The sequence below is a fragment of the Pseudomonas marginalis genome, from assembly GCF_024169655.1.
Taxonomy (GTDB): Bacteria; Pseudomonadota; Gammaproteobacteria; order Pseudomonadales; family Pseudomonadaceae; genus Aquipseudomonas; species Aquipseudomonas paraveronii.
On the sequence record NZ_JALJWV010000001.1, the window covers coordinates 1,031,777 to 1,087,813 of the forward strand.

A 56,037-nucleotide genomic window follows, 5' to 3' on the forward strand; every position below is an offset into this window, starting at 1 on the left:
GTCGGTACTACCAGGTTCAGGCTCAGGTTGGCCGGGTCATGCTCGATCAGGGTTTGCGGGTATTGCTGGAGAAAGTCGTAGCAACTGCTTTCCTCCGCCTGGCCCGAAGACGGCGTCACCAACTGCGCGGCGTTTAGCAGCGGCGGGTCGAAGCAGGTTGCGCCGTGCTGATCGATGCTGACATCGACGCGCCCGCGGCGCTGGCCGTTGACCGTCAGGTTGAGCGCGTGGCGGCCTTGGGTAAACCGCGGGGCCTGCATCAGCAGGCTCGCGAGTTCAGGGTCGATGCCGCGCTGGAGCAGGGTCTGTGAGTCGAAGGAACCGCTCGACGACGGCGTCTGTGCCCAGGCCAGGTTTGTCAGCAACCCCTGACTGAGCGTCAGCACCAGCAAGGCCAGGCGCGGTGAAACGCCGGGCACGGCTTTGCCGTCACGGTAATGGATGACTGTGTTCACACAAATGCACTCGAATGATGGAAGTACCCGGCGTGATTCCCTATCGCGTCAGGTCTTCCCGGTGGCCTTCAGTGGGTGGCCACTTCGTTATCGTGGCGCCGTTGCATCCCTGGGCGCCGTTGCATCACAGGGTTATGGGCGCGTCGTGGGGCGCGACGGCAAAGCCATACACCGTGGCCGGTTGCAGGCGCACGCGGGTGGCGCCGGTGCCGCTGGCGGTCACGGTCAGTGTTTCGCCGGGCAGCACATAGGTGCGCGGCAGCATCGCCGACGCGTTGCCGGGCAGCAGTTGCAGCTCCTGGGCCAGGCGCACCACATACGGGGTAGGGTTGTGGACGCTGAGCTGGTCGGCCTTCAAGGTCCAGCTCAGGCCCAGCCACGGTGTGCGATTCGGCGCCAGCCCCTTGGGATGAATGATCACCGGCAGGTTCTGGCGCACGGTCACGCCCACTTGTGCGCGCCCGGCCTGGGCCGGGTCGCGCTGGGCGGGCATGCCTTCGAAAATCGCGCGCTTGAGGCGCTGGGTTTGCAGCGGCGTCTGGGTTTGCAGGATGAAGCGCACCAGTTGGCTCTTGGACGCTTCGACGCGGGTCAGGGGCGGGGTCACGAACAGCAGCGTGTCGCTGTCCTCGGGGATGTTTTCGAGGGTGACGTGCAGCAAGGCCATCTTGTTGTCGGTGTTGGTGACCGAGACCGTGGCCTCGCCGTCGGCCTCGTTGACGATCACCACCGAGGTGTCCGGGACCATGCCGTCGGCATGCGCGACGGTTGCGCCAAATACGGCCAGTGCCACGCAGCAGAGGCGCGGCATTGCACGCCAAACGGAAAGAAACAGGTTCATAACAGGGCTCTTCAATACAGGGCGCTTCAAGGGGGCCGCCATGTGCCCGGCGCGTGACCGGGGCGCTGACGACGCAGGGTCAGAGGTAACGCAGGTCCAGTGTGATCGAGCCATCGAGGGGCACCTCTTCGTGGAGCGTCAAGGTGTTGGCCGGGCTGATCGAGGTGTCGACCCGCAGGGAGGCCACCAGTAGCCGGATAGGCGCGGGCAACGTATTGCCAGCGCGGGCGAAGCCCATGAACAGGCCGGGGTACACGTAAGGCTCGGGTTTCCAGGTGACGCCCTGGTCGGATGAGGTCAGGGTTTGCATCGACTGCGAATCGCCAACCGGCCCGCGCAGCGACAGGCTGACCGAGCCGAGGCGTTCGTCGGGGGCGTGGGGGTTCATGCCCAGCCCATAGAAATAATCCGGCGCCAGCGATGACTCGCGCTTGTTGTCGATGCCCACCAGGGCGAACAACACCGGGCCTTCGCAACTGATGCTCAAGCCCATTTGCTGATTCGGTAGCACGGTGTACTCACCGGGGTGCAGCGTCGTCGCGAGGATTCTGCCGTGGTCGACAAGGCCGTTGTCCGACAACGATACGGTGCAGGCGCTGGGGGTTATTCGCCCGTTGACGTCCAGCTCCACAGTCGAGAGGGCGAAGGCCAAGGGCGTCGTCAGCAACAGCGAGGCGAGGGCCGGCAAGCGAATAAGCAGGGTCATGGCGTGAGTTACCTGGTGTTGAACGGTGGTACGGGCATCGGCTCAGGCGGCGTTACAGGTACTTGACTTCGATCGTGGTCAAACCGTCAATCGGGGTGTCTTCTGTGAGCGTCAGGTTCTTTGCCGCAAGGATGAACGGCCTTACCGCGAGCTCCATTGTGGTGTTCTTGGCCGCGACAGGGATGCGCCCTGCGTTGGGGTCGCGGATTGAAATAATGAGGTTTGTTGACCAGCTAGTGTCCGGATCATGGGTGCCCCAACTGGCGCCGTTGTCCATCGAGAAGATATGTGTGACGGCAGCCCCGTCGGCGACCCCTTTGTCAAGGCGCATGCTGTAACCACCGATGCGCTCACCCGCGAGCGTCTTGCCGATGCCATATCGGCCGATGTCACCGGAGTCTGCCCGGTTGTCGGTGGTCTGCATGGCAAACAGTGTCGGTGCCTCGCAGTCGATGCCCAATTGCAGGGTGGCCGGGGTCAGCCAGGTTGACGCGTCCGGGTTCAGGTCTTTGACCGAAATCCGGCCGACGTCGACGGTGCTGGCCGACAGGCTTGGCGTACACGCCGAGGGTACGATCAGGCCCTTGACGCTCAGGTCGACGGTGGATGCGGCGAATGCCGGGAATGCGCTGGCGATCAACAGGCCGGCAACGCTGGTGCTGAGTAGTTTTTTCATCACGGGTAAAGCTCCAGGGAAAGGGGGCATGCCCAGCCCATACAGGTGAACGGCGGTACGGGCTTCGGGAAGGGCAGTGGCGTTACAGGTACTTGACTTCGATGGTGGCCAAACCATCGATCGCGGTGTCTTCGCTGATGGTCACGTTCTTTGCCGGGTGGATGAACGGGTTGACGGAAAGCGCCATCAGCGTGTTCTTGGCCGGGATTGGTGCCGACGCCGTACCGATTGCCTTGATCGAGATCAGACTCGTGGTTTGCCAAAGGTCGTCCTCATAATGAGTGAACCAGGTGGTGCCGCCGTTGTAAGAAACAATGGTTTGGACGGCGGCCGCGTCGGCCACGGCGTTGTCGAGAAACAGACCGTAGCCGCCGATCGGTTCGCCGGCGGCGGTCTTGCCGATACCAAACTCGCCGGGGTTGGCACTGGAATCGGTGCGGTTGTCGGTGGTCTTCATGGCGAACAGCGTCGCGGCCTCGCAGTCGACGCTCAGCGTCAAGGTGCTCGGGGTCAGCAGGGTGCGGCTTTCCTGATTAAGGTCCTTGACCGATATCCGGCCCACGTCGACGGTGTTGGCCGACAGGCTTGGCGTACACGCCGAGGGCACGATCAGGCCCTTGACGGTCAGGTCCACGGTGGACGCGGCGAATGCCGGGAATGCGCTGGCGATCAACAGACCGGCAACGCTGGTGTGGAGTAACTTTTTCATGCGGGTAAAGCTCCAGGGAAGGATAGGCATACAGGGGTTACAGGGCGTTACAGGTAACGCACCTCGACGGTCACGTGCCCGTCGAGGGGGACTTCGTCGGTCAGGGTCAGGCCGTCGGCGCGGGCGATCCGGGTGTAGAGCGCAACGTCCGCATCGAAACGCGTCACCGCCATGGGCCGGGTGGTGTTGTCGGTCGAGGCGGCCGCGAGCAGGTTGAGGTGGCCCAACTGGGTTCCGGCGGCCCAACTGGTGCCGCCATCCAGTGACACGATGGTGCGCGCGACAGCCTCATCCGCCACCGGGTTGCTCAAAGCCAGGGACACGCTGCCCAGCTTCTCGTCGTGGGGCGTCGTGCCCAGGCCGTGATGGTTGGGAATCACGGCGGTGCCGTGACGGTTGTCGATGGTGGTCAAGGCAAAGAGCGTCGAGCCCTCGCACTGCACGCTCAGGTGCAGGGTGTTGAGGGGCAGCAGCGTGTATCTGTCTTGGTTGAGGTCGCGCACGGTGACTTTGCCATGGTCGATCACGCCGTCATTCGAGAAGCCCATGATGCAGGCTTTGGGCGTGATCACGCCGGTCACCTGCAGGTCGGCTTGGCTGCCGGCCAAGGCACTGGGCACATTGGCCAGCAACAGGCTCGCCAGCAACGCGGGGAAATATTTATCCATGGAACGAACAACCTCTCTGGGCAATGTCCTGGGTGGATGATGGGTCACAGGTACTTGACTTCGATCGTGGTGGAGCCGTCGATCAGCACTTCATTGCTCAGGTCCAGGCTGTTGGCGGCGGCGATCTGGGTGTCGACCAACAGCTCGACGATCACGTTCTTGAGCGGGATCGGCTTACGGTTCTGTCCCGTCGAACCGTCGCCGAACGCCGCCAGGTACTGGCTCTGCCACATCACATCGTCGATGGGGCGCCAGCTCACGCCGTCCAATGACTCGATGGGCTCGGCGGCGACGTTGTCGGCCACCGGGCTCCTGAGGGAAATCCAGAACGTGCCGATTTTTTGCAGGTTGTTGATCAAGCCCAGGCCGTAACCGTAGCTGCTGGTCGACGACCCGGCGCGGTTGTCGGTGGTGTGCAGCGCAAACAGGGTCTGGGCTTCGCAGTCGACGTTGAATTGCAGCCGGGCGGTGGGCAGGTTGGTCGCCGTGGTGAGGTTCAGGTCTTTGGCCGAGAGCTTGCCGTGATCCACCAGGCCATTGCCGGACAACGTTGGTGTGCAGGCGCTCGGGGTAATCACGCCAGTGACCGCCAGCTCCACGGTGCTGGCGGCAAATGTCATGCCGCTGCCGACAAGGGCGATGGCGGCGGTGAGGGCGGCTAAGGGCTTTTTCATGTGATCGCGCTTCCGGTGCAAAACTGATCGCCGACGGGTCAAGGGGGACTCGTCGGCAACGAGGTGGCGACCGCCTGGAGTGGCCGGTCGCGTCCCGCTCTGGGGATGCCGGGCAATTTATCGGGGGGAAGGCGTCGGGCAAATACAACAAATACGACAATGGGCGGATGTCGCACACGCCGAATCGACTTGTCGGAACTCGTTTTAGTGTTTGTAGGAAATATAAGGATTTCGTAGTTGTTGTATCGCTTCAACGCGCTCATTCAAATAGCGTTCCGGCCGATAGTTCTTCACAGCACATTCGAACAGGTCTGAGCGTCAGCGTTTGAACTGCGGCCTCTGCGTCGGCGGATGGTGTGTCAGCCGTTGAGGTTGCCGAGTCCGGCGCCGCGCGCTTTTTGAAGTTGAGGTAGTCATGTCATCAGGCCCTATCCCAGGCGACCGAGCAGGGGATGACCGGGTCGCGCAGCCCCCGTCGACCTTGCATTGGCGTGAGCTCAAGGTGTTGTTGGTGGACGATCATCCCGCGTATTGCCTGCTGATGAGCGCCATGCTCGAGCGGCTGGGGCTGGCTTTTGAAGTGTGCGCACACGGGCGGGCCGCGCTGGCGATTCTGGACGTTACCTGTGTCGACCTGATTTTCAGCGACTGCCAAATGCCGGTGATGGACGGCTATGCCATGACTCGCGAACTGCGCCGCCGCGAACAGCGCGCCGGGACGCAGGGCGTGCCGGTCATCGCTTTCACCGGCAAACTGGGCGCGCGTGAAATCCAGCAGTGCCAGGCCGCCGGTATGGATGCCTGGCTGGACAAACCGGTGACCTTCCAACAACTGCGCCAGGTGCTCGGCGACTGGCTGCCCGGCCCGCGTATCAGCGAGGCCGCGCAGCCGATGTTGGCGGTCGAAGGGCGCTGGCCGAGTCGCGCACGGCTGGGGCAACTGTTCGGATGCCCGGAGGCGTTGCCCGGCATCCTGGCGAGCCTGGTGTACGAAGCCGAGATCGATCTGCATGCGCTGGCCCAGGCCACCGACGGCTTGCACGCGCAGGCAACGGTCGAGCACTTGCACCGTTTGATCGGCAGCGTGGCGTTCTTCGGTGCCACACCGCTGGAAAAGCGCGGTCACCTGCTGATCGAAGCGATCAATCGCGACGGCGTGGCCATGCACCTTCAGCGCTTGCTCGCATTGCGCAGCGACTTGATCGGGTATTTGAACTATTTATCGACGTTAGGAAATGGATGACAGCTAATGCTGATTCTTGTTGTAGGCCTTTAGAGTGGGCAATTTCCTTTTTTTCTGTAGGGTAAGATCCTGATCCCAGGGATTGCTGGGCTATCTGCCATTACGGCTTTTGGGGGCGGTTGTTGCTGATCCGATCCGGGAGTACTTTGCGCGGATTCAAGTTGCCGTCATGGTGGTGCTCATGCTTCGTGTAATTATTGCTGACGATCATCCCATTGTGCGTATCGGGCAGAAAGTGGTGATAGAAGCCAATGGCCGGTGCAAAGTCGTCGCCGAGGCCGACGGTCCGGATCAGTTGCTGGCGCTGGTGGACAGCACGCCGTGCGACATCCTGGTCACGGACTTCGCCATGCCGGGTAACCAGCAAGCCGACGGTTATGGCTTGCTCGGCCTGATGCGGCGCCGACACCCGGACTTGCCGGTGATTCTGGTGACCATGTTTGCCAGCGTCGCCACCCTGCGCGAATCGTTTGCCCAGGGCGCGCGGGCGGTCCTGGCCAAGAGCGCGTCGGCCCGCGAACTGCCCCTGGCGATTGCCGCCGTCAGTGAAGGGCGCACCTTCGTCAGCGAATGTTTGCGCGCGCAACTGGCGGAGGCCGGGACGGGCAATCAGCAAGCCGTGCCGCAGTTGTCCGGCAAGGAGCGTGAAGTGGTGCGTATGCTTGCCAGCGGCATGACCGTCAGCCAGATCGCCGCGCGGGTCAACCGCAGCATTTCGACCATCAGCAAGCAGAAAAGCACGGCGATGACCCGGCTGTGCATTTCCACCGATGTGGATCTGTTCGCCTACGCCCGCAGCAGCGGCATGGTGCCCTGAGCCCGCAACGGTCAGCGGCTTATTTACGCGGCGAATGTTGGTAGCCTTGGCGCTGCGGGCGGCTTATCGTGCGCTATCTTTTCAACGCCAGCGGAGCCTGCCCATGAGTGATGCCCATAACGCCCTGATCAGCGAGTTCTACCGCGCGTTCCAGCGCCTCGATGCGCAAGCCATGGCCGCCTGCTATACCGACGACGTGGTGTTCAGCGACCCGGCGTTCGGCGAACTGCGCGGGCGCGATGCCGGGGATATGTGGCGCATGCTCACCACGCGGGCCAAGGACTTTTCCCTGACCTTCGACCACGTGCGCAGTGACGACAGTACTGGCAGCGCCCATTGGGTGGCGACGTACCTGTTCAGCGCGACCGGCAATACGGTGGTCAACGACATCGGCGCACGCTTCGTGTTTCGCGACGGCAAGATCTGCGAACACCACGACCACTTCGACCTGTGGCGCTGGTCGCGCCAGGCCCTGGGCCTCAAGGGGCTGCTGCTGGGCTGGTCGCCCGCGCTGAAAAACGCCGTGCGCGCCCAGGCGCTCAAAGGCCTGAGGGCATTTCAGGCCAGTCGTTGATAAGATTGGCGCTCCTCTGGTTTGCCGAATCGACCCGTGACTGATCTTTCTGAAGCCAAACCCTGGTTCGTGTACCTGGTGCGTGCCGCCAACGGTTCGCTGTATTGCGGCATCAGCAATGATCCGGTGCGCCGGTTTGCCTCCCATCAAAGCGGCAAGGGCGCACGGTTTTTCCTCTCCAGCCCGGCCGTCGCGCTGGTGTACACCGAGCAGTGCGCCAGCAAAGGCGAGGCGCTGCGCCAGGAGCGCCTGATCAAAAAATTGAAGAAGAGCGCCAAGGAGTGCCTGGCGGCGAGTGGCGCATTGATCTGATTGATGGGCGCCTATCTCACCCCTGCACGATTTTGCAGGCTAAGCTAACCGCTCATTTCATTGCGCGGAGCCTGGCATGTCAGAGTTGATCCTCCATCACTACCCGCAGTCCCCTTTCGCTGAAAAAGCCCGTCTGCTCCTGGGCTTCAAGGGCTTGTCCTGGCGCTCGGTGCTGATCTCGCCGGTGATGCCCAAGCCGGACCTGATGGCTCTCACCGGCGGCTACCGCAAGACCCCGGTGCTGCAGGTCGGCGCCGATATCTACTGTGACACGGCACTGATCGCCCACCGGCTGGAGCAGGAAAAAGCCGGGCCGGCGCTGTTTCCCCAAGGCCTGGAACTGGTCACCCAGGGTTTCGCCGCCTGGGCCGATTCGGTGGTGTTCGCCCATGCCGTGGCGTTGGTGTTCCAGCCTGAATCCCTGGCGGCCAAGTTCGCCAAAGTCCCGCCCGAAATGCTCAAAGTGCTGGTGGCCGACCGCGCCAAGCTGTTCAGCGGCGGCACCGCTGCCCGCCTGCATGTGGAGCAAGCCAAGCATCAATGGCCGGCGATCATCAGCCGCATCGACCAACAATTGCAGCACCAGGCGGGGGATTTTCTGTTCGGTGAGCCGTCGATAGCCGACTTTGCCCTGGCCCATCCGCTGTGGTTCCTCAAAGGCTCGGCGGTGACCGCGCCGTTGGTCGACGCGTATCCCGCCGTCGCCACCTGGCTCGACCGGGTACTGAGCTTTGGCCATGGCACCGCCACCGAGATGAGCACCGAGCAAGCCCTGGACGTGTCGCGTCACGCTACCCCGGCGGCGTTGCCCGATGAAGTGTTCGAGGATTTGAATGGCTTCACGGCCGGCCAGCCGGTGACCATTGCGGCCACCGACTACGGCACCGACCCGGTGCTCGGTGAGTTGTTGTTTGCCGGCCGCGAAGAACTGATCCTGCGCCGTACCGACGAACGCGGCGGCACCGTGCATGTTCACTTCCCGCGCTTGGGTTTTTGCATTCAGGCGCAATAAATCCAGATTATTTTCAACCTGAGGTGAGGTAAACCCAGCGCCCATCCGTGTAGTGCTTGAAACTGCGATTAATTCGCATTAACAGCGTTTTCTACACGGATTCTCACAGCATGAAATCGACGGCGGGCGGTTGGGTTAAACAGTGGCTGGGAGCCTCGGTCTTGACGGTATCGGGGCTGGCGCTGCTGCCTCTGAGTGTGGCGCAGGCGCAGGAGCAACAAAGCGCCCAGTTCAACTTTGCCCTGGCGGCCAAGCCGCTGCCCCAGGCGCTCAGCGATTTCAGCCGGGTCACCGGGCTCAGCGTGATCTATACCGACGAAGCCCCTTACGGTCTCAACGCCCCGGCCGTCAGCGGCCAGATGAGCGCGACCCAGGCCCTGCAACGCCTGTTGGGCGGCTCCGGTTTTACCTTCCGCCAGATCGACGCCCGCACCCTGGCCCTGGAGCCCGTGCCCAGCGACGGCGCGCTGAACCTGGGCGCCACCACCATCAGCGCAGTCGCCGAGCCCGCCGACAGCACCAGCTACCAGCCGCCGCCCACCAGCTCGGTGATGCGTTCCCGTGGCCTGCTGCTGGAGACTCCGCAAACCGTCAACGTCGTGCCCGCCCAAGTGTTGCGCGATCAACAACCGCGCAACCTGGATGACGCCCTGGCCAATGTCAGCGGCATTACCCAGGCCAACACCCTCGGCAGCACTCAGGATGCGGTGATGCTGCGCGGCTTTGGCGACAACCGTAACGGCTCGATCATGCGCGACGGCATGCCGATTGTGCAGGGCCGTGCGCTGAACGCCACGGCCGAACGGGTTGAAGTGCTCAAGGGCCCGTCGTCGCTGCTGTATGGCATCCAGGACCCGGGAGGCGTGGTCAATATCGTCAGCAAAAAGCCGCAGTTGGTGCAGTCCACCTCCTTGACCGTCCGTGGCTCCACCTTCGGCAACGGCAAGAACGGCAGCGGTGGCAACCTCGACACCACGGGGCCGATCGGTGACAGCGGCTTGGCGTACCGCTTGATCGTCGACCACGAGGACGAAGATTACTGGCGCAACTACGGCACGCACCGCGAGAGCATGATCGCGCCGTCCCTGGCCTGGTATGGCGATACCACCAAGGTGGTGTTCGCCTACGAGCACCGCGAGTTTCTCTCGCCGTTCGACCGTGGCACCGCCATCGACTCCAAGACCAATCACCCGTTGGACATCCCCGCCACCCGGCGCCTGGATGAGCCGTTCAACAACATGGAAGGCCGCTCCGACCTGTATCGCTTCGAGGCCGATCACGAACTGAACGACGACTGGACGGCGCACGTCGGCTATAGCTGGAACCGCGAGACCTATGACGCCAGCCAGGTCCGCGTCACCTCGGTCAATACCAACGGCACCTTGACCCGCAGCATGGACGGCACGCGTGGCGCACTGACCACCGACCGCTTCGCTACGGCCAGCCTGGAAGGCAAGGTCAAGCTCGGCGGCATGCAGCATGATCTGGTGTTCGGCCTCGACGATGAATACCGCAAGATCTATCGCGCCGAACTGATCCGTCAGGCGCAGCGCAGTGCCTTCAGCTACGTCAACCCGGTGTATGGCAACGATGTGCAAGGCACCACGGTGAGCGCCAAGGACAGCGCGCAGACCGACTTGCTGCGCAGTGATTCGCTGTTCTTGCAGGACGCGATTCACCTGACCGACCAGTGGATCCTGGTGGCCGGCGCGCGCTATCAGATGTACGACCAATACGCCGGCAAAGGCGTGCCATTCAAGGCCAATACCGACGGCAATGGCCAGAAATGGGTGCCGCGTGCTGGCCTGGTGTACCGCTACACCGACGAACTGTCGTTTTACGGCAGCTACACCGAGTCGTTCAAACCCAACTCCACCATTGCCCCCTTGACCGATGGCAGCGTGCTCCAGGGCAACCTGCAGCCGGAAGAATCCAAGGCCTGGGAGTTGGGAACCAAGCTCGACATGCCGGGGCGTATCACCGCCAGTGCGGCATTGTTCGATATCACCAAGCGCAATGTGCTGGTGTCCGACAGCTCCAGTGGGGAAACGGTCTACAGCGTGGCGGGCGAAGTGCGCTCCCGTGGCCTGGAACTGGACGCCAGCGGCCAGCTCAGCGAGCGCTGGAGCCTGATCGGCAGCTATGCCTATACCGATGCCGAAGTCACCCAAGACCCGGCGCTGCAAGGCAAGCGCCTGCAGAACGTGGCCAAACACACCGGTTCGTTGTCGGCGGTGTACGACGTCGGCAGCCTGCTCGGCGGCGATGACCTGCGCGTCGGTGCCGGTGCGCGTTACGTCGGCCAGCGCGAAGGCGATGCCAATAACAGCTTCAATCTGCCGGGCTATACCGTGGCCGATGTGTTTGCCTCCTACAACACCAAAATCGAAGGGCAGAAGGTCAAGTTCCAGCTCAACGTGAAGAACCTGTTCGATCGCACCTACTACACCTCGGCGGCCAGCCGGGTATTTGTGTCGATGGGGGATGCGCGGCAGGTGTCGGTGTCCAGCACGCTGGAGTTTTGAGCCGGCGGCGGGGGCCGGTGCCCTCGCCACAAACCCCCGGAGCTGTTAGCGTTGCCGCCCCTGACAGTTTTGCGGAAAACGGTATTGATGCGGTTTGCACGAAGGTTACACACCAGCGCGATGCTGGTCGGCTTGAGCGTTTTACTCGGAGGCTGCGCCAGCGTTGCGCCGACCTCCAGCCCTTCAACCCTGGACCACCTGTTGGCCGACCCGGCCCTGAATGGCGCCACGGTTTCGCTCATGGTGCGCGACGCCCGCAGCGGCGACACGCTCTATCAACACAACCCGCGCACGCGGTTGGTGCCGGCCTCCAACCTCAAGCTGCTGACCACCGCGGCGGCGATGGATGTACTAGGCCCGCAGTATCGGTTTTCCACCCAACTGCTGAGCGACGGCACGCAGCAAGGCGAGCGCCTGAGCGGCAACCTGTACCTGCGCGGCCTGGGCGACCCGACCACGCAGTTCGCCGATTACCAGGCACTCGCCGCGCAACTGGCCAGCCAGGGCGTGCGTCAGGTGCAGGGCGACCTGGTGTTCGACGATAGCTGGTTCGATGCGCAGCGCCTGGGCGTGGATTGGGCTCAGGACGATGAAAGCACCTACTACGGCGCGCAGATTTCGGCGCTGACCGTGTCGCCAAATTCTGATTTTGATGCGGGCACATTGATCGTCACGGCCACGGCGCCCATGAGCCCCGGCCAGCCGGTCAGTGTGGCGATCAGCCCGGCCACCGATTACGTGCAACTGAGCAACCGTGCGGTGAGCGGCTCTGGCAACAGCTATGGGATCACGCGCCAGCACGGCACCAACCTGCTGCAACTCACGGGCGCGCTGGCGCCGGGCAAGCACAGCCGGCAATGGGTGAGTGTGTGGGAGCCGACGCAACTGGTGGCCAATCTGTTTGAACAGGCATTGGCGCAACAGGGCATCCAGGTGCTGGGCCGGCGCGTGATCGGGGGGGCAAGCCCTGCGACGGCCAGACTGCTGGCGGAGCATCAATCGGCCCCGTTGCAGGAACTGATCACGCCGCTGCTCAAACTTTCGAATAACAACATGTCCGAAGCCTTGCTCAAGGCCATGGGCCGCCAGACCGCGAACGCCGGAACTGCGCAGGCGGGCGTGGCGGCGGTGGCGGCCTTCATGCGGCGCCAGGGGTTGGACCCGGCGAGCCTGAATCAGGTGGACGGTTCGGGGTTGTCGCGGCGCAATCTGGTGTCTTCCCAGGCACTCACCGACCTGTTGTTGGCGACATCCAAACAGCCGTGGTTCGAGGCTTGGTACAACGCCTTGCCGATTGCCGGTAACCCCGAGCGCATGAGCGGCGGCAGCCTGCGCTATCGCCTGCGCGGCACGCCGGCGCAAAACAACCTGCACGCCAAGACCGGTTCCATGGGCGGCGTGTCGTCATTGAGCGGTTACATCACCGATGCCCACGGGCGGCGCCTGGTGTTTTCGATGATCAGCAACAACTACCTGAGCGACGCGGCACCGATCCGCGCCCTGGAGAACCGTCTGGCCGTCGCCCTGACGCAATGGCACGACTGATTCAGGCCTGGTAGCCCATCCGCCAACTCACCGCCCGGGTCGCCGCCAGCAAGCGCTGCGCCGCCGGGCCATCTTCATCGGCATGGAACAGCGAGGTGGGGCCGACCACGGTCATCACCGCCGCCACCTGGCCGACTGCGTTGAACACCGGCGCCGACAACGCATCCACACCGGGCATCAGCAGGCCATGCACAAAGTGCAAGCCACGTGCGCGGATCTGTTCGCAGGCGCTGGCGTAGGCCTGGTCATCCGCCAGGGCGTGGGCGATGCCCGCCTGGATCTCGCGCTCGCGCAATTCGACGGTTTCCCGCGTGGGCAAAAAGGCGCTGAACACCAGCCCGGTCGACGAACTGAGCAGCGGCAACACCGAGCCCAGTTGCGTCACCACCGTTACCGCGCGCACCGCTGGTTCGATCTGCACCACGGTCGCGCCCTGGTTGCCCCACACCGCCAGGAAGCAGGTTTCATTCAACTCATCACGCAGCTCGGCCAGGGGCAGGGCGCCGACTTTGAGCACGTCCATGCTGCCCAGCGCGGCGAGGCCCACGCGCAATGCTTCGCGGCCCAGGCCGTAATGGTTGGTGGTGCTGTTCTGCTCGGCAAAGCCCGAGGCGATCAGGGCCTGGAGATAGCGGTGAACCTTGCTCGCCGGCATCTGCACATGCTCGGCCAGGCGCGACAGCGACGTGGAGGGCGACAGTTCGGCCAGGGCCTTGAGGATGTCGGTGCCCACTTCTGCCGAGCGGACTTTCTGTTTACCGGTGTCGCGGGGCTTTTCCATGGGGCAACGGGAATCCGAGAGATGAGTGGGCGTCTTTATAGCTTGACGGTCGACAGTGATCAAATTACGTTATGCGTAACTGGATTACGATAAAAACAACTTCCGTCAGAGGATGATCCATGAACCTCGAATACCTGTCGGGCTTCGGTAATGAATTCGCCAGCGAAGCCCTGCCCGGCGCGCTGCCGGTCGGCCAGAATTCCCCGCAAAAAGCCCCTTACGGCCTGTACACCGAACTGTTCTCCGGCACGGCTTTCACCATGGTGCGCAGCGAAGCGCGTCGCACCTGGCTGTACCGCATCCAGCCGTCGGCCAATCATCCGGCGTTCGTCAAACTGGAGCGACAACTGGCGGGTGGACCGCTGGGCGCGGTGACGCCGAATCGGCTGCGCTGGAACCCGTTGGCGTTGCCGAGCGAACCGACCGACTTCATCGATGGCCTGGTCGCCATGGCGGCCAATGCCGGGGCGGACCAACCGTCGGGCATCAGCATTTACCATTACTGTGCCAACCGTTCGATGGAACGCGTGTTTTTCAACGCCGATGGCGAGTTATTGATCGTCCCTGAGCAGGGCCGTTTGCGCATCGCCAGCGAACTCGGCGTGCTGGAAGTCGAGCCGCTGGAAATCGTCGTGCTGCCACGCGGCCTGAAATTTCGCGTCGAACTGTTGGATGCGCAGGCGTGCGGGTATGTCGCGGAAAACCACGGCGCCCCGTTGCGCCTGCCGGACCTCGGCCCGATCGGCAGCAACGGCCTGGCCAATCCGCGTGATTTTCTCACGCCGGTTGCCCACTACGAAGACCGCAAGCAGCCGACGACGTTGGTGCAGAAATTTCTCGGCGAACTGTGGGTCTGCGAGCTCGACCATTCGCCCCTCAACGTCGTCGCCTGGCATGGCAACAACGTGCCGTACAAATACGACCTGCGCCGGTTCAATACGATTGGCACGGTGAGCTTCGATCACCCCGACCCGTCGATCTTCACCGTATTGACCTCGCCGACCAGCGTACACGGCCTGGCCAACCTCGATTTCGTGATCTTCCCGCCGCGCTGGATGGTGGCCGAGAACACCTTCCGGCCGCCGTGGTTCCACCGTAACCTGATGAACGAATACATGGGCCTGATCCACGGCGCCTACGACGCCAAGGCCGAAGGCTTCCTGCCCGGCGGCGCGTCGCTGCACAGCTGCATGAGCGCCCACGGACCGGATGGCGAGACCTGCACCAAGGCGATCAATGTCGAGCTGGCCCCGCACAAGATCGATGACACCATGGCGTTCATGTTCGAGACCAGCCAAGTGCTGCGCCCGACCCGCTTCGCCCTGGACTGCCCGCAACTGCAATCTGCGTATGACGCGTGCTGGGCCGCGCTGCCCGTCACCTTCGACCCGAACCGGAGATAACCCATGACTCAACCAACGCTTGCCCGCAGCTGGGTATCTTCCGCCAACGGTCACGGCGATTTTCCCCTGCAAAACCTGCCGCTGGGAGTGTTCAGCGTCAACGGCTCGGCGCCGCGCAGCGGTGTGGCGATCGGCGACTGCATTCTCGACCTGCTGGCCGCCCGCGATGCGTTTGACGGTGAAGCGCTGCGCGCCGTCGACGCCAGCGCCAGCGGGCAGTTGAACGCGTTCTTTGAATTGGGCCGTGGCCCGCGCGTGGCCCTGCGCGAGCGTCTGCTGGAACTGCTGGGGGAGGGCAGCCCGCTGCAGGCGCGTGAGGCCGACGTGCTGCACCGCGCCGCCGATTGCCAGATGCACCTGCCCGCCAAGATCAATGACTACACCGACTTCTACGTCGGCATCGAACACGCGCAGAACGTCGGCAAACTGTTCCGCCCCGACAACCCGCTGCTGCCCAACTACAAGTACGTGCCGATCGGTTATCACGGCCGTGCCTCGACCATCCGCCCGTCCGGCACCGAGGTGCGCCGTCCCAAAGGCCAGACCCTGCCGGCCGGCCAGACCGAGCCGACATTCGGCCCCTGCGCCCGCCTGGACTATGAGCTGGAGCTGGGCATCTGGATCGGCCAGGGCAACGCCATGGGCGACTCGATTGCGATTGGCGATGCGGCCGAGCACATCGCCGGTTTCTGCCTGCTCAACGATTGGTCGGCGCGGGATATCCAGGCCTGGGAATACCAGCCGCTGGGGCCGTTCCTGTCGAAGAGTTTCATCACCAGCATCTCGCCGTGGGTAGTGACGGCCGAAGCACTCGCGCCGTTCCGCCAGGCCCAACCGACGCGCCCCGAAGGCGACCCGCAACCGCTGCCGTACCTGCTGGATCAACGCGATCAGGCCGCGGGCGGCTTCGATATCGAACTGGAAGTGCTGTTGACCACGGCGTCGATGCGCGAACAGAACCTGCCGGCCCAGCGCCTGACCCTGAGCAACACCCGGCACATGTACTGGACCGTGGCGCAAATGATTGCGCACCACAGCGTCAACGGGTGCCAATTGCAGGCCGGTGATCTGTTCGGTTCGGGCACCTTGTCCGGGCCGCTGCCGGGGCAGTTCGGCAGCCTGCTGGAGATCACCGAAGGCGGCAAGAAGCCGATTGAGCTGGCGTCGGGCGAGGTGCGTAAATTTCTCGAAGACGGTGATGAAATCATCCTGCGCGCCCGTTGCAGCCGTGACGGTTTTGCCTCCATCGGCTTCGGCGAATGCCGTGGCACGGTGGTCGCGGCGCGCTGAGGAGGCGGGGTGATGGAGCTTTACACTTACTATCGGTCCACCGCGTCGTACCGGGTGCGGATCGCGCTGGCGCTCAAGGGCCTGGATTTCACCGCCGTACCGGTCAACCTAGTGGCGCCTGCGGGCGGCGCCCACCGCCAGCCGGAGTACCTGGCGATCAACCCGCAAGGTCGCGTCCCGGCGCTGCGCACCGATGACGGCGAACGGTTGATCCAGTCGTCGGCGATCATCGAGTACCTGGAGGAACGTTATCCACAGGTGCCGTTGCTGTCCCAGGACCTGGCGACCCGTGCCCGCGAGCGCGCAGTGGCGTCGATCATCGCCTGCGACATTCACCCGCTGCACAATTCCAGCACCCAGAACCTGCTGCGGCAGTGGGGCCATGATGAAACCCAAGTGCTGGCCTGGATCGGTCATTGGATCAGCCAGGGCTTGGGCGCGGTCGAGCAGTTGATTGGCGATCACGGCTTTTGTTTTGGCGAGCGGCCGGGGCTGGCGGATGCGTTTCTGATTCCGCAGTTGTACGCGGCCGAGCGCTTCCAGGTGTCGTTGGCGGCGTATCCGCGCATCGGGCGGGTGGCGGCGTTGGCGGCGCAGCAGCCGGCGTTTATCCAGGCGCACCCCGCGAACCAGCCCGACACGCCTAAGGCGCCTTAGTGCACCACTGAATTGGGCGGCAGATGCCCCAGCCGTTCGGTCAGGCGCAGGCGCTGGATCGGGTCTTCGCTGAGCAGTAGCGCGTGCTCCAGGTCGAAACGCTCGGCGCTTGGGCAATCCAGGCGTTGATACAGGCTGGCCCGCGCCAGGTAATCGGCGGCGCTGGCATGGCCCAGTTCCAGCACGCGCTCGGCGTCGACCAGGGCGGCCAGCGGGTCGTCATTGGAGAGGTACAACTGGCGCAGGTTGCGCGACAGCCGTTGGAGGATCGAGCGTGGGCTGGCGGTGCGCAGGTGGTCGGCCTGCAACTTGAGGTTGGGGCCGTATTGGCGTTGCAACAGGTCGCGGCAATCGTTGGGGTACAGGCGTCGGCCGCCGCAGGGGTCGAGCAGGTGATCGGCGCCGTCTACCCGTAGCAGGAAGTGGCCGGGGAAGTTGACGCCGACCATCGGGATATTCAGGCGTCGCGCCAATTCCATCGCGATCAGCCCCATGGCCAGGGGTTGTCCGCGCTTGCGCTGCAACACCTTGTCCAGCAGCGCGGCGGCGGGGCGCAGCGGGGTGAAGTCATCCTGGGCGAACCCCAGGTCATTCAGGCGACGCAACAACGGTTGGCCGAGCTCGTCCGCCGGCAACATGGGCATGCCCAGGCTGACCTGCTGTTGCAGTGCGTTGAGCTCCTGCAGGATCAACAGCGGTTGCACCGCCGCGTCATGCTCGGCCGCAATCCACAGCGCGGCTTCAAACAGCGCAGGGGGTGAACGTTCCAGACAGGCGAAAAAGGCGTGGCGGGGGTTCATTGCATTCTCCGGCGGATGCTCCCGTTTTAGCCTTGCTGAGAATTTTCGTCCAGTAGCTTGAGATATATCCTACTTGCTTATGTCGCAGGTCCCGCAAAATCGGGTGGCTTATTCCCGCGTACTTCGGCAGTTTTCTGCCGCACGCCTATACTTTGCGACACCAGAAGTGATTCGGGAGCTTGACGATGTTTGCTCTCATGCACAGCACCCGCCTTGAATCGCTGCACCTGAGCATCGACCCGATGACCGGGTTGAAGGCGGTCATAGCCATCCACAGCAGTCGCCTTGGGCCGGCCTTGGGCGGTTGTCGTTACCTCGCGTACCCCGATGACGAAAGCGCGGTGGCGGATGCTGCGCGCCTGGCCCAAGGTATGAGCTACAAGGCCGCCCTGGCCGGTTTGCCGGTGGGCGGCGGTTGCGCCGTGATCCTGCGCCCGGCCCATGTGGAAAGCCGCGCGGCCTTGTTTGAAGCCTTTGGGCGGTGTGTCGAGCAACTCGAAGGCCGCTACATCACCGCCATCGACAGCGGCACCTCGGTGGCCGACATGGATTGCATTGCCCAGTACACCCGATTCGTCACCAGTACCACCGCTGCCGGCGACCCCGCACCCCATGCCGCCATGGGCGTATTCGCCGGCATCCGCACCACCGCCATGGCGCGCCTGGGCAGCGACAACCTCGAAGGCCTGCGCGTGGCGATCCAGGGCTTGGGCAACGTCGGTTACGCCCTCGCCGAACAACTGCACGCCGCCGGCGCCGAACTGCTGGTCAGCGACATCGACCACGGCAAGGTGCAACTGGCCATGGAACAACTTGGCGCGCACCCGATCGCCGACGAGGCCTTGCTCAGCACCCCCTGCGACATCCTCGCGCCCTGCGGCCTCGGCGCGGTGTTCAATCGCAACAGCGTCGGCCAACTGCGCTGCGCCGCCGTGGCCGGTTCCGCCAGTGCGCAACTGACCAACCTGCAAGTGGCCGATCAACTGGAAGGGCGTGGCATCCTCTACGCCCCGGACTACGTGATCAACTCCGGCGGCCTGATCTACGGCGCCCTCAAACACAGCGGCGCCGAGCTGCCGACCATCACCGCGCACCTGTCGAACATCGGCACGCGCCTGACCGAAATCTTCGCCCACGCCCAGGCCGAAAAGCGTTCACCTGCACGGGTGGCCGATGAACTGGCTGAGCGTTTGCTTTACCGATAGGCCATTATTAAAAAGGCCCTGAATCAACGATTCAGGGCCTGTTCAATTCGGGCTTTATTCCGCCGGCGGGTTCAGCAACTCGGACAGCGCGTCCGGTTGGCTCTTGAATGCCTTGGCAAAGACATCGCGGTTTTTCGCCATGTAGATCCCGGCCTCTTCAACCTGCTGCTCGCTCAACGACGGCACGGCTTTTTGCAACACTTCTGCGAGCAACTCAGCGAGTTCAAGCATCTTGTCATGACGGTCAGCTTCGGCTTTATCCATGAACAAACGCTCCAGATCTCGGCTGCTGCGGTATACCACTTCGACGGCCATTCACCACCTCACATGCCTTCACGATAGTTGTCTTTTGCGACTACTGTATTTATATACAGCTAAAAGGGTAAGCCAAACTGTGGGGTTTGGGTAGCAGTTTTTTAATGTAGCCCGGAAATACAGGTTTGGAGTGCCTCATGTCACCCCGCCATCATCTTATACCTGCCGCTGGCCTTTTTTCTGCATGCAGAACAACCGTCACGTCCAACCCGCATTATCCGGTCGAGCCGACCTAAGGAAGCATCATCGTGAAAATCAATTGGGCCGAAAAGCTGCGTCAGAATGTCCACGGGCTGGCCGAGTCTCTGGGCAATCTGTTTGTCGAAACGTTCCACTACCTGGCGTTGTTCGCCATCGGTGCGGTGACTGCCTGGGCGGCGGTGATGGAGTTTCTGGGGATGCTGGAGAACGGGCACATCAAGATCGATGACATCTTGCTGTTGTTCATCTACCTGGAATTGGGCGCCATGGTCGGGATTTACTTCAAGACCAACCACATGCCGGTGCGCTTCCTGATCTACGTGGCGATCACCGCGCTGACGCGTCTGCTGATCTCCAACGTGTCCCACCACAACCCGCCGGACATCGGCATCATCTACCTGTGCGGCGGGATTCTGTTGTTGGCGTTCTCTATTCTGGTGGTGCGCTATGCGTCGTCGGCGTTTCCGTCGGTGAAGGTGCAAGGCCCGCACCGCAAGGGCGAGAGCCTTGAATCAGAGAAAGGTGAGCTTTAAAGCCTGACGCTGAAGGGTAGGGCGCGGGCGGGCGGTCGCTGCAACAGTTTGTGACTGTCCCCGTCCGTCATCACCGTCAGGATTTCCATGGCGCTGTGGCCCTGTTCGATGGCAATCCCGAACTGGATGCTTTGCACCAGGCGCTTGAGCCGTTGCGGGTCGTTGCGTTGTTCGGCGCTGATCATGCGCTTGGCCACCACGCCCTGCTCATTCGAGAGGGTCAGCATGATGCTGCCATCCAGCCGCTGGATGCTCAGGTTGACTCGGTATTGTGGGGTGAAGGTGTCGGTGATGATCTGAAAAGGATTGTCCATGGTGCGTTACCGCCTGATAAGAACATGCAGTCATTGACGACCGGCGTCTGGATTAGTTCGCGTTGCCTGACCACCGGCCACTCCGTCGCTGAGGGTTCACAACGTCCGTTTGCCTCATGAGCTGTACAGCAAGGGGCGTGCCGTACAGCGACCTGTCTGACGCTGGAATGCACCTGTGGAGGGGGGCTTGCCCGCGATTGCGGTGGATCAGTTGATGAATTCGTGGCTGGGCGAGCGCAATCGCGGGCAAGCCCCCTCCCATATGGGGTGGCGTCGTGCTTTGTTTCAGGGCAGTCACGAGAAAGCGGTGCACGATGGGCTGGCGGGGAAGCGGGGATTTTCCGCGGGTTGCACCCGTGGGCACAGCGGTAATGACGAAGATGGCGGGGCATAAGAAGATGTAACTAACTCCCCACCCTACCAGCGTTTTTGCTTGTAGTCAGGGTTAATTTGTAATGTGGGATTTATCTTTGCAAAGGGGTTGAATTGTTTCTCTGACTGCTCAATTGTGTAATCAAGAGGTCATGGTTTCACCACCCCGGTGTTGCAGTTTGTGACCTCTCGCGAGCTAGCTGAAATAAGGGAAGAACTATGCAAATCCAAGTCAATAGCGATAACCATATTGAAAGCAGCATCCGACTGGAGGAGTGGGTACGTAATACCATTGAAAGCACGCTCGAACGTTATGACGAAGACCTGACCCGCGTTGAGGTCTACCTGCGGGATGAGAACGGCGACAAGCCCGGTCCCCACGATTTAAGCTGCCGCCTGGAAGCACGGCCAAAGGGCCATCAACCGCTTTCGGTGCTGCATAAAGCCGATACCCTGGAACAGGCGATCGACGGTGCAGCGATCAAGCTGGACCATGCGTTGGAACATCTGTTCGGCAAACTGCAAGGCAAGCCACGCGCTGCTGCGAAAAATGTGCCGGCCAACAAAGTGAATGATGACGCGCTTGAAGAGGAATTCCTGGAAAACGAAAACGCTGCAATTAATAGCTGACAGTTTTTTCATTCCCTACTGAGAACGGGCCTGCAGATGCAGGCCCGTTTTTGTTTATCTGCCGCGTCGGAAGAAATACCGGCTCAACAGCGCCAGCCCGCAAGCCCCCACGCCCGCAAACAGCATTGCCCAACCGGCGCCATGGCGTAGCGCCGCCTGGGCATCCGGACGCGCCAGGCCCATTGATGTCAGCCCCTCCAGCTTGCCCGCTGCAATGTTCTGACTGATGGCGGGCCAATCCCGTGCGGTGGTGGCCGGCAACACCTCGGCCAGTTGATGACTGATCCCCAGCAAGAGCACCAGGCCCATCAGCGCGATATTGACCGCCAGGGTGATCAGCCGCGCACTGAGGTCGATCCCCGAGGCCATGCCCGCACGATCCGCCGACACCGAACCGGTGGTGGTGTTGGTGGTCGGTGAGTTGGTCAGCGCCAAGCCCACGCCGGCCATCGCGCAACTGAACAGCACCAGCACGATGCTTGGATGCGCGGCGCCATTGGCGGCGGCCATGGCCATAAAGCCCGTGCCCATCACGCCCAGACCCAAAGGGATGATGCGTTCGGCGCCGTAGCGCAGGGCCAGGCGCTCGGCCAGCGGCGGCACCAGCAAGGTGGGCAGGGTATAGGCGAGCAGGGCGCCGCCGGTGGTCAGGGTGTCGTAGCCCAGACCCGCCTGGAAGTACAGCGGCAGGTAGATCATGAACGGCCAGAAGCTGAAGTTCATGCCGATCGACCCCATCAACGCGCCGTTGAAGCGTTGGAGGCGAAACACCGAGAAGTCGAACATCGGATGGGCGCTGCGCCGCTCAATGAAGATGAACAGCAGCAGCGCGGCCAGCGACAAGCCGGCCCAACCCGGCATGACCGGTGCACCAAAGCCGTTCTCGGTGCCTTGGGTGATGAAGTAAACCAGCGCAAACACCGACAGCGTCAAGGTGAGCATGCCCGCGATGTCGAGGCGATTGCCGGCCGGATCGCGCGACTCCTGCACGCTGACATGCAGCAGCACCAATGTCAGCAACGTGAGCGGCACATGCACGAGAAACACCCAGCGCCAGTCCGCCACCGCCAGGATCAACGCCCCAACCATCGGCCCGAAGCCCAGGCCCAGGCCCGCAATCACGCCCCACACCGCGAATGCCCGCGCCCGCGCCGCCGGCTCACGGAACTGGTGCGACAGAATCGCGAACTGGCAGATCATCATCGCCCCGGCGCCCACGCCCTGGACGAAACGCGCCCCGATCAGCAGGGACGCGTCTTCGGCCAGCCCACAGGCCAGCGAGGCCAAGCCAAACAGCCACAGGCACAGCACCAGCATGCGTCGTCGGCCAAAGCGGTCGGCCAACGTACCGGCAGCCATCAGCACGCTGGTGCAGGCCAGGGTGTAGGCGTTCATGATCCATTGAGCATCCTGGAAACCGGTGCCCAATTGTTGTTCCAGCGTGGGCAGGATCACCGGCACGCTGGAGATTTCCAGGCCGAACATCAGCGCCGCGAGGCACACGGCGGTGAGGGCGAGCGCGTTTCTGGCGGTGCTTGATGCGCTGACAGTCGATACAGCGACGGCGGGAGGCATGGGGTCTTCCTTTCGAGAGGGGGAGCGTGTCATTCTCGCGGGAAGTGGATTCTTTATTCGTGACAAATTTTCCTTCAATCAGGGAATCAAAGGCGACAATTACAGCATGGCCACCCCACGTTTTGATGGCGTTGAACTCTTTCTGCAGATCGTCGAGAGCGGCAACCTGACCGAAGCCGCCGAACGGCTGAACCTCACCCGTTCGGCCGTGGGCAAAGGCTTGGCGCGACTCGAGGCGCGCCTGGGTACGTGCCTGTTGCAGCGCTCCACCCGCCGCCAGCGTTTGACCGAGGACGGGCAGGCCTATTACGAGCATTGCCTGCGCGCGCTGGCCGAGCTGGAAGCGGCCGAATCGGTGCTGGAAAGCGGTCGGCAGCAGCCTCGCGGGCGCTTGAGGGCGAGCTTGCCGCTGGCTTTCGGGCATCACTACGCGGCGCCGGCGCTGTGGGGCCTGCTGGATCGGTTTGCGCAGTTGGAGATTGATATTTCGTTTTCTGACCGGCTGATCGACGTGGCCCAGGAAGGCTTCGACCTGGCGGTGCGCATCGGCGCGTTACCCGACACCGACCGCCTGAGCGCGCGGCGCCTGGGCGAGCAGGCCATCGGCCTGGCGGCAGCCCCGGCGTATTTGCAGCGTGTCGGGCGAATCGAGCGTCTTGAGGATTTGGCCGGACATCGCGGCATTGCCTACCGCTGCACTGCGCCGCGCCTGGAGTGGCAGCTCAACGACGCCCAGGGCCGCCCGCACCGTGTGCAGGTCGCGTCGCCGCTGATGATGGACGACCTCCAGGCCGTGGCCGATGCTGCCATCGCCGGCGTGGGCCTGGCCTGGTTGCCGAGTTGGCTGATTGCGCACTATGTGCTGCGCGGGCAACTGGAAGCGGTACTGCCGAGCTACCGCGAGCAGCCCGCGCCGATCCATGTGATCTGGCCCACGGCGGCGCACATGCCGGCCAAGACGCGCTGCGCCATCGACGCCTTGGTCGCGGGCACCCCGAGTTGCCTGGCGGGCAGTTAGGTTTTGCCTTCAGGCAGGTGATTCATCCGTTCTCTTTTGCTTATGAGAATATTTATCATTAATATTGCGCTCTGATGAACCTGGCGCTTCCTGCATGAAAAGCAAAACCTCGTTTCCCGCCGCTTACCGCCTCGCTGTCACGTCACGCGCATTGGCCGCTGTGCTCGGCGGCTATCTGATGGCGTCCCTGGCCGCCATCTGCCTGGCGCTGTGGCTGCCCACGTCCCGCGCCGATGCGGTGATCACCGGGATGATGAGTTCGTTTGTGTTCTACCTGTTGGCGGTGCTGTGGTGCTTTGCCTGCCGCACGGCTTGGCGTGCGTGGTGTGGCGTGATGTTGCCGAGCGCGTTGTTCGCGACCTTGGCGGGTGTGGGTGTATGGATGGCACGCACATGAAAGAAGGTTTTCGCCAGGCGATGGCCTGGTTGCACACCTGGGCCGGACTGATCTTTGGCTGGCTGCTGTTTGCGATTTTTCTGACGGGCACCTTGTCGTATTTCAAAGATGAAATCAGCCATTGGACCCAGCCCGAAGTGCAGGCCCACCCGTTGGACGATGGGCGCAGCCTCGCGGTAGCCCAAGCCTACTTGCAACAGCAGGCGCCCAACGCTGCACGCTGGTTTATCACCTTGCCGGACAGCCGCGACCCTGGCCTGTCGGTGATGTGGCAAGACAAGGTCGACCCCGGCAAACGCGGTGACTTCATCCAGAAAGTCCTCGACCCGGTCAGCGGCCAAGCCGTGCAGGTCCGTGAAAGCAAGGGCGGCGAGTTCTTCTATCGCTTCCACTTCCAGTTGCAAATGCCGCATCCCTGGGGCCGCTGGTTATCCACCCTTGCCGCGATGGTGATGTTTGTCGCATTGATCACCGGCATCATCACCCACAAAAAAATCTTCAAGGACTTCTTCACCTTCCGCCCTCGCAAGGGCCAGCGCTCCTGGCTCGACGGGCATAACGCAGTGGGCGTACTGGTGCTGCCGTTTCATTTGATGATCACCTACAGCAGCCTGGTGATCTTCATGAGCTTGGTCATGCCGGCCCCCATCGTGGCCTCTTACGGCAACGACAGTCGGGCCTTCTTCAACGATGTGTTTCCCTCCACCGACAACGCGCCGGCGCTCGGCCAGCCCGGCACCTTGTTGCCGTTGCTGCCGATGTACGAGCAGGCGCGGGCGCAGTGGGCGGGTGGGCATGTGGGGCGGCTGGCGGTGAATAACCCAAGTGACGTGAACGCCTCGGTCAATGTGTTCCGCGCCGGCGCCGACCGCGTGGTGCATGATTTCGGCAGCACCGTGTCGTTCAACGGCAGCACCGGCGAACTGCTGCGGGTCAGCGCCGAGCAATCGCTGCCGGCGGCGATCAGCGGCAGTTTTTATGGCCTGCACATGGGCCATTTCGCCGGTCCGGTGTTGCGCTGGCTGTACTTTATCTGCGGGCTGGCGGGCACGGCGATGATTGGCACCGGGCTGGTGATCTGGCTCGGCAAGCGCCAACTCAAGCACGCCAAAACCGGGGGTATGCCGTTTGAGCTGCGTCTGGTGCAAGTGCTGAATATCGCCAGCATGTCCGGGTTGTTGCTCGCCATTGCGGCGTTCTTCTGGGCCAACCGTTTGCTGCCGGTGAGCGTTGCCGAGCGTTCCGACTGGGAAGTGCAGGTCTTCTTTATCGTCTGGGGCCTGAGCCTGTTGCACGCCGTGCTGCGTCGAGGGCGCCAGGCCTGGGTCGAGCAACTGAGCGTTGGCGCACTGTTGTTTAGCGCGATCCCTCTGCTCAACGCGCTGACCACCTCGAACCACCTGGGCGTGTCGCTGGCGACGGGCGACTGGGCCATGGCCGGCTTCGACCTGACGTGCCTGGGCAGCGGTGTGTTTCTCGCCTGGGCCGCCTGGAAAATGCACCGTCGCACGGCGCCCCAACCCAAGGTCGAAAGGGCACGCCCGCTCAATCTCAAATCGGAGGCGCACTGAATGTTGCTCGCATGGTTGATGTGCTACGCCGGGTTTACCGCACTGTGCCTGTCCACCGACCGTCACCATGGCGAACTGCTGCACAGCAAGCCGTCGCCGCGTCGTCGCTTGGGGTTGCGCGTGGCTGGCGGGTGGCTGCTGACGCTATCGATCTGGCCGGCGGTGGCCGCCACGGGCTGGGCCCAGGGGCTGGTGGAGTGGTGCGCGGTGTTGATGCTCAGCGCGCTGCTGCTGGTGCTGCTGTTGCCGTATCGGCCAAGGTTGGCCTTGAGCTTGGCGGGCGTTGGCCTGCTGGCCAGCCCCGTCGCGGCCTTCGCCACCCTGTGAGCCGCGCATGATGATCAGTACGCCACCGGAACCCCAGGACAGCCAGCCCGCTGACGCGGCGGGTGGGCGTGCGCATTTCCTGCAGGTGTTTTTGTCCCAGCGCTCGCAAATGGAAGCGCTGGTCAGCCGGCGCGTGGGCTGTCGTGCCACGGCGGCCGACCTGGTGCAGGACTTGTTCCTGCGCTTCTGGCGCCGGCCGCTGGTGCAGGTCGAAGAACTCAGCACGTACCTGCTGCGCTGCGCCGGCAATATCGCCATCGACCACTTGCGCAGTGAAAGCGCGCGGGTGCGCAGCAACGAAGGCTGGTTGCCCGAGCAGCAGGACAATCAGGGCTCCGAGCCCCAGGCTGCGCTGGAGGCCGGCAACGACCTGCGTCACGTCGAAGCCGCCTTGCGCAGCTTGCCCGAGCGTACCCGCCAGATCTTCCTGCTCAACCGCATCCACGGCCGCAAGTACGCGCAAATCGCCAAGGCCATGGGGCTGTCCCAAAGTGCCGTGGAAAAACATATGATGCGTGCCCTCGAAGCCTGCAAAGCCAGCCTTCGTGAGCCATCGCCTCCACGCTCGCCAGGGAAAGCACCGTGAACGTCACCCCGACGCCCGACCAGCAACAGGCCGCACTGGCTTGGCTGAGCCTGTTGCACGACCAGCCCAGCAGCGGCGACCAGGCCACCTTCAGCCGTTGGCTGCAGGCCGACCCGGCGCATGTCCAGGCCTATTCCCAGGCCCAATTGCTTTGGGAGTTGAGCGAAGTACCGGCGCGCAAACTGGCGGATGAAGACGCGCTGGCCTTGCAGGGCTACCTGAATGCGATGCACACCTCGAAACGCTCGCGGGTCATGCGCGGGGCCGGCGCGCTGGCGATGGCCGCGTGCCTGCTGGTGATGCTGTCGATGGGCGCCGGCTGGCAACCGTCGCGTTGGGTCGAGGACTTCGGCGCGGATTACGTCACGGCGCCGGGCGAGGTGAAAACCGTGACCCTGGCCGATCAATCCCACGTCACCCTGGATGCCGACAGCGCCATCGCTGTGGATTTCAGCCAGGGTGAGCGGCATGTCCAACTGCGTCGCGGTGCGGGCTTTTTCAGCGTGACTCACACCGGCGCGGCATTTGTGGTGGAAGCGGGCAGCGGTGAAACGCGGGTGCTGGGCACGCAGTTCGAAGTGCGCCTGCAACCGGCGGGCGCGCAGGTGACGGTGTTGTCGGGGCGGGTCGGCGTCACACCGGCCAAGCAGGGGCAGCAGCAAATTCTTACGGCGGGTCAGCAAGTGGCCTACGCCGATGGCGTCGCCGAACCCTGGCACGCGGTCAACAGCGAAGCACGCCTGGCCTGGCGCGACGGCTGGCTCAACTACTACAAGGCGCCGCTGGCCGAGGTGATCGAGGATCTGCAGCGTTACTACCCTGGGCGCATCCTGCTGCTCAACGACGAAGTGGGCGCCCGGCGTGTCAGTGGCAGCTTCCCGAGTAACGATCCGCACGCCGTACTGAATGCGTTGCAGGCGGTGCTGGGGTTCGAGCAGCACACGGTGTTGGGACGGATGATTGTGGTGCGCTGATTACTTCAGCGCCGCCATGATCGCGTCGGGGCTGTAATCGCGAATCAACGTGCCATTCACGTCCACAAACGGAATCCCACCACCGCCCAATGCCTCATAGGCCTTGCGCGCTGCGGCGTCTTTGTCGATATCGAACGCCTGGTACGGAATACCTTTCTGGTCGAGGAAGCGGCGGATCTGTTTGCAGTAGCCACACCACTCGGTCGAATAGAGCACCACGCGCGCCGAGGCCCGCGTCTGCTCGGCGACCACCTGGGACGGGTTGAACAGCCGTTCGACCTTGCCCCAGTTCTGGATCACTACCACCACCAGCAACACCAGCAGGACTTTTTTAAAGACCCCGCCGAGCATCAGTTACGGCGCTTGAGCTGGTCGGTCAGTTGGGTCGGCAGGCCTTTGATGATCAGGGTGCCGGCGGCTTCGTCGTACTCGATCTTGTCGCCCAGAAGGTGCGCTTCAAAACTGATCGACAGCCCCTCGGCGCGCCCGGTGAAGCGGCGGAACTGGTTGAGGGTGCGTTTGTCGGCCGGGATCTCCGGCGACAGGCCGTAGTCTTTGTTACGGATATGGTCGTAGAACGCCTTAGGCCGATCTTCATCGATCAAACCCGACAATTCTTCCAGGCCCATCGGCTCGCCGAGCTTGGCCTGGCTGCTGGCGTAGTCCACCAGGGTCTTGGTTTTTTCGCGGGCAGTTTCGTCGGGCAGGTCCTCGCTTTCAACGAAGTCGCTGAACGCCTTGAGCAGGGTGCGGGTTTCGCCTGGGCCGTCGACGCCTTCCTGGCAACCGATGAAATCGCGGAAGTATTCCGAGACTTTCTTGCCATTCTTGCCTTTGATAAACGAGATGTACTGCTTGGACTGCTTGTTGTTCTGCCACTCGGACACGTTGATCCGCGCCGCCAGGTGCAATTGGCCCAGGTCGAGGTGGCGCGATGGGGTCACGTCCAGTTCGTCGGTGACCGCCACGCCTTCGCTGTGGTGCAGCAGGGCGATGGCCAGGTAGTCGGTCATGCCTTGCTGGTAGTGGGCAAACAGCACGTGGCCGCCGGTGGACAGGTTGGACTCTTCCATCAGCTTCTGCAGGTGTTCGACGGCGGTGCGGCTGAACGTGGTGAAATCCTGGCCACCCTCGAAATACTCCTTCAACCAGCCGCTGAACGGGTGCGCGCCCGACTCGGCATGGAAGAAACCCCAGGCCTTGCCTTGTTTGGCGTTGTAGCTCTCGTTGAGGTCGGCAAGCATGTTCTCGATCGCGGCCGACTCGGCAAGCTCGGAGTCGCGGGCGTGGAGAACTGCGGGTGTGCCGTCGGGTTTTTTGTCGATCAGGTGGACGATGCAATGACGGATCGGCATAGGCTTCTCGGCTGGTTGATAGGGGAGCGGTTGGCCTCCCCGAAAAGTCGCCCAGTGTACCGCACCCATTGGCCAAGACGTGCTTTGAAGGTGTTTTGGAAGGCCTCCGACGGGCCATATGCCTTTTTTTCACGGTTTAGAGCGATAAAGCTGACCAAATGGGTAGGTAGAAGCGGATATTTCCCCGTCTCTGTGCTAGTTTTGCCCGGTCTTACGCCCAAGACTCGGCGTTAAGCGTGCATTCAGCACTTGTCAGGTCGAACCAATCCCCGTTTCAAGCATCTATAACCCCGATCTCCGTGGTTATAGCCGGGGATGCCAGGCCTTGACGGTCGGGCTCGACGGCTGACACTGCACTCTGCAATCCATATGAATTTGATAGGGAAGGAACACCACAATGGCTATTACTAAAGACCAACTGATCGCTGACCTGGCTGAAGCAGTAGACGCACCGAAAACCACCGTGCGCGCTCTGCTGGACCAGCTGGCTCAAATTGTTGCTGATCAGCTGGAAAACGGCGGCGAAATCACTCTGCCAGGCGTTGGCAAACTGAAAGTGACCGAGCGCCCTGCCCGTACTGGCCGTAACCCTTCGACTGGCGCTGCCATCGAAATCGCTGCCAAGAAAGTTATCAAGCTGGTTGTGGCCAAAGGCCTGACCGACGCTGTTAACAAGTAAGACGCAGCAAAAAAAACCGTGCGCCGGAGCGATCCGGGCACGGTTTTTTGTTGCCCGGGATTTGGGCTCAGTCTTTACGCGCCCAGCGCTGGCGCCACACCTGCTGCTCGGAGGGGGTCTGGAAGGTCCAGGCGACAAACCGGCTCTGCTTCTGCCCTTGGGACATTTCCACCACCTGGCTCTCCAGTACACCGGCCTTTTTCAGCGCAGTCTGGATCGCCGGCAGGTTCGAGGCTTTCGACACCAGGGTGCTGAACCACAGCACCTTGTGGGCAAAGTGCGCGCTCTCGGCGATCAATTGTGTTACGAAGCGCGCTTCACCGCCTTCACACCACAGCTCGGCCGATTGGCCGCCGAAGTTCAGCACCGGCAACTTGCGTTTTGGGTCGGCCTTGCCCAAGGCGCGCCATTTGCGTTCGCTGCCCTTGGTGGCTTCGTCCATGGACGCGTGGAACGGCGGGTTGCACATGGTCAGGTCAAAGCGCTCGCCGGGTTCCAGCAGGCCCAGCAGAATGTGCTTGGGATTGCTCTGCTGACGCAGTTGGATCGCCTTGTTCAGGCCGTTGGACTGCACGATGGCCTTGGCGGCGGCGACTGCGGTGGGGTCGACTTCCGAACCGAGGAAGTGCCAGCGGTATTCGCTGTAGCCGATCAGCGGGTAGACGCAGTTGGCGCCCATGCCGATGTCCAGCACCTTGACCGGCGCGCCACGGGGGATTTCGCCGTCATTGACGCTGGCCAGCAGGTCGGCGAGGAAGTGTACATAGTCGGCACGCCCCGGCACCGGCGGGCACAGGTAATCCGCCGGGATGTCCCAATGCTGCACGCCATAGAAGGACTTCAACAGCGCCCGGTTGAACACGCGCACGGCGTCCGGGCTGGCGAAGTCGATGCTTTCCTTGCCGTAAGGGTTGATGATCACGAATTGCGCCAGTTCCGGCGTGGTCTTGATCAGCGCCGGGAAGTCGTAACGGCCCTGGTGGCGGTTGCGTGGGTGCAGGCTGGCCTCTTTACGCGGCACGACGGGTTTGGCCGTGGCGGCGGTTTTAGGCTTCTTGCGCGAAGGTTTCGGTGTGCTGGGGGCGGTCATGATGATTCTGGTGTTGGCTCAAAGTGGTGGGCATTGTCACACATCCTGAGGTCAACTCGATCAAATGTGGGAAGGGGGCAAGCCCCCTCCCACATTGATCGGGTTTGCAAAGGAAAAAAAAGAGACCCGAAGGTCTCTTTTTTTTACACGGCTAGCCCTTACAGGCTGGAAATCCGCGCATGTTGCTCCGCCAGCTTGCCCAGGGCCTGTTCAGCCTCGGCCAGTTTGGCGCGTTCCTTGTCGATCACTTCAGCCGGTGCCTTGTCGACGAATGCCGCGTTGGACAGCTTGCCGCCGACCCGCTGCACTTCGCCTTGCAGGCGCAGGATTTCCTTGTCGAGACGGGCCAGTTCCGCGCCCTTGTCGATCAGGCCGGCCATCGGCACCAGCACTTCCATGTCGCCGACCAGCGCGGTCGCCGACAGTGGCGCTTCGGCGCCAGCCGCCAACACGGTGATCGACTCCAGCTTGGCCAGCTTCTTGAGCAGCGCATCGTTCTCGGTGAGGCGACGCTGGTCCTCGGCGCTGGCGTTCTTCACGAATACCGCCAGTGGCTTGCCCGGGCCGATGTTCATCTCGGCGCGGATGTTGCGCGTGCCGAGCATCAGGCTCTTGAGCCATTCGATATCGCTTTCGGCAGCCTCATCGATGCGGGCTTCGTTGGCCACTGGCCAAGGTTGCAGCATGATGGTCTTGCCTTGGACACCGGCCAGCGGCGCGAGGCGCTGCCAGATTTCTTCGGTGATGAACGGCATGAATGGGTGCGCCAGGCGCAGCGCCACTTCGAGTACGCGCACCAGGGTGCGACGGGTGCCGCGCTGGCGTTCGACCGGCGCGTTTTCGTCCCACAGCACTGGCTTGGACAGTTCCAGGTACCAGTCGCAATACTGGTTCCAGATGAACTCGTACAAGGCTTGTGCGGCCAGGTCGAAACGGAACTGGTCGAGTTGGCGGGTCACTTCGGCTTCGGTGCGCTGCAACTGCGAGATGATCCAGCGGTCGGCCAGGGACAGTTCGACGGCTTCACCGTTCTGCCCGCAGTCTTCGCCTTTATCCAGCACGTAGCGCGCCGCGTTCCAGATCTTGTTGCAGAAGTTGCGATAGCCTTCGACGCGGCCCATGTCGAACTTGATGTCGCGACCGGTGGACGCCAGCGAGCAGAAGGTAAAGCGCAGGGCGTCGGTGCCGTAGCTGGCGATGCCGTCGGCGAACTCGTCGCGGGTCTGCTTCTCGATCTTTTTCGCCAGTTTCGGCTGCATCAAGCCCGAGGTGCGTTTCTGCACCAGGGATTCCAGGTCGATGCCGTCGATGATGTCCAGCGGATCAAGGACGTTGCCCTTGGACTTGGACATCTTCTGGCCCTGGCCATCGCGCACCAGGCCGTGGACGTACACGGTCTTGAACGGCACCTGCGGGGTACCGTCCTCGTTCTTCATCAGGTGCATGGTCATCATGATCATCCGGGCGACCCAGAAGAAAATGATGTCGAAGCCGGTGACCAGTACGTCGGTGGAGTGGAATTTCTTCAGGAATTCGGTCTGCTGCGGCCAGCCCAGGGTCGAGAAGGTCCACAGGCCCGAGCTGAACCAGGTGTCCAGTACGTCGTTGTCCTGTTGCAAGGCTACGTCCGGGCCGAGGTTGTGCTTGGCGCGCACTTCGGCTTCGTCGCGGCCGACGTAGACCTTGCCCGACTCGTCATACCAGGCCGGAATGCGGTGGCCCCACCACAACTGACGGCTGATGCACCAGTCCTGGATGTCGCGCATCCACGAGAAGTACATGTTTTCGTATTGCTTGGGCACGAACTGGATACGGCCATCTTCCACGGCAGCAATCGCCGGCTCGGCCAGCGGTTTGGTAGACACGTACCACTGGTCGGTCAGCCAAGGCTCGATGATAGTGCCGGAGCGGTCGCCCTTCGGCACTTTCAGGTTGTGGTCGTCGACGCTGACCAGCAGGCCGGCGGCGTCGAAGGCGGCAACGATCTGCTTGCGCGCTTCGAAACGGTCGAGGCCGGCGTATTCGGCCGGGATCTTGCCGTCGATGCTCTCGTTCAGCGTGCCGTCGAGGTTGAACACCTGGCAGGCCGGCAGCACGGCGGCATTCTTGTCGAAGATGTTCATCAGCGGCAGGTTGTGGCGCTTGCCGACTTCGTAGTCGTTGAAGTCGTGGGCCGGGGTGATTTTCACGCAGCCGGTGCCGAATTCAGGGTCGCAATAGTCGTCGGCGATGATCGGGATGCGCCGGCCAACCAGCGGCAGTTCGACGAACTTGCCGATCAGGGCCTGGTAGCGCTCATCGTTCGGGTTAACGGCCACGGCGGCATCGCCGAGCATGGTTTCCGGACGGGTAGTGGCGACGATCAGGTAGTCGTTGCCTTCAGCGGTCTTGGCGCCATCGGCCAGCGGGTACTTGAGGTTCCACAGGAAGCCTTTCTCGTCGTGGTTTTCCACTTCGAGGTCGGAAATTGCCGTGTGCAACTTGGTGTCCCAGTTGACCAGGCGCTTGCCGCGGTAGATCAGGCCGTCTTCATGCAGGCGCACGAAGGCTTCTTTCACGGCTTCCGACAGACCGTCGTCCATGGTGAAGCGCTCGCGGCTCCAGTCGACGGACGAGCCCAGGCGACGGATCTGACGGCTGATGTTGCCGCCGGACTGATCCTTCCATTCCCAGACTTTTTCCAGGAATTTCTCGCGGCCCAGGTCGTGACGGCTCTGGCCGGTGGCTTCGAGTTGGCGTTCCACCAGCATCTGCGTGGCGATACCGGCGTGGTCGGTGCCCGGTTGCCACAAGGTGTTGCGGCCCTGCATGCGACGGAAACGGATCAACGCATCCATGATCGCATTGTTGAAGCCATGGCCCATGTGCAGGCTGCCAGTGACGTTCGGTGGCGGAATCATGATGGTGTAGGAATCGCCCGCGCCTTGCGGAGCGAAATAATTCTCGGACTCCCAGGTCTGGTACCAGGAAGTTTCAATAGCGTGCGGCTGGTAGGTCTTATCCATGCGCGGCGGGACCCTAGTTGGCATTAATTCAGGAAAGCCGACAAGTATAACGGGGGATAGGGGCGAGGGGTAGGAGCGAGCTTGCTCGCGAAAACCTGAAGGGCCGCGCGTTCATTCAGGATGTCCGCGCCATCATTGACGTTTTTCGCGAGCAAGCTCGCTCCTACAGGGGCGCTAATTCTGGTATTGACTGAGTAACCGCTCCATCCGCGCATCCATCCGGCGCTTGATCTCGGTTTCGATATGCGGGGCGAAGTCGTCGATCACGTCCTGCATGATCAATTGCGCGGCGGCGCGCAGTTCGTTGTCCAGGTGCAGCAGCAAGGCATCCGGGGTCTTTTCGGCAGGCGCTGCAGCGGGCGCCGCTTCGACAACCGGGGTGGCCGGGGCAGGTGGCGGTTCGAGCGGCTCAACCGGCTTGGCGCCGACCATGTCGAACAGCAGGGGAATCTGCACGTCGCCATTGACGGTTTCCGTCAGCAGCGGCGGTTGGAGGTTGTCATCACCCAGTAACTGACGGATCGACTCCAGGTCGTCCAACAGGTGGTCGTCTTTTTTTATCGTATTCGGGGTGTCCATCATGCACTCAAAGTCGTTGTAGCCGGTGATCCTGCAAAGGATAGCCCTGTTCGCGATAGAAACGGAAACTCTCCCGCGCGGCCTGACGAATAGCCGGATCTTCCACCACCACTTCGGCCACACGGGCGAACGCCTTGGCAAAGGCCGGGACTTTCAGGTCGAGGTTGACCAGCAGGTCATGGTGATCGCCGCAGCTGTCGCCCACACCCAGGACCACCTGGCCTTCGGGTTCAGCTTCTGCGGGGCCGTGGGGTACGAAACTTTCGCCCTTGAAGCGCCACAGGCGGGCGTCGAGCTCGTCGCGCTGAGCGGCATCGCTGCAATGCAGGTAGATGCGGTGGCCCATGCGCCAGGCTTTTTCGGTGAGTTTGCAGGCAAAGTCCAGGCGCGCGAGCGGGTCGGCGCTGGGCAATATATAGAAGTCGACTTGGGTCATTGCGGTTCCTGGAGCCCGAGGCGGCTGTAGCGCCGCCCCGGGGTCACGGTTTTCAGGCCTTGGCGCGATCCAGCAGGTACTGGGTCAGCAGTGGCACCGGACGGCCGGTGGCACCCTTGTCCTTGCCGCCGCTGGTCCAGGCGGTGCCGGCGATGTCCAGGTGTGCCCAGTTGAAGTTCTTGGCGAAGCGCGACAGGAAGCAGGCCGCGGTGATGGTGCCGGCTTTCGGGCCGCCGATGTTGGCGATGTCGGCGAACGGGCTGTCCAGTTGTTCCTGGTACTCATCGAACAGCGGCAGTTGCCAGGCGCGGTCGTCGGCGGCCTTGCCGGCGCTGAGCAGTTGCTCGATCAGTTCGTCGTTGTTGCCCAGCAGGCCCGAGGTGTGGGAGCCGAGGGCGACGATGCAGGCACCGGTCAGGGTGGCGATGTCGATCACTGCCTGTGGCTTGAAGCGTTCGGCGTAGGTCAGGGCATCGCACAGCACCAGGCGGCCTTCGGCGTCGGTGTTGAGGATCTCGACGGTCTGGCCACTGAGGGTGGTGACGATATCGCCCGGACGGGCCGCGCCGCCGCTCGGCATGTTTTCGGCGCAGGCCAGGATGCACACCAGGTTGATCGGCAGCTTGAGCTCCAGCACCGCACGCAGGGTGCCGAACACGCTGGCGGCGCCGCCCATGTCGTACTTCATCTCATCCATGCCGGCACCCGGCTTGAGGCTGATGCCGCCGGTGTCGAAGGTGATGCCTTTGCCGACCAGGGCGTAAGGCTTCTCGGCCTTCTTGCCGCCGTTGTATTGCATCACGATCAGGCGTGGCGGCTGATCGCTGCCCTGGCCGACCGCGTAGAACGAGCCCATGCCCAGTTCCTTGATCTTCTTCTCGTCCAGCACTTCGACTTTCAGGCTCTTGAATTCCTTGCCCAGCGCCTTGGCCTGTTCGCCCAGGTAGGTCGGGTGGCAAATGTTCGGCGGCATGTTGCCGAGGTCACGGGTGAACGACATGCCGGCGGCGATAGCCTGGGCGTGGGTCACGGCGCGTTCGACTTCAGCCTGGGCGGCCTTGATGGTCAGCAGGGTGACTTTCTTCAGGGCGCGCGGTTCGGCTTTCTGGCTCTTGAACTCGTCGAAGACGTAGCCGCCGTCGAGCAGGCTTTCGGCCAGCAGGCGGGTCTTGCCGTAGCTGTCGCGGCCTTTGACCACGATTTCATCGAGTGCCAGCGCTGCATCGCTGCCGCCCAGGCCCTTGAGGGTGGTAAGAATGCCGCTGATGATCTTGCGGAACGGGCGGTCGCCGAGTTCGGCGTCCTTGCCCACGCCCACCAGCAACACACGCTCGGCCTTGAGGTTGGGCAGGCTTTGCAGCAGCAGGCTCTGGCCGACTTTGCCGGCCAGGTCGCCGCGCTTGAGGACCGCGCTGATGGCGCCGCCGCTCAGTTCGTCGAGTTGTTTGGCGGCAACGCCGAGCTTGCGGCCTTCGCCGACAGCGACCACGAGGGTGGCGGTTTTCAACGTTTCGGGGCTAACGCTTTTTACAACCAATTCCATGTTCGGGTCCCTTATAAAGGTCTGTGAGCCTGGAGTCTGTGTGCTCCGGCTTTAAAGCCTGGCAGCCGTGTAAACCGCCAGCGACAAAGCCCGCAGTTTGAACCTCGCTGGCGGAGCCTGACAACCCTTGCCGCACGCTTTGTGTACGCGCATGAGTAAGCTCCGTGACAGGCGCGGTCAATCACAGGATAATGCGCCATCTTTTTAGCCGGCCTGTTTAAACGGGCCGACTCGTTATGCTTGCTTGTTTGGCCGCCTTAGCCTGACAACCCTGGAGTGTCTGGTTTGATCGTCTTCCGTTATCTGTCCCGCGAAGTCCTGTTGACCCTGAGTGCCGTGAGCGCGGTATTGCTGGTCATCATCATGAGTGGTCGTTTCGTCAAATACCTGGCTCAGGCTGCTTCCGGTGCTCTGGACCCCGGTTCACTGTTCCTGATCATGGGCTTTCGTCTGCCGGGCTTTTTGCAACTGATCCTGCCGTTGGGCCTGTTCCTCGGGATTCTGCTGGCCTATGGCCGGCTGTACCTTGAAAGCGAAATGACCGTGCTCTCGGCCACCGGCATGAGCCAGCAACGCCTGCTGGGCATGACCATGATCCCGGCCGCCGGCGTGGCGCTGATCGTCGCCTGGCTGAGCCTGAGCCTGGCCCCCCAGGGCGCCATGCAGTTCGAACTGGTGCTGAACAAACAGGACGCCATGACCGAGTTCGACACCCTCGAACCGGGCCGCTTCCAGGCACTCAGTGACGGTACGCGGGTGACCTACACCGAAACCCTCACTGACGACCGCGCCAACCTCGGCGGGGTGTTCATCTCCGAGAAACGCCTGGGGCAGGACAAGAAAGACCGTGGCATCTCCGTCCTGGTCGCCGATTCCGGGCGCCAGGAAGTGCGCCCCGACGGCAGCCGCTACCTGATCCTGGAAAACGGCTATCGCTATGACGGCAGCCCCGGCCAGGCCGATTACCGCGCCATCAAGTACGACACCTATGGCGTGATGCTCGCCCGCCCGGACATCAGCAACGAGGTCACCGACCGCGATGCGATCCCGACCCAGGCGCTGTTGGGCAGCACGGAGTTGCGCTCCATCGCCGAGCTGCAATGGCGTATTTCCCTGCCGTTGCTGGTGTTCATCGTGACCCTGATGGCCGTGCCGCTGTCCCGCGTCAACCCGCGCCAGGGCCGCTTCCTCAAGCTGCTGCCGGCGATCCTGCTGTACATGGCCTACCTGACCATCCTGATCTCCGCCCGCGGCTCCCTGGAAAAGGGCAAGCTGTCACCGACGCTGGGCCTGTGGTGGGTACACGGGATCTTCCTGATGATCGGCCTCGGGCTGCTCTATTGGGAACCTATCCGTCTGAAAATGAAGAGCCGTCTTGGCCAGAAGGAGTTGGCTCGTGGCTAAGCTCGATCGCTACATTGGTAGCAGCGTACTGATCGCCATCCTGGCGGTGTTGGGCATCATTCTCGGGTTGGCGTCGTTGTTCGCCTTTATCGATGAAGTGGGTAACGTCACCGACACGTATACCGTGTGGGACGTGCTGAGCTACGTGGCATTGACCGCGCCGCGTCGTCTCTACGACATGATGCCGATGGCTGCGTTGATCGGCTGCCTGATCGGCCTCGGCAGCCTGGCCAGCAACAGTGAACTGACCATCATGCGCGCCGCCGGTGTTTCCATCGGCCGTATCGTCTGGGCGGTGATGAAGCCCATGTTGCTGCTGATGATGTGCAGCGTGCTGATCGGTGAATACGTCGCACCGCCGGCCGAATCCACCGCCCAGGCCAATCGCGCCCTGGCCCAGGGCTCGGGCGATGCCCAGAGCGCCAGGCATGGCTTGTGGCACCGCCAGGGTGATGAGTTCATCCACATCAACGCCGTGCAGCCGGGCGGCCTGTTGGTGGGGGTCACTCGCTACACGTTCGACAAAGAACGCCACATGTTGTCCTCCAGTTTCGCCAAGCGCGCCCAATACAGCGCCGAGCAATGGCAACTGACCGACGTCACCACCACCTACTTCCGCAATGTCGGCCAGGGCACCAAGGCCAGCACCGAAGTGATCAATGTGCCGACCGAGCAATGGGACATCGCCCTGAAGCCGGAACTGCTCAATACGGTAGTGATGATCCCGGAAAGCCTGCCGATCTCCGGGCTGTGGAGCTATATCCACTACCTCAAGGACCAGGGACTGAGCAACGGTCGCTACTGGCTGGCGTTCTGGGTCAAGGTGCTGCAGCCGGTGGTCACTGCCGCGCTGGTGCTGATGGCGATCTCGTTTATCTTCGGCCCGTTGCGCTCCGTGACCCTCGGTCAGCGGGTCTTTACCGGCGTGCTGGTGGGCTTTGCCTTCCGTATTGCCCAGGATTTGCTGGGCCCATCGAGCCTGGTGTTCGGTTTCTCACCGTTGTTTGCGGTGCTGGTGCCGACCGCTATATGCGCCCTGGCCGGGTTCTGGCTGCTGCGCCGCGCCGGGTGATCGTGCGCTTATGAACAAAAAATGCCCCGTTCGAGAGATCGGGGCATTTTTGTTCTGGTCAGCAAAGATGACGCCTGGCCCGAGCATCAGGTACAATTCCCGGCTATTTTTCAGCGGGCAGTCTGCCTGCAGCCTTTTTGAGTGTTGATCCGTGAGTGATTTGAGTCATATCCGCAATTTCTCCATCATCGCCCACATTGACCATGGCAAGTCGACGCTGGCCGATCGATTCATCCAGATGTGCGGCGGCCTTGCCGAGCGTGAAATGGAAGCCCAGGTGCTGGACTCCATGGACCTCGAACGCGAGCGCGGGATCACCATCAAGGCCCACAGCGTTACCCTGTATTACACCGCCAAAGACGGTATCAAGTACCAGCTGAACTTCATTGACACCCCCGGCCACGTCGACTTCACCTATGAGGTCAGCCGTTCGCTGGCGGCCTGTGAAGGCGCGCTGCTGGTGGTGGACGCGGGGCAGGGCGTTGAAGCCCAGTCCGTGGCCAACTGCTACACCGCCATCGAGCAAGGCCTGGAAGTCATGCCGGTGCTGAACAAGATCGACCTGCCGCAGGCCGATCCGGACCGCGTGAAGGAAGAAATCGAAAAAATCATCGGCATTGACGCCACCGACGCCGTCGAGTGCAGCGCCAAGACCGGCCTGGGCGTCGACGAAGTGCTCGAACGCCTGGTGAAAACCATTCCTGCCCCAACCGGCAACTACGAAGATCCGCTGCAAGCGTTGATCATCGACTCCTGGTTCGACAACTACCTGGGGGTTGTCTCCCTGGTACGCGTGCGCCACGGCCGTGTGAAAAAGGGCGACAAGATCCTGGTCAAATCCACCGGCAAGATCCACCTGGTGGACAGCGTCGGTGTGTTCAATCCGAAACACACCGCCACCGTTGATCTGAAAGCCGGTGAAGTCGGCTTCATCATCGCCGGCATCAAGGACATTCACGGTGCGCCGGTGGGTGACACCCTGACCTTGAGTTCCACCCCTGACGTCGACGTGCTGCCGGGCTTCAAACGCATCCAGCCGCAGGTGTACGCCGGCCTGTTCCCGGTCAGCTCCGACGACTTCGAAGACTTCCGCGAAGCCCTGCAAAAGCTGACCCTCAACGACTCGTCGTTGCAGTACACCCCGGAAAGCTCCGACGCCCTGGGCTTCGGCTTCCGTTGCGGGTTCCTCGGCATGCTGCACATGGAGATCATCCAGGAGCGCCTTGAGCGCGAATACGACCTGGACCTGATCACCACCGCGCCAACCGTTATTTTTGAGTTGTTGCTCAAAAACGGTGAAACGATTTACGTCGACAACCCCTCCAAGCTCCCGGACCTGTCTTCCATCGAAGACATGCGCGAGCCGATCGTGCGCGCCAATATTCTTGTGCCGCAGGAGCACCTGGGCAACGTCATTACCCTGTGTATCGAGAAACGTGGCATACAGCACGACATGCTGTTCCTCGGGACCCAGGTGCAAGTGACCTACGATTTGCCGATGAACGAAGTGGTCCTGGACTTCTTCGACCGTCTCAAATCCACCAGTCGCGGCTATGCTTCGCTGGATTACCACTTCGATCGTTACCAGTCGGCTAATCTGGTGAAGCTGGATGTGCTGATCAACGGCGACAAGGTCGATGCCCTGGCACTGATCGTGCACAAGGACAACGCGCACTACAAAGGTCGACAGTTGACCGAGAAGATGAAAGAACTGATTCCGCGCCAGATGTTCGACGTCGCGATCCAGGCCGCCATTGGCGGGCAGATCATTGCGCGGACTTCCGTCAAGGCACTCAGAAAGAACGTACTGGCCAAATGCTACGGTGGCGACGTCAGCCGTAAGCGCAAGCTGCTTGAGAAGCAAAAGGCCGGTAAAAAACGCATGAAGCAAGTGGGCAACGTGGAAATTCCACAAGAAGCCTTCCTTGCGGTGCTCAGGTTGGATAGTTAGGTCCTATGTCGCTAAATTTCCCGCTGTTGCTGGTCATCGCCGTTGCCGTTTGCGGACTCCTGGCGTTGCTCGATCTGGTGTTCTTCGCCCCGCGTCGGCGGGCGGCTATCGCGTCCTATCAGGGCAGCGTCAGCCAGCCCGATGTCGTGGTGATCGAGAAGCTGAACAAAGAACCTTTGCTGGTTGAATACGGCAAATCGTTCTTCCCGGTGCTGTTCATCGTACTGGTGCTGCGTTCGTTCCTGGTGGAGCCGTTCCAGATTCCGTCGGGGTCGATGAAACCGACCCTGGACGTGGGCGACTTCATCCTGGTGAACAAGTTTTCCTACGGGATTCGCTTGCCGGTGATCGACAAAAAAGTCATCGAGATCGGCGACCCGCAGCGCGGCGATGTGATGGTGTTTCGCTACCCGAGCGATCCGAACGTCAACTACATCAAGCGTGTGGTCGGCCTGCCGGGTGACGTGATTCGCTACACCAGCGACAAGCGCTTGTTCATCAACGGTGAGTCGGTGGCCGAGAAGCTACTGGGTGCCGAACCGAACACCCTGGGCAGCGCCGAGCTGTATCAGGAAAAACTCGGTGCGGTGGAGCACGAAATCCGCAAGGAAATGAGTCGCTACCGCGCAATGCCCGATGGCGAATGGAAAGTGCCGGCCGGGCACTATTTCATGATGGGCGACAACCGCGACAACTCCAACGACAGCCGCTATTGGGATGATCCAACCATTCCCAAGGACCTGCTGGGCATGGTTCCCGACCAGAATATCGTCGGCAAGGCCTTCGCGGTCTGGATGAGCTGGCCGGAACCCAAACTCAGCCACCTGCCGAACTTCTCGCGGGTCGGGCTGATCAAGTAATACAGACGGCGCTGTGATCACAGCGCCGAATGCTTTTTTGGGGCTTGGACAATCTCCAGCCTCATGCAGCACCAACCAGGATTTGAATTTGAACACTGCGTCAATCGTCGATGGCCGCCGGTGCCACCAAACAGATATGGGTAAACCGTGAGCGTTTCTCTAAGTCGTCTCGAGCACCTGCTCGGCTACACCTTCAAAGACCAGGAACTGATGGTCCTTGCTCTCACACACCGCAGTTTTGCAGGGCGTAACAACGAACGCCTGGAATTCCTCGGTGATGCCATCCTCAATTTCGTCGCCGGTGAAGCCCTGTTCGAACGCTTCCCTCAAGCCCGTGAAGGCCAGCTGTCGCGCTTGCGTGCGCGGTTGGTGAAGGGCGAGACCCTGGCCGTGCTGGCCCGTGGTTTTGGCCTGGGCGAGTACCTGCGCCTGGGTTCCGGTGAGTTGAAGAGCGGCGGTTTCCGTCGTGAGTCGATCCTGGCCGACGCGCTTGAAGCGCTGATCGGCGCCATCTATCTGGATGCGGGCATGGAAGCGGCCAAGGCACGCGTTACCGCCTGGCTGACGTCCGAGATCGAAAGCCTGACCCTGGTCGACACCAACAAAGATCCCAAGACCCGTCTGCAGGAATTCCTGCAGTCCCGCGGGTGCGAACTGCCACGCTACGAAGTGGTGGATATCCAGGGTGAACCGCATTGCCGCGTCTTTTTCGTGGAATGTGAAATCACCTTATTGAATGAAAAAAGCCGAGGTCAGGGTGTGAGCCGTCGTATTGCCGAACAGGTAGCGGCCGCCGCAGCACTGATTGCCCTGGGCGTGGAGAATGGCCATGACTGATTCAACCGCAACACGCTGTGGCTATGTTGCCATCGTCGGCCGTCCCAACGTGGGCAAGTCCACGCTGCTCAACCACATCCTCGGCCAGAAGCTCGCGATCACCTCGCGCAAGCCGCAGACTACCCGTCACAACATGCTGGGCATCAAGACCGAAGGCACCGTGCAAGCGGTCTACGTCGACACCCCGGGCATGCACAAAGGCGGCGAGAAAGCCCTGAACCGCTACATGAACAAGACCGCCTCGGCTGCGTTGAAAGACGTCGACGTGGTGATCTTCGTGGTCGACCGCACCAAGTGGACCGACGAAGACCAGATGGTCCTCGAGCGCGTGCAGTACGTCACCGGCCCGTTGATCGTCGCGCTGAACAAGACCGACCGCATCGAAGACAAAGCCGAGCTGATGCCGCACCTGAGCTGGCTGCAGGAACAACTGCCGAACGCCCAGATCATGCCGATCTCGGCCCAGCACGGGCACAACCTCGAAGCCCTGGAGCGCGTGATTGCCGGCTACCTGCCGGAGAACGAGCACTTCTTCCCGGAAGACCAGATCACCGACCGCAGCAGCCGTTTCCTCGCCGCCGAACTGGTGCGTGAGAAAATCATGCGCCAGATGGGCGCCGAGCTGCCGTACCAGATCACCGTCGAAATCGAAGAGTTCAAGCAGCAAGGCAAGACCCTGCATATCCATGCGCTGATCCTCGTCGAACGTGACGGCCAGAAAAAAATCATCATTGGCGACAAGGGCGAACGCATCAAGCGCATCGGCACTGAAGCGCGCAAGGACATGGAATTGCTGTTCGATTCCAAGATCATGCTGAACCTGTGGGTGAAGGTGAAGGGTGGCTGGTCCGATGATGAGCGCGCATTGCGCTCCCTGGGTTACGGCGACCTGTAAGGACGCGAATCCACCGCAGGGCTATAAATGTGGGAGGGGGCTTGCCCCCGATAGCAGAGTGTCAGTCACTAAATATTTTGACTGAGCCACCGCCATCGGGGGCAAGCCCCCTCCCACATTAGGTTTGTGTTGTTTTCACTAGTGCATTCCAGCAACGAGAACCCATGTCCTCAACCCCGCCTCCCAGCCAACCCGCCTATGTGCTGCACAGCCGCGCCTACCGCGAGACCAGCGCGTTGGTGGATTTCCTCACGCCCCAGGGTCGCCTGCGCGCGGTGTTGCGCAGCGCGCGGGGCAAGACAGGTACCTTGGCGCGGCCGTTCGTGGCGCTGGACGTGGAATTTCGTGGCAAGGGCGAGCTGAAAAACGTCGGCCGCCTGGAAAGCGTCGGCAACTCCGCCTGGCTCAATGGCGAAGCGCTGTTCAGTGGCCTCTATCTCAATGAATTGCTGATCCGCCTGTTGCCCGCCGAAGACCCGCACCCGGCGGTCTTCGATCACTACGCCGCGACGCTGCTGGCGCTGGCCGAAGGCCGCCCGCTGGAACCGCTGTTGCGCGCGTTCGAATGGCGTCTGCTCGACGACCTGGGCTACGGCTTTGAACTGAGCAACGACCTGCACGGCGAGCCCATCGCCGCCGACGGCATGTATCGCCTGCAAGTCGACGCCGGCCTGGAGCGTGTGTACCTGCTGCAACCCGGCCTGTTTCAGGGCACCGAACTGCTGGCCATGAGCGAAGCTGACTGGAGCGCGCCGGGCGCCTTGTCCGCCGCCAAGCGCCTGATGCGCCAGGCCCTGGCCGTGCATCTGGGCGGGCGGCCGCTGGTCAGTCGCGAGTTGTTTCGAAAGCCCTGACAACCCCGTGTATGCTGTGCAGCGTTTCTTTCCCTATTCAGGAGCGCTTCCGTGACCACCAGCAATCGCATTCTTCTCGGCGTCAACATCGACCACGTCGCCACGCTGCGCCAGGCCCGGGGCACCCGTTACCCGGACCCGGTCAAAGCCGCGCTGGACGCCGAAGAAGCGGGCGCCGACGGCATCACCGTACACCTGCGCGAAGACCGCCGGCACATCCAGGAGCGCGACGTGCTGCTGCTCAAGGATGTGCTGCAAACCCGCATGAACTTCGAAATGGGCGTCACCGAAGAAATGATGGCGTTCGCCGAGCGCATCCGCCCGGCGCATATCTGCCTGGTGCCGGAGACCCGTCAGGAACTGACCACCGAAGGCGGCCTCGACGTGGCCGGCCAGGAAGCGCGGATCAAGGCTGCGGTGGAGCGCCTGTCGCAGATCGGCAGCGAAGTCTCGCTGTTCATCGATGCCGATGAGCGCCAGATCGAAGCCTCGCACCGCGTTGGCGCGCCGGCCATCGAGCTGCACACCGGGCGTTATGCCGATGCGACCACGCCGACCGAAGTCGCCGATGAGCTGCAACGCATCATTGACGGCGTGAACTGCGGTCTCAACCACGGCCTGATCGTCAACGCCGGCCACGGCCTGCACTACCACAACGTCGAAGCCGTGGCCGCGATCAAGGGCATCAACGAACTGAACATCGGCCATGCGCTGGTGGCGCACGCGTTGTTCGTCGGTTTCAAAGGCGCGGTCGCCGAGATGAAGGCCCTGATCCTGGCCGCTGCCAAGCACTAAAAGCAATGAAGATCCAATGTGGGAGGGGCGGTGCGACGATTCGACTTGCCCCCTCCCACATTAGCCTTCGGTGTTTTCGGCATGCGGCAATGCGAAGTCTTACTGTTTAGCCGTCGCAGGTGTATCGTGTCTGCCCTTTGCGGACCCCTGGTCTGCGGCAGATACGTGAGGTTGTTGTGTCCCGATCCTTTTCCCGTCGACAAATCCTGGGTGGTCTTGCCGGCCTGGCCGTAGTGGGCGTCGGTGCCGGTGGCGGCTACCGCTACTGGCTGGGCAAGGTCGCCGAGGCCGAGGCGGGACACGACTACGAACTGATCGCCGCGCCCCTCGATGTGGAACTGGTGCCGGGGCACACAACCCAAGCCTGGGCGTTCGGCCCGTCGGCTCCCGGCACCGAGCTGCGCGTGCGCCAGGGCGAATGGCTGCGGGTGCGTTTTATCAACCACCTGCCGGTCGCCACCACCATCCACTGGCATGGCATCCGCCTGCCGCTGGAAATGGACGGCGTGCCCTACGTTTCGCAATTGCCGGTGTTGCCCGGCGAATACTTCGACTACAAGTTCCGCGTGCCCGACGCCGGCAGCTATTGGTATCACCCTCACGTGAACAGCAGCGAAGAACTCGGCCGTGGCCTGGTCGGCCCGCTGATCGTCGAAGAGCGCGAGCCCACCGGTTTCAAGCACGAACGCACCCTCAGCCTGAAAAGCTGGCACGTCGACGAAGAGGGCGCCTTTGTCGCGTTCAGCGTGCCCCGTGAAGCGGCGCGTGGCGGCACGGCCGGGCGCTTGTCGACGATCAATGGCGTGGCCCAGGCGGTGATCGATTTACCCGCTGGGCAGATCACCCGCGTGCGCTTGCTCAACCTCGACAACACGCTGACCTATCGCCTCAATATTCCCGACGTCGACGCGCAGATCTATGCGTTGGACGGCAACCCCATCGAGCCGCGTCCCCTGGGCAAGGAATACTGGCTCGGCCCGGGCATGCGTATCTGCCTGGCGATCAAGGCGCCGCCGGCGGGCGAAGAACTGTCGATCCGCAACGGCCCGGTGCGCCTGGGCACGTTCCGCTCGGTGGCCAACGCCGACGCGCCGACTGAATGGCCGCCTGCGCTGCCCGCCAACCCGATCAGCGAGCCGGACCTGGCCAACGCCGAGAAACTCAACTTCAATTTCGAATGGGTCGGCTCGGTATCGGTCAACGTCGATAACGGCAAGCCGCCGAGCCTGTGGCAGATCAACGGCCAGGCCTGGGACATCACCGACAAGGCCTGCGCCGACCGCCCGATTGCCAAGCTGGAGAAGGGCAAGAGCTACATTTTTGAACTGAAAAACATGACCCAGTACCAGCACCCGATCCACCTGCACGGCATGAGCTTCAAAGTGATCGCCTCGAACCGCCACACGGTGATTCCGTACTTCACCGACACCTACCTGCTGGGCAAGAACGAACGCGCCCGCGTGGCGCTGGTGGCGGATAATCCGGGGGTGTGGATGTTCCACTGCCATGTGATCGACCACATGGAAACCGGCCTGATGGCCGCCATCGAGGTAGCGTGATGCGCCAGTTTCGCCCCACGGCGATTATCGACCGCAGCCGCGACCAGGACTTCATGCGCGAAGCCCTGACGCTGGCGGCGCAGGGCGCGGCGTTGGGCGAAGTACCGGTGGGCGCGGTGCTGGTGCAGGACGGTGTCATCATCGGCCGTGGCTTCAATTGCCCGATCAGCGGCCACGACCCCAGCGCCCATGCCGAAATGGTCGCCATCCGCGCCGCCGCCCAGGCGCTGAGCAACTATCGCCTGCCCGGCAGCACGCTGTATGTGACGCTGGAACCGTGCAGCATGTGCGCGGGCCTGATCGTGCATTCGCGCATCGCGCGGGTGGTCTACGGCGCGCTGGAGCCGAAGGCGGGGATTGTGCAAAGCCAGGGACAGTTTTTTACCCAGGGGTTTCTCAACCATCGGGTGTTGTATGAAGGCGGGGTGCTGGCCGAGGAATGCGGGACGGTGTTGAGTGAGTTCTTCAAGGCCCGCCGGGCTAAGCCCCCACTCTAAAGAACACTGATGAGCAAATGTGGGAGGGGCGGTGCGACGATTCGACTTGCCCCCGATGGCGGTGGGTCAGCTATAGATAAGCTGACTGACACACTGCTATCGGGGGCAAGCCCCCTCCCACATGTTGATCTCCATTTTTTTCAGGGAGATCGGGGTTATTTCTTGGCGATGATCACTGCCCGCATCGGCGCCGGCAGCCCTTCGATGGTCTTGCTGTGGTCGTCCGGGTCGAGGAAGTCACTCAGCGACTGATACTTCATCCACTCCGTCCCCCGCTGTTCCTCCACCGTGGTCACACTCACATCCACGCACCTCACCTCACTGAACCCGGCCCGGCGCAGCCACAGCATCAACGCCGGCACCGACGGCAGGAACCACACGTTGCGCATCTGCGCGTAACGGTCTTCCGGCACCAGCACCTGCTGCTGATCGCCTTCGACCACCAGCGTTTCCAGCACCAGTTCACCGCCTTTGACCAGGCAGTCCTTCAGCGCCAGCAAATGCTCGATCGGCGAGCGACGGTGGTAGAACACACCCATGGAAAACACGGTGTCGAAGCCTTCCAGGTTCGCCGGCAAGTCCTCGAACGGGAATGGCAGGTGCCAGGCGTTCGGTGCCGACAGGTAGCGCTGTACCGCCTGGAACTGACAGAAGAACAACCAGTTCGGGTCCACGCCGATCACACTGTCGGCACCGGCGCCGAGCATGCGCCACATGTAATAGCCGTTGCCGCAGCCGACATCGAGAATGCGTTTGCCCTTCAGGTCCAGGTGCGGCGCGACCCGCGACCACTTCCAGTCCGAACGCCATTCGGTGTCCACATGCACGCCGAACAGGTGGAACGGGCCTTTGCGCCACGGGCTCAGGCCCATCAGCGCGGTATGCATTTGCGCGCGGGTGGCGTCGTCGCAAACGGTGTCGAGGGTCAGGCCATTGAGCAAATCGACTTCGCTGGGCTGGATTTTCGGCAGTGCATCCAGCGCACTCTGCCAGCGCTCCAGGTCGCCATGCCCCTTTTCCATCTTGCTATCGAGTTGCGCTTGCAGGCTCTGGGCCCATACGGCCAGGGGAGTGCCGACCAAGTGGCGGGCGAGGGGGGACAGATCAATCATGGCAAGGCAATCAACGAGGCAAAGTTAAGACACTGGAACCACGGCACGACGGTCGAGAACCCGGCCGCCAGCAGGCGTTCGCGGTGTTCTTCGAGGCTGTCGGGCTTCATGACGTTTTCGATGGCGCTGCGCTTCTGGGCGATTTCCAGCTCGCTGTAGCCGTTGGCGCGTTTGAACGCGACATGCAGATCGGTGAGCAGCGCGTGTTCTTGCGCATCATTGAAACGCAGCTTCTCCGAGAGGATCAACGCACCGCCCGGCAACAGCGCTTGGCGGATGCGCCCGAGCAACGCCAGGCGCTGATCGGGGGCGATGAATTGCAGGGTGAAGTTCAGCGCCACCACCGAGGCCGGCTGGAACTGCAGCGCGAGGATATCGCCCTCGATCACCTGCACCGGCAGCAACTCCTGGAACATCGAGTCCTGGCCATTGAGGTACTCGCGGCAGCGCTCGACCATCGCCGCCGAGTTATCCACCGCGATGACGTGGCAGCCGTCGGTACGCACGTGGCGGCGCAACGCCTGGGTGACCGCGCCGAGGGAGGACCCCAGGTCGTACAGCGCACTGTTGGGCTGGGCAAACTGCGCGGCGAGCACGCCGAGGTTTTCGACGATGGTCGGGTAACCGGGCACCGAGCGCTTGATCATGTCCGGGAATACCCGCACCACGTCCTCGTTAAAGGCGAAGTCCGGCACCTGGGGCAGGGGCTGGGCGAATAGGCGATCGGGTTCTTTGCTCACGGTTGTTCCGGCGACGAGGGGGAGAGGCCGGCATTTTAGCCAACTTGGACGTGGGATGCGCGGGCTGTCTGATAAGTTGCGCTATAAATTGGGGACTGTGGTGAGCCAGAGGGAGAATGCATATGACGCCTCCCCCCAGGTGTTGTAGGTTATTGGTGGAATTTAGCGTAAATCTCAGATTCTCCTTTAATGGGGATTGAATGCCCATCTGCAGATTCTGCGGTGACGTCATACCTAAGTGTGAAGTGCTCAAGGTTTCCAGTCTTGCTCACCTCGATATTTACCGTGCCGCGCGTGGCTGTATATTGGGTAAACCCACTGTCATCGGGGCGCCCGTGATACACCATATAGATAAACTGGGCAAACTGATTGCCCGATCCATCTGCCGGATAAGTTCCAGTCGCAATGTCTCTGACAAACGACAACCCCAGGCTCCTATGACTTTGAGTTGACGCCTTGTTGAGTTCAACTACAAAGTCCAGATGGCCGAACAATGAGTGCAGTTCGATATGATAACTGTGAAATTTTATCGCGTGAGGCGTGGTAAATGTCGTTTCGGCAGAGAGCGAAACTTTAAAGTCTGCGTTCTTTTTCTGGGTAGCGTCCATGATCATTCCTTGAGTGAGTGGAGTGTGAGCGCTATACAGACTATGACCAGCAAAGAGGGATGAATACTGTAGGGGTTTACAGTGCTTTATATCGTATAGAAATAAAATTAATAGCCAGTTGTTGGTTATCCGCCTTTAAGGGTATTCGAGCGATCCTGCAACGCAAAGGAAGACGCAGTGATGCCCCATTGGCCGAGCCAATACGTAGTGATCAGCAAATACGGCGCTGCATCGAACGCCACCACAAATCGGTTGATGCCGATCAGCGTGTCGGAAAACACGAACGACGCCGCGCCCGCAGCCGCCAACCCTGCCGAGCGTTTTGGCACGTCGCTGCCCAACCGAGCCAGCGCACGCCAGAGCATGGCGCTGATCACTAGCGCATACACCACCACCGGTATCAGCAAGTCACCCAGGCCGTGGGAAATCAGGATGCTCAGCAGGATCGCGCCCACGCCCAGTGCCAAGATCAGCGGCAATAGCGCCAGGCGGCGACAGTCACTGAAATACGCTTTGAGGTACGCCAAGTGCGCAAACAGAAATGCACCCAAGCCAAAGATGAACAGGTCACCCGGCCAGGCAAGCAGCACGTCGCCCACCAAGGAGAAAATCAGCCCCAGGCTGATCCAGCGTCGATAGTCGGTGGGCGGTGCATCATGCAGCCAGCCCAGCAGCGCCAGGACCGGCAACGGTTTGACCAGCAGGCACAGTAACGCCGCATGGACGGTCAGGCCGTAGATAAAGGTGCCGGCGCCCATCAACGCAAGAATCAGCCAGGGCATATCAGTTCACCGTGATGGCGCAGTCGAACGTCTCGGTCGGTTCGGCTTCCGGTTCCCAGGGTTGCTGGGAGGTCAGGCGCAAACGGCCCTGGCCGGACGCAAAGGCCTGGAAGCGCCAGGTGGATTGACCACCACCGCCGATCACGCCGGATTCTGTGCTGCTGTAGACCTCGGGGCTCAGTGCGCGCAGCACGCCGCCGGCGGAATCCTGGATGGCCCAGCGGTAGCCGGTGGTGGGGTTGCTGGGCAGGGTCAGGATCAGGTTTTGTCCGGTTTTGAGCTGGAGCGGGCAGGTGCTCTGTTTTTCCACGCTGACGTTTTGCTGTGGGGCACTGGCGCACGCGGCCAGCAGGGCAAGGCTCAAGGGGAGAAGCAGGCGGGCAGCGGTCATGGGGGCTCCGTTGATGTGCGACGAAGAGCGAGCATAACCGAAGATGAGGCAGGGTGTGGCGGGCAGGCGGTGTATTGGGGTGGCTGGGCGGGCGTCATCGCGGGCAAGCCCGCTCCCACATTCGAGCGCATTCCAAAGGATGTACTCGGTCAACTGTGGGAGTGGGCTTGCCCACGATGACGCCCGCCCAAGTGCTAAAGGGCTATCAGAAGAGCACCTTCGCCACATCCGCAAAACGCTTGGCGAAGTGCACGGTCATCCCTTCCTTCAGATACTCCGGCAGTTCTTCAAAACTGCCGCGATTCGGCTCGGGCAAGATCAGCTCGTGAATCTTCTGACGCCGCGCCGCGATCACCTTCTCACGCACCCCGCCAATCGGCAGTACATGCCCGGTCAGCGTCAGCTCGCCGGTCATGGCCACGCCTTTCTTCGGCGGCTGGTTGCGCGCCAGCGACAACAGCGCACTGGCCATGGTCACGCCAGCGCTCGGGCCGTCTTTCGGCGTGGCGCCTTCGGGTACGTGCATGTGGACGAAGGCTTCATCGAAGAACTTCGGATCACCGCCAAACGACTTCAGATTGGAGCTGATGTAGCTGTAGGCGATTTCAGCGGACTCTTTCATCACATCACCCAGTTGCCCGGTGAGCTTGAAGCCGCGGTTGAGCGTGTGGATGCGGGTCGCCTCGATCGGCAAGGTCGCGCCGCCCATGCTGGTCCAGGCCAACCCGGTGATAACGCCGGTGCCGGACAGCACTTGTTCGTTGCGGAACACCGGTATCCCGAGGGAGCTTTCCAGGTCCTTGGTGCCGATCTTGATCACCGCGTCCGGCTCATCCAGCAGCTTGACCACCGCCTTGCGCACCAGCTTGCCCAGTTGTTTCTCCAACTGGCGCACCCCGGCTTCGCGGGCATAGCCGTCGATCAAGGCGCGCAGGGCGCCGTCGCTGATGGTCAGACTGTTTTTCGACACGCCGGCTTTTTCCAACTGCTTTGGCCACAGGTGGCGTTTGGCAATGGCGACTTTTTCTTCGGTGATATAGCCCGACAGGCGAATCACTTCCATGCGATCCAGCAAGGGGCCGGGGATCGAGTCCAGGGTGTTGGCGGTGCACACGAACAGCACTTTCGACAGGTCCAGGCGCAGGTCCAGGTAGTGGTCGAGGAATTCGACGTTCTGTTCCGGGTCGAGGGTTTCCAGCAGCGCCGAAGCCGGGTCGCCCTGGAAGCTCTGGCCCATCTTGTCGATCTCGTCGAGCATGATCACCGGGTTCATCACTTCCACATCTTTGAGCGCCTGCACCAGCTTGCCGGGCAGGGCGCCGATGTAGGTGCGGCGATGCCCCTTGATCTCGGCCTCGTCGCGCATGCCGCCGACGCTGAAGCGATAGAACGGCCGCCCGAGGGATTCGGCAATCGATTTACCCACGCTGGTCTTGCCCACGCCCGGCGGGCCGACCAGCAGCACGATGGAGCCGGCGACTTCACCTTTATAAGCGCCCACCGCGAGGAATTCGAGGATGCGACTCTTGATGTCGTCCAGGCCGGCATGGTGTTTATCCAGGACCTTACGCGCATGTTTCAGGTCGAGCTTGTCCTCGCCGTACACGCCCCACGGTACTGAGGTCGCCCAGTCCAGGTAGTTGCGCGTCACCGCGTATTCCGGCGAACCGGTTTCGAGGATCGACAGTTTGTTCAGTTCTTCATCGATGCGTTTTTGCGCCTGGGCCGGCAGCACTTTGCCTTCCAGGCGTTGTTCGAACTGCTCGACGTCGGCGCTGCGGTCGTCCTTGGTCAAACCCAGTTCCTGCTGGATGACCTTGAGCTGTTCCTTGAGGAAGAATTCGCGCTGGTGCTCGCCGATCTTGCGGTTCACCTCGGCGGAGAGTTCTTTTTGCAAACGCGCGACTTCGACTTCCTTGCGCAGCATCGGCAGCACTTTTTCCATGCGCTTGAGCATGGGCACGCAGTCCAGCACTTCCTGTAGCTCAGTACCGGTCGCCGACGTGAGGGCGGCGGCGAAGTCGGTCAGCGGCGACGGGTCGTTGGGGCTGAAGCGGTTGAGGTAGTTCTTCAGCTCTTCGCTGTACAGCGGGTTGAGCGGCAGCAGTTCCTTGATCGCATTGATCAGCGCCATGCCGTAGGCCTTGACCTCATCGGTCGGCTCGGTCGGCTGGTGCGGGTATTCGACTTCCACCAGGTACGGTGGGCGGTGGTGCTTGAGCCAGGTGCGAATCCGCACGCGGGTCAGGCCCTGGGCGACGAATTGCAGTTTGCCGTTTTCGCGGCTGGCGTGGTGGACCTTCACCAGGGTGCCGTACAGCGGCAGCGCGGAGGTGTCGAAATGCCGTGGATCATCTGGCGGCGTGTCCATGAAGAACAGGGCCAGGGAGTGATGGTCGGATTTGCTCACCAGCTCCAGGGTTTCGGCCCACGGTTCTTCATTGACGATCACCGGCAATACTTGCGCCGGGAAGAACGGGCGATTGTGAATCGGGATGATGTAGACCTTGTCCGGCAGGTTTTGCCCAGGCAGGGCCAGGCCGGTATTGGACGAGTGACCCTCGGCGTTTTCAGGGTCGGCGTATTCGTTGGCGTCGAAATCAGGGATATCTTGCTGGTCGCTCATGGGGCACCTGCATAGGGAAGTATGCCAGTTAGATGGGGCGGGCCAGCGGTGGTTTCAATGGCGGGGGCTGGATAGCAACATATTGCATGAAATTACTGCAGAGGCCCGGTCAATGGGGGAGCGGTCAGCTGATTTTGTGGAGGTAGGCGGGCAGGGGTTGTTCCGGCAGTACCGACAACACCTTCAACCGCTGCAACATCCGCTGCCGCGCCCGTTGCAGGTGCTCGCGCAGGTTCAACGCCGCCGCATCGAACGCGCCGTGCAGCAACAACTCCAGGATCAAGCGGTGTTCGGCGAGCATCGCCGGGTCGGCACCGATCCCCAGCAAGCGATAGAAAATCCGACTGATGATCATCGGGCTCTGGCCCTGGCGGATCAGCGCGGCGATCTTGCGGTTTTGCAGGCCGGCCAGGCAGCGTTGGTGCAAATCCTCTTCGATCTGCTCGATGGCTTCCAGGCTGCACTGTGGGCTGTCCTGGGCGTCGAGCACGCGTTGCAACATGGCTTCGAGCAGCGCGCGGTCAAGGTTCGGCGCGCTCTGGCGCAGCGCTTCGGGCTCCAGGCAGGCGCGCAGTTCGTAGTCTTCGGTGACTTCCCGCGCCGTCAGCGGCCCGGCCAGCCATTGGGAATAGGGCTCTTTTTCCACCAGGCCACGGTCGCGCAGGCGCATCAGTGCTTCACGCACCACCGCGCGGCTGACGCCGTAGTGGTCGGCGGCGGCTTGCTCATCCAGGCGGTAATGGCCGAAAGCGATGCAGGTGGACAGCGCCGCGCCGATTTCCTCGACGATCCGCTCGCCCAACGGCCGTGTATCCACCAGTTCGTCCTCGTCGTTCAGGCCCAGGTGCGCCGGGCTCAGGGGCAGGCGCAGCGGTTCCATGACCACGCCCTCGGGGTTGATCAGATAACCGCGCCCGTTGAAACGGCAGATCAACCCTTCGGCATGCAGCAGGTCCAGCGCCTTGCGTACCGGCACGCGGCTGGTGCCGAACAATTCGGCCAGCGGCGCTTCGAGCAGGACCAGCCCGTGGCGCGCGGTGCCGTTGACGATCGCGTCACGCAAAAGCTGGTGAATCATCGCGTAACGGGAGGCCGAGGCGGACACTGCTTTCATCGTGTTCTCTGAACTAAAGAGGTCGGGTGTATGTAGGACGCAGCCAGGGATTCTCTCATAGATGCGCCTGTCACTCCGCGCCACGTCGGTGGCACTTTTTTGGGGCCTTGAAGGTAGGATTGTTACTTTTCTGCACCAAAATGTACTTTTTAATAAAAGATACATTATTCGCTTGAGCGCGTACTGCAGGGGCCGCACCAGGTTTTTTTGCTTCCTACAACTTCCTACAAAAGTATCTATCCCGCCACTCTGGTCGATAAAGCGCAATCACAGAAAAATCCGTCGACACAGACTGGCACGAAAGCTGCCTTTGTAAAATGTACATTTTATTAATATGTACGTTTTGTAGGAGCGCCTTGATGTCAGACGCCACTTCAATGGCCGAGGCTTTCGCCAACGGTCACAGCGACCCGGTGCAAGCCCTCGACCACGCAAGTTGGTCGGCAGCGTGATCACTCCGGCCGTCATCCACATCGCCCCGACGGGGGAAGACGCACGCCTGTTGCGGGCTGCGCTGTCCGTCGAATCCCAACTGACGCTCTAAGGAGACACCCCATGGCTAAAGACATCCTCTGTGCATTCGGCGTCGACGTTGACGCCGTCGCCGGCTGGCTCGGTTCCTACGGCGGCGAAGACTCGCCCGACGATATCTCCCGCGGCCTGTTCGCCGGTGAAATCGGCGCGCCGCGCCTGCTCAAACTGTTCGAGCGCTACGGCCTGCGCACCACCTGGTTTATCCCCGGCCACTCGATGGAGACCTTCCCCACGCAGATGAAGGCGGTGGCCGACGCCGGTCACGAAATCGGCGTACACGGCTACAGCCACGAAAACCCGATTGCGATGACCGCCGAGCAGGAAGAAATCGTGCTCGACAAGTCCATCGAACTGATCACCCATGTGACCGGTAAGCGTCCGACCGGCTACGTCGCACCGTGGTGGGAATTCAGCAAGGTCACCAACGAGCTGCTGCTGAAAAAAGGCATCAAGTACGACCACAGCCTGATGCACAACGACTTCCACCCCTACTACGTGCGCAAGGGCGACAGCTGGACCAAGATCGACTACAGCCAGCACCCCGACACCTGGATGAAACCCCTGGTGCGCGGCGAAGAAACCGACTTGGTGGAGATCCCGGCCAATTGGTACCTCGACGACCTGCCGCCAATGATGTTCATCAAAAAAGCTCCCAACAGCCACGGCTTCGTCAACCCGCGTCACCTCGAAGAAATGTGGCGCGACCAGTTCGACTGGGTCTACCGCGAACACGAACACGCGGTGTTCACCATGACCATCCACCCCGACGTCTCCGGCCGCCCGCAAGTGCTGCTGATGCTCGAACGCTTGATCGAACACATCCAAAGCCATGCCGGCGTGCGCTTCGTCACCTTCGACGAAATCGCCGATGACTTTGTCCGCCGCCAACCGCGTACCTGACCCCACCCCTTGTAGGAGCGAGCTTGCTCGCGAAAAACCTGAGAACGCCGCGTGCATCCAGGATGCCCGCGTCATCGTTGATGATTTTCGCGAGCAAGCTCGCTCCTACAAGA

General features: G+C 62.1%; 57 protein-coding genes (1 of these 57 running past the window's edge). 31 read left to right on the forward strand and 26 right to left on the reverse strand.

The window, feature by feature from the left end; genetic code table 11:
• The 7 genes from J2Y83_RS04590 to J2Y83_RS04620 all read right to left on the reverse strand — a co-directional run.
• A protein-coding gene (locus J2Y83_RS04590) for a fimbria/pilus outer membrane usher protein (RefSeq protein WP_253393492.1) crosses the window boundary here: on the reverse strand, positions 1-455 show its beginning. The gene continues 1,987 nt to the left of window position 1, outside the view; the window shows 455 of its 2,442 coding nt (coding positions 1-455); the start codon lies at positions 453-455; the stop codon falls past the left edge of the window.
• Between the two features lie 124 nt (positions 456-579).
• Complete coding sequence (locus J2Y83_RS04595) at positions 580-1,266, reverse strand: fimbria/pilus chaperone family protein (protein ID WP_253400345.1); 687 nt, start codon at positions 1,264-1,266, stop codon at positions 580-582.
• A 109-nt stretch (positions 1,267-1,375) separates the two neighbouring features.
• Positions 1,376-2,002 carry a DUF1120 domain-containing protein gene (locus J2Y83_RS04600; protein WP_253393493.1) on the reverse strand — a complete coding sequence of 209 codons (627 nt, stop codon included), beginning with the start codon at positions 2,000-2,002 and terminating at the stop codon, positions 1,376-1,378.
• A gap of 52 nt (positions 2,003-2,054) precedes the next feature.
• A complete protein-coding gene (locus tag J2Y83_RS04605; RefSeq protein WP_253393494.1) occupies positions 2,055-2,678 on the reverse strand; it encodes a DUF1120 domain-containing protein in 624 nt (207 codons plus the stop codon).
• A gap of 82 nt (positions 2,679-2,760) precedes the next feature.
• Complete coding sequence (locus tag J2Y83_RS04610; RefSeq protein ID WP_253393495.1) at positions 2,761-3,387, reverse strand: DUF1120 domain-containing protein; 627 nt, start codon at positions 3,385-3,387, stop codon at positions 2,761-2,763.
• A 47-nt stretch (positions 3,388-3,434) separates the two neighbouring features.
• Complete coding sequence (locus tag J2Y83_RS04615) at positions 3,435-4,055, reverse strand: DUF1120 domain-containing protein (protein WP_253393496.1); 621 nt, start codon at positions 4,053-4,055, stop codon at positions 3,435-3,437.
• A 44-nt stretch (positions 4,056-4,099) separates the two neighbouring features.
• The gene (locus tag J2Y83_RS04620) at positions 4,100-4,729 is read right to left on the reverse strand and encodes a DUF1120 domain-containing protein (RefSeq protein ID WP_253393497.1); all 630 of its coding nucleotides are present in this window, start codon (positions 4,727-4,729) and stop codon (positions 4,100-4,102) included.
• A gap of 415 nt (positions 4,730-5,144) precedes the next feature.
• Between J2Y83_RS04620 and J2Y83_RS04625 the strand changes: the two genes are divergently transcribed.
• The 7 genes from J2Y83_RS04625 to dacB all read left to right on the forward strand — a co-directional run bounded on the left by J2Y83_RS04625 (position 5,145) and on the right by dacB (position 12,757).
• A complete protein-coding gene (locus tag J2Y83_RS04625; protein WP_253393498.1) occupies positions 5,145-5,972 on the forward strand; it encodes a response regulator in 828 nt (275 codons plus the stop codon).
• A gap of 181 nt (positions 5,973-6,153) precedes the next feature.
• Complete coding sequence (locus tag J2Y83_RS04630) at positions 6,154-6,789, forward strand: response regulator transcription factor (RefSeq protein WP_253393499.1); 636 nt, start codon at positions 6,154-6,156, stop codon at positions 6,787-6,789.
• A 103-nt stretch (positions 6,790-6,892) separates the two neighbouring features.
• On the forward strand, positions 6,893-7,363 hold the full coding sequence (locus J2Y83_RS04635; protein WP_253393500.1) for a nuclear transport factor 2 family protein: 471 nt from the start codon (positions 6,893-6,895) through the stop codon (positions 7,361-7,363).
• A gap of 36 nt (positions 7,364-7,399) precedes the next feature.
• Complete coding sequence (locus J2Y83_RS04640; protein ID WP_247407777.1) at positions 7,400-7,675, forward strand: GIY-YIG nuclease family protein; 276 nt, start codon at positions 7,400-7,402, stop codon at positions 7,673-7,675.
• A gap of 76 nt (positions 7,676-7,751) precedes the next feature.
• Entirely contained in the window at positions 7,752-8,687 is a 936-nt protein-coding gene (locus J2Y83_RS04645; RefSeq protein WP_253393501.1) for a glutathione S-transferase family protein, read from the forward strand.
• A 110-nt stretch (positions 8,688-8,797) separates the two neighbouring features.
• Positions 8,798-11,212 (forward strand): TonB-dependent siderophore receptor, encoded by a 2,415-nt coding sequence (locus J2Y83_RS04650; protein ID WP_253393502.1) that lies wholly within the window; start codon positions 8,798-8,800, stop codon positions 11,210-11,212.
• 87 nt (positions 11,213-11,299) lie between these two features.
• Positions 11,300-12,757, forward strand: a complete 1,458-nt coding sequence (dacB, locus tag J2Y83_RS04655) for a D-alanyl-D-alanine carboxypeptidase/D-alanyl-D-alanine endopeptidase (RefSeq protein ID WP_253393503.1) — start codon at positions 11,300-11,302, stop codon at positions 12,755-12,757.
• Between the two features lies 1 nt (position 12,758).
• Here the strand turns inward: dacB and J2Y83_RS04660 are convergent, their stop codons facing one another.
• A complete protein-coding gene (locus J2Y83_RS04660) occupies positions 12,759-13,538 on the reverse strand; it encodes an IclR family transcriptional regulator (RefSeq protein ID WP_253393504.1) in 780 nt (259 codons plus the stop codon).
• 119 nt (positions 13,539-13,657) lie between these two features.
• On the opposite strand from J2Y83_RS04660, the gene hmgA reads away from it, so the two are divergent.
• The 3 genes from hmgA to maiA are packed head-to-tail and all read left to right on the forward strand — an operon-like array spanning position 13,658 to position 16,888.
• Positions 13,658-14,941, forward strand: coding sequence for a homogentisate 1,2-dioxygenase (gene hmgA / locus J2Y83_RS04665; RefSeq protein WP_253393505.1), 1,284 nt, complete (start codon positions 13,658-13,660; stop codon positions 14,939-14,941).
• A 3-nt stretch (positions 14,942-14,944) separates the two neighbouring features.
• Positions 14,945-16,231 (forward strand): fumarylacetoacetase, encoded by a 1,287-nt coding sequence (gene fahA, locus J2Y83_RS04670; protein ID WP_253393506.1) that lies wholly within the window; start codon positions 14,945-14,947, stop codon positions 16,229-16,231.
• A gap of 12 nt (positions 16,232-16,243) precedes the next feature.
• Positions 16,244-16,888 (forward strand): maleylacetoacetate isomerase, encoded by a 645-nt coding sequence (gene maiA, locus J2Y83_RS04675; protein WP_253393507.1) that lies wholly within the window; start codon positions 16,244-16,246, stop codon positions 16,886-16,888.
• On the opposite strand, the gene J2Y83_RS04680 is transcribed toward maiA, so the two are convergent.
• Positions 16,885-17,688 (reverse strand): SirB1 family protein, encoded by an 804-nt coding sequence (locus J2Y83_RS04680; protein ID WP_253393508.1) that lies wholly within the window; start codon positions 17,686-17,688, stop codon positions 16,885-16,887. The genes maiA and J2Y83_RS04680 overlap by 4 nt on opposite strands.
• A 185-nt stretch (positions 17,689-17,873) precedes the next feature.
• Between J2Y83_RS04680 and J2Y83_RS04685 the strand changes: the two genes are divergently transcribed.
• A complete protein-coding gene (locus J2Y83_RS04685) occupies positions 17,874-18,893 on the forward strand; it encodes a Glu/Leu/Phe/Val dehydrogenase family protein (protein ID WP_253393509.1) in 1,020 nt (339 codons plus the stop codon).
• A 54-nt stretch (positions 18,894-18,947) separates the two neighbouring features.
• Here J2Y83_RS04685 and J2Y83_RS04690 read toward each other — a convergent pair whose 3' ends face one another.
• A complete protein-coding gene (locus J2Y83_RS04690) occupies positions 18,948-19,208 on the reverse strand; it encodes a YebG family protein (protein ID WP_010564043.1) in 261 nt (86 codons plus the stop codon).
• A 248-nt stretch (positions 19,209-19,456) separates the two neighbouring features.
• Between J2Y83_RS04690 and J2Y83_RS04695 the strand changes: the two genes are divergently transcribed.
• Entirely contained in the window at positions 19,457-19,942 is a 486-nt protein-coding gene (locus J2Y83_RS04695) for a phosphate-starvation-inducible protein PsiE (protein WP_253393510.1), read from the forward strand.
• Here the strand turns inward: J2Y83_RS04695 and J2Y83_RS04700 are convergent.
• Positions 19,939-20,256, reverse strand: coding sequence for a DUF3509 domain-containing protein (locus J2Y83_RS04700; RefSeq protein ID WP_253393511.1), 318 nt, complete (start codon positions 20,254-20,256; stop codon positions 19,939-19,941). The genes J2Y83_RS04695 and J2Y83_RS04700 overlap by 4 nt on opposite strands.
• Positions 20,257-20,847: 591 nt before the next feature.
• Here J2Y83_RS04700 and J2Y83_RS04705 point away from each other — a divergent pair.
• Entirely contained in the window at positions 20,848-21,258 is a 411-nt protein-coding gene (locus J2Y83_RS04705) for an HPF/RaiA family ribosome-associated protein (protein WP_247405840.1), read from the forward strand.
• Positions 21,259-21,312: 54 nt separating this feature from the next.
• On the opposite strand, the gene J2Y83_RS04710 is transcribed toward J2Y83_RS04705, so the two are convergent.
• Positions 21,313-22,833: an MFS transporter gene (locus tag J2Y83_RS04710; protein ID WP_253393512.1), complete on the reverse strand. Its 1,521-nt coding sequence runs from the start codon at positions 22,831-22,833 to the stop codon at positions 21,313-21,315.
• 106 nt (positions 22,834-22,939) lie between these two features.
• On the opposite strand from J2Y83_RS04710, the gene J2Y83_RS04715 reads away from it, so the two are divergent.
• The 6 genes from J2Y83_RS04715 to J2Y83_RS04740 all read left to right on the forward strand — a co-directional run bounded on the left by J2Y83_RS04715 (position 22,940) and on the right by J2Y83_RS04740 (position 27,706).
• Positions 22,940-23,851 (forward strand): LysR family transcriptional regulator, encoded by a 912-nt coding sequence (locus tag J2Y83_RS04715; protein ID WP_253393513.1) that lies wholly within the window; start codon positions 22,940-22,942, stop codon positions 23,849-23,851.
• Between the two features lie 94 nt (positions 23,852-23,945).
• A complete protein-coding gene (locus J2Y83_RS04720) occupies positions 23,946-24,248 on the forward strand; it encodes a DUF3649 domain-containing protein (protein WP_253393514.1) in 303 nt (100 codons plus the stop codon).
• Positions 24,245-25,819 (forward strand): PepSY domain-containing protein, encoded by a 1,575-nt coding sequence (locus tag J2Y83_RS04725; RefSeq protein WP_253393515.1) that lies wholly within the window; start codon positions 24,245-24,247, stop codon positions 25,817-25,819. The genes J2Y83_RS04720 and J2Y83_RS04725 overlap by 4 nt, the downstream gene beginning before the upstream one ends.
• The gene (locus tag J2Y83_RS04730; protein ID WP_253393516.1) at positions 25,820-26,146 is read left to right on the forward strand and encodes a DUF3325 domain-containing protein; all 327 of its coding nucleotides are present in this window, start codon (positions 25,820-25,822) and stop codon (positions 26,144-26,146) included.
• Positions 26,147-26,153: 7 nt separating this feature from the next.
• Positions 26,154-26,732 carry an RNA polymerase sigma factor gene (locus J2Y83_RS04735; protein WP_253393517.1) on the forward strand — a complete coding sequence of 193 codons (579 nt, stop codon included), beginning with the start codon at positions 26,154-26,156 and terminating at the stop codon, positions 26,730-26,732.
• Positions 26,729-27,706, forward strand: coding sequence for a FecR family protein (locus J2Y83_RS04740; RefSeq protein ID WP_253393518.1), 978 nt, complete (start codon positions 26,729-26,731; stop codon positions 27,704-27,706). The genes J2Y83_RS04735 and J2Y83_RS04740 overlap by 4 nt, the downstream gene beginning before the upstream one ends.
• On the opposite strand, the gene J2Y83_RS04745 is transcribed toward J2Y83_RS04740, so the two are convergent.
• Both J2Y83_RS04745 and yejK read right to left on the reverse strand, forming a co-directional pair.
• Complete coding sequence (locus J2Y83_RS04745) at positions 27,707-28,057, reverse strand: glutaredoxin family protein (RefSeq protein ID WP_253393519.1); 351 nt, start codon at positions 28,055-28,057, stop codon at positions 27,707-27,709.
• Positions 28,057-29,061 carry a nucleoid-associated protein YejK gene (yejK, locus tag J2Y83_RS04750; RefSeq protein WP_247405233.1) on the reverse strand — a complete coding sequence of 335 codons (1,005 nt, stop codon included), beginning with the start codon at positions 29,059-29,061 and terminating at the stop codon, positions 28,057-28,059. Before yejK ends, J2Y83_RS04745 begins: the two co-directional genes overlap by 1 nt.
• Positions 29,062-29,458: 397 nt before the next feature.
• On the opposite strand from yejK, the gene J2Y83_RS04755 reads away from it, so the two are divergent.
• A complete protein-coding gene (locus tag J2Y83_RS04755; RefSeq protein ID WP_253393520.1) occupies positions 29,459-29,740 on the forward strand; it encodes an HU family DNA-binding protein in 282 nt (93 codons plus the stop codon).
• Between the two features lie 67 nt (positions 29,741-29,807).
• Here J2Y83_RS04755 and rlmF read toward each other — a convergent pair whose 3' ends face one another.
• The 5 genes from rlmF to J2Y83_RS04780 form a co-directional block, all read right to left on the reverse strand.
• Positions 29,808-30,830 (reverse strand): 23S rRNA (adenine(1618)-N(6))-methyltransferase RlmF, encoded by a 1,023-nt coding sequence (gene rlmF, locus J2Y83_RS04760; RefSeq protein ID WP_253393521.1) that lies wholly within the window; start codon positions 30,828-30,830, stop codon positions 29,808-29,810.
• A gap of 158 nt (positions 30,831-30,988) precedes the next feature.
• Positions 30,989-33,835, reverse strand: a complete 2,847-nt coding sequence (locus J2Y83_RS04765) for a valine--tRNA ligase (RefSeq protein ID WP_253393522.1) — start codon at positions 33,833-33,835, stop codon at positions 30,989-30,991.
• A gap of 174 nt (positions 33,836-34,009) precedes the next feature.
• Positions 34,010-34,414 carry a DNA polymerase III subunit chi gene (locus tag J2Y83_RS04770; protein WP_253400346.1) on the reverse strand — a complete coding sequence of 135 codons (405 nt, stop codon included), beginning with the start codon at positions 34,412-34,414 and terminating at the stop codon, positions 34,010-34,012.
• A gap of 7 nt (positions 34,415-34,421) precedes the next feature.
• Positions 34,422-34,850: a DNA polymerase III subunit chi gene (locus J2Y83_RS04775; protein WP_247403241.1), complete on the reverse strand. Its 429-nt coding sequence runs from the start codon at positions 34,848-34,850 to the stop codon at positions 34,422-34,424.
• Between the two features lie 52 nt (positions 34,851-34,902).
• Complete coding sequence (locus J2Y83_RS04780; protein WP_253393523.1) at positions 34,903-36,393, reverse strand: leucyl aminopeptidase; 1,491 nt, start codon at positions 36,391-36,393, stop codon at positions 34,903-34,905.
• A 285-nt stretch (positions 36,394-36,678) separates the two neighbouring features.
• Between J2Y83_RS04780 and lptF the strand changes: the two genes are divergently transcribed.
• From lptF to tadA, 10 genes are all read left to right on the forward strand, one after another.
• Entirely contained in the window at positions 36,679-37,797 is a 1,119-nt protein-coding gene (gene lptF / locus J2Y83_RS04785) for an LPS export ABC transporter permease LptF (protein ID WP_193040447.1), read from the forward strand.
• The gene (lptG, locus tag J2Y83_RS04790) at positions 37,790-38,869 is read left to right on the forward strand and encodes an LPS export ABC transporter permease LptG (RefSeq protein WP_247403236.1); all 1,080 of its coding nucleotides are present in this window, start codon (positions 37,790-37,792) and stop codon (positions 38,867-38,869) included. Before lptF ends, lptG begins: the two co-directional genes overlap by 8 nt.
• 151 nt (positions 38,870-39,020) lie before the next feature.
• On the forward strand, positions 39,021-40,820 hold the full coding sequence (gene lepA, locus J2Y83_RS04795; protein WP_253393524.1) for a translation elongation factor 4: 1,800 nt from the start codon (positions 39,021-39,023) through the stop codon (positions 40,818-40,820).
• A gap of 5 nt (positions 40,821-40,825) precedes the next feature.
• Positions 40,826-41,680 carry a signal peptidase I gene (lepB, locus tag J2Y83_RS04800; RefSeq protein WP_046384586.1) on the forward strand — a complete coding sequence of 285 codons (855 nt, stop codon included), beginning with the start codon at positions 40,826-40,828 and terminating at the stop codon, positions 41,678-41,680.
• Between the two features lie 147 nt (positions 41,681-41,827).
• On the forward strand, positions 41,828-42,517 hold the full coding sequence (gene rnc / locus J2Y83_RS04805) for a ribonuclease III (protein WP_046384585.1): 690 nt from the start codon (positions 41,828-41,830) through the stop codon (positions 42,515-42,517).
• Positions 42,510-43,412 (forward strand): GTPase Era, encoded by a 903-nt coding sequence (gene era, locus J2Y83_RS04810; protein ID WP_247403227.1) that lies wholly within the window; start codon positions 42,510-42,512, stop codon positions 43,410-43,412. Before rnc ends, era begins: the two co-directional genes overlap by 8 nt.
• 164 nt (positions 43,413-43,576) lie before the next feature.
• A complete protein-coding gene (gene recO, locus J2Y83_RS04815; RefSeq protein WP_253393525.1) occupies positions 43,577-44,266 on the forward strand; it encodes a DNA repair protein RecO in 690 nt (229 codons plus the stop codon).
• A gap of 51 nt (positions 44,267-44,317) precedes the next feature.
• On the forward strand, positions 44,318-45,061 hold the full coding sequence (pdxJ, locus tag J2Y83_RS04820) for a pyridoxine 5'-phosphate synthase (RefSeq protein WP_253393526.1): 744 nt from the start codon (positions 44,318-44,320) through the stop codon (positions 45,059-45,061).
• Between the two features lie 176 nt (positions 45,062-45,237).
• A complete protein-coding gene (locus J2Y83_RS04825) occupies positions 45,238-46,620 on the forward strand; it encodes a multicopper oxidase family protein (RefSeq protein ID WP_247402167.1) in 1,383 nt (460 codons plus the stop codon).
• Positions 46,620-47,117 (forward strand): tRNA adenosine(34) deaminase TadA, encoded by a 498-nt coding sequence (tadA, locus tag J2Y83_RS04830; protein WP_253393527.1) that lies wholly within the window; start codon positions 46,620-46,622, stop codon positions 47,115-47,117. Before J2Y83_RS04825 ends, tadA begins: the two co-directional genes overlap by 1 nt.
• Before the next feature lie 155 nt (positions 47,118-47,272).
• Here tadA and cmoB read toward each other — a convergent pair whose 3' ends face one another.
• The 7 genes from cmoB to J2Y83_RS04865 form a co-directional block, all read right to left on the reverse strand.
• A complete protein-coding gene (cmoB, locus tag J2Y83_RS04835) occupies positions 47,273-48,229 on the reverse strand; it encodes a tRNA 5-methoxyuridine(34)/uridine 5-oxyacetic acid(34) synthase CmoB (protein ID WP_253393528.1) in 957 nt (318 codons plus the stop codon).
• Positions 48,226-48,969 carry a carboxy-S-adenosyl-L-methionine synthase CmoA gene (gene cmoA / locus J2Y83_RS04840; RefSeq protein ID WP_247402160.1) on the reverse strand — a complete coding sequence of 248 codons (744 nt, stop codon included), beginning with the start codon at positions 48,967-48,969 and terminating at the stop codon, positions 48,226-48,228. The genes cmoB and cmoA overlap by 4 nt, the downstream gene beginning before the upstream one ends.
• Before the next feature lie 149 nt (positions 48,970-49,118).
• Entirely contained in the window at positions 49,119-49,577 is a 459-nt protein-coding gene (locus J2Y83_RS04845; protein WP_253393529.1) for a hypothetical protein, read from the reverse strand.
• Positions 49,578-49,702: 125 nt separating this feature from the next.
• A complete protein-coding gene (locus J2Y83_RS04850; protein ID WP_253393530.1) occupies positions 49,703-50,359 on the reverse strand; it encodes a lysoplasmalogenase in 657 nt (218 codons plus the stop codon).
• 1 nt (position 50,360) lies between these two features.
• Entirely contained in the window at positions 50,361-50,750 is a 390-nt protein-coding gene (locus tag J2Y83_RS04855; protein WP_253393531.1) for a protease inhibitor I42 family protein, read from the reverse strand.
• Between the two features lie 205 nt (positions 50,751-50,955).
• Positions 50,956-53,376: an endopeptidase La gene (gene lon, locus J2Y83_RS04860; protein WP_253393532.1), complete on the reverse strand. Its 2,421-nt coding sequence runs from the start codon at positions 53,374-53,376 to the stop codon at positions 50,956-50,958.
• A 124-nt stretch (positions 53,377-53,500) separates the two neighbouring features.
• Positions 53,501-54,490: a GntR family transcriptional regulator gene (locus J2Y83_RS04865; RefSeq protein ID WP_253393533.1), complete on the reverse strand. Its 990-nt coding sequence runs from the start codon at positions 54,488-54,490 to the stop codon at positions 53,501-53,503.
• Between the two features lie 555 nt (positions 54,491-55,045).
• Between J2Y83_RS04865 and J2Y83_RS04870 the strand changes: the two genes are divergently transcribed.
• Entirely contained in the window at positions 55,046-55,924 is an 879-nt protein-coding gene (locus tag J2Y83_RS04870) for a polysaccharide deacetylase family protein (RefSeq protein ID WP_253393534.1), read from the forward strand.
• Positions 55,925-56,037 lie beyond the last annotated feature (113 nt).

Excerpts from the sequence above, each read along its gene's own strand:
- J2Y83_RS04725 (WP_253393515.1), top strand. The coding sequence starts at position 24,245 with ATGAAAGAAGGTTTTCGCCAGGCGATGGCCTGGTTGCACACCTGGGCC.
- yejK (WP_247405233.1), bottom strand. The coding sequence starts at position 29,061 with ATGCCGATCCGTCATTGCATCGTCCACCTGATCGACAAAAAACCCGAC.
- lepB (WP_046384586.1), top strand. The coding sequence starts at position 40,826 with ATGTCGCTAAATTTCCCGCTGTTGCTGGTCATCGCCGTTGCCGTTTGC.
- J2Y83_RS04595 (WP_253400345.1), bottom strand. The coding sequence starts at position 1,266 with ATGCCGCGCCTCTGCTGCGTGGCACTGGCCGTATTTGGCGCAACCGTC.
- J2Y83_RS04680 (WP_253393508.1), bottom strand. The coding sequence starts at position 17,688 with ATGAACCCCCGCCACGCCTTTTTCGCCTGTCTGGAACGTTCACCCCCT.
- J2Y83_RS04775 (WP_247403241.1), bottom strand. The coding sequence starts at position 34,850 with ATGACCCAAGTCGACTTCTATATATTGCCCAGCGCCGACCCGCTCGCG.
- J2Y83_RS04765 (WP_253393522.1), bottom strand. The coding sequence starts at position 33,835 with ATGGATAAGACCTACCAGCCGCACGCTATTGAAACTTCCTGGTACCAG.
- J2Y83_RS04685 (WP_253393509.1), top strand. The coding sequence starts at position 17,874 with ATGTTTGCTCTCATGCACAGCACCCGCCTTGAATCGCTGCACCTGAGC.
- era (WP_247403227.1), top strand. The coding sequence starts at position 42,510 with ATGACTGATTCAACCGCAACACGCTGTGGCTATGTTGCCATCGTCGGC.
- recO (WP_253393525.1), top strand. The coding sequence starts at position 43,577 with ATGTCCTCAACCCCGCCTCCCAGCCAACCCGCCTATGTGCTGCACAGC.
- fahA (WP_253393506.1), top strand. The coding sequence starts at position 14,945 with ATGACTCAACCAACGCTTGCCCGCAGCTGGGTATCTTCCGCCAACGGT.
- J2Y83_RS04705 (WP_247405840.1), top strand. The coding sequence starts at position 20,848 with ATGCAAATCCAAGTCAATAGCGATAACCATATTGAAAGCAGCATCCGA.
- J2Y83_RS04600 (WP_253393493.1), bottom strand. The coding sequence starts at position 2,002 with ATGACCCTGCTTATTCGCTTGCCGGCCCTCGCCTCGCTGTTGCTGACG.
- J2Y83_RS04720 (WP_253393514.1), top strand. The coding sequence starts at position 23,946 with ATGAAAAGCAAAACCTCGTTTCCCGCCGCTTACCGCCTCGCTGTCACG.
- rlmF (WP_253393521.1), bottom strand. The coding sequence starts at position 30,830 with ATGACCGCCCCCAGCACACCGAAACCTTCGCGCAAGAAGCCTAAAACC.
- J2Y83_RS04715 (WP_253393513.1), top strand. The coding sequence starts at position 22,940 with ATGGCCACCCCACGTTTTGATGGCGTTGAACTCTTTCTGCAGATCGTC.
- J2Y83_RS04850 (WP_253393530.1), bottom strand. The coding sequence starts at position 50,359 with ATGCCCTGGCTGATTCTTGCGTTGATGGGCGCCGGCACCTTTATCTAC.
- J2Y83_RS04700 (WP_253393511.1), bottom strand. The coding sequence starts at position 20,256 with ATGGACAATCCTTTTCAGATCATCACCGACACCTTCACCCCACAATAC.
- tadA (WP_253393527.1), top strand. The coding sequence starts at position 46,620 with ATGCGCCAGTTTCGCCCCACGGCGATTATCGACCGCAGCCGCGACCAG.
- J2Y83_RS04660 (WP_253393504.1), bottom strand. The coding sequence starts at position 13,538 with ATGGAAAAGCCCCGCGACACCGGTAAACAGAAAGTCCGCTCGGCAGAA.
- J2Y83_RS04650 (WP_253393502.1), top strand. The coding sequence starts at position 8,798 with ATGAAATCGACGGCGGGCGGTTGGGTTAAACAGTGGCTGGGAGCCTCG.
- J2Y83_RS04710 (WP_253393512.1), bottom strand. The coding sequence starts at position 22,833 with ATGCCTCCCGCCGTCGCTGTATCGACTGTCAGCGCATCAAGCACCGCC.
- cmoB (WP_253393528.1), bottom strand. The coding sequence starts at position 48,229 with ATGATTGATCTGTCCCCCCTCGCCCGCCACTTGGTCGGCACTCCCCTG.
- J2Y83_RS04780 (WP_253393523.1), bottom strand. The coding sequence starts at position 36,393 with ATGGAATTGGTTGTAAAAAGCGTTAGCCCCGAAACGTTGAAAACCGCC.
- J2Y83_RS04610 (WP_253393495.1), bottom strand. The coding sequence starts at position 3,387 with ATGAAAAAGTTACTCCACACCAGCGTTGCCGGTCTGTTGATCGCCAGC.
- maiA (WP_253393507.1), top strand. The coding sequence starts at position 16,244 with ATGGAGCTTTACACTTACTATCGGTCCACCGCGTCGTACCGGGTGCGG.
- J2Y83_RS04755 (WP_253393520.1), top strand. The coding sequence starts at position 29,459 with ATGGCTATTACTAAAGACCAACTGATCGCTGACCTGGCTGAAGCAGTA.
- J2Y83_RS04605 (WP_253393494.1), bottom strand. The coding sequence starts at position 2,678 with ATGAAAAAACTACTCAGCACCAGCGTTGCCGGCCTGTTGATCGCCAGC.
- J2Y83_RS04855 (WP_253393531.1), bottom strand. The coding sequence starts at position 50,750 with ATGACCGCTGCCCGCCTGCTTCTCCCCTTGAGCCTTGCCCTGCTGGCC.
- J2Y83_RS04645 (WP_253393501.1), top strand. The coding sequence starts at position 7,752 with ATGTCAGAGTTGATCCTCCATCACTACCCGCAGTCCCCTTTCGCTGAA.
- J2Y83_RS04770 (WP_253400346.1), bottom strand. The coding sequence starts at position 34,414 with ATGGACACCCCGAATACGATAAAAAAAGACGACCACCTGTTGGACGAC.
- J2Y83_RS04870 (WP_253393534.1), top strand. The coding sequence starts at position 55,046 with ATGGCTAAAGACATCCTCTGTGCATTCGGCGTCGACGTTGACGCCGTC.
- J2Y83_RS04635 (WP_253393500.1), top strand. The coding sequence starts at position 6,893 with ATGAGTGATGCCCATAACGCCCTGATCAGCGAGTTCTACCGCGCGTTC.
- J2Y83_RS04630 (WP_253393499.1), top strand. The coding sequence starts at position 6,154 with ATGCTTCGTGTAATTATTGCTGACGATCATCCCATTGTGCGTATCGGG.
- J2Y83_RS04730 (WP_253393516.1), top strand. The coding sequence starts at position 25,820 with ATGTTGCTCGCATGGTTGATGTGCTACGCCGGGTTTACCGCACTGTGC.
- hmgA (WP_253393505.1), top strand. The coding sequence starts at position 13,658 with ATGAACCTCGAATACCTGTCGGGCTTCGGTAATGAATTCGCCAGCGAA.
- J2Y83_RS04865 (WP_253393533.1), bottom strand. The coding sequence starts at position 54,490 with ATGAAAGCAGTGTCCGCCTCGGCCTCCCGTTACGCGATGATTCACCAG.
- J2Y83_RS04625 (WP_253393498.1), top strand. The coding sequence starts at position 5,145 with ATGTCATCAGGCCCTATCCCAGGCGACCGAGCAGGGGATGACCGGGTC.
- J2Y83_RS04615 (WP_253393496.1), bottom strand. The coding sequence starts at position 4,055 with ATGGATAAATATTTCCCCGCGTTGCTGGCGAGCCTGTTGCTGGCCAAT.
- lon (WP_253393532.1), bottom strand. The coding sequence starts at position 53,376 with ATGAGCGACCAGCAAGATATCCCTGATTTCGACGCCAACGAATACGCC.
- dacB (WP_253393503.1), top strand. The coding sequence starts at position 11,300 with ATGCGGTTTGCACGAAGGTTACACACCAGCGCGATGCTGGTCGGCTTG.
- J2Y83_RS04845 (WP_253393529.1), bottom strand. The coding sequence starts at position 49,577 with ATGGACGCTACCCAGAAAAAGAACGCAGACTTTAAAGTTTCGCTCTCT.
- J2Y83_RS04690 (WP_010564043.1), bottom strand. The coding sequence starts at position 19,208 with ATGGCCGTCGAAGTGGTATACCGCAGCAGCCGAGATCTGGAGCGTTTG.
- J2Y83_RS04745 (WP_253393519.1), bottom strand. The coding sequence starts at position 28,057 with ATGCTCGGCGGGGTCTTTAAAAAAGTCCTGCTGGTGTTGCTGGTGGTG.
- J2Y83_RS04735 (WP_253393517.1), top strand. The coding sequence starts at position 26,154 with ATGATGATCAGTACGCCACCGGAACCCCAGGACAGCCAGCCCGCTGAC.
- J2Y83_RS04620 (WP_253393497.1), bottom strand. The coding sequence starts at position 4,729 with ATGAAAAAGCCCTTAGCCGCCCTCACCGCCGCCATCGCCCTTGTCGGC.